At 68.6% G+C, this 57,671-nt stretch carries 50 protein-coding genes (2 of these 50 cut by a window edge); 23 read left to right on the forward strand and 27 right to left on the reverse strand.

The annotated features are described in order from the left end of the window. A protein-coding gene (locus A5773_RS23630) for a cytochrome P450 (RefSeq protein WP_197507906.1) crosses the window boundary here: on the forward strand, positions 1-725 show its 3' portion. Its footprint begins 517 nt before the window's first position; the window shows 725 of its 1,242 coding nt (coding positions 518-1,242); its start codon lies beyond the left edge, outside the window; it ends in the stop codon at positions 723-725. Further along, positions 725-1,303 (forward strand): TetR/AcrR family transcriptional regulator, encoded by a 579-nt coding sequence (locus tag A5773_RS23635; RefSeq protein ID WP_066952953.1) that lies wholly within the window; start codon positions 725-727, stop codon positions 1,301-1,303. Before A5773_RS23630 ends, A5773_RS23635 begins: the two co-directional genes overlap by 1 nt. Before the next feature lie 40 nt (positions 1,304-1,343). Here the strand turns inward: A5773_RS23635 and A5773_RS23640 are convergent, their stop codons facing one another. Further along, complete coding sequence (locus A5773_RS23640; RefSeq protein WP_067261977.1) at positions 1,344-2,483, reverse strand: acyltransferase; 1,140 nt, start codon at positions 2,481-2,483, stop codon at positions 1,344-1,346. Then, entirely contained in the window at positions 2,480-4,180 is a 1,701-nt protein-coding gene (locus tag A5773_RS23645) for a DEAD/DEAH box helicase (RefSeq protein ID WP_066952949.1), read from the reverse strand. The genes A5773_RS23640 and A5773_RS23645 overlap by 4 nt, the downstream gene beginning before the upstream one ends. A 211-nt stretch (positions 4,181-4,391) precedes the next feature. Between A5773_RS23645 and A5773_RS23650 the strand changes: the two genes are divergently transcribed. Both A5773_RS23650 and A5773_RS23655 read left to right on the forward strand, forming a co-directional pair. Beyond that, complete coding sequence (locus A5773_RS23650; protein ID WP_066952947.1) at positions 4,392-4,988, forward strand: LppP/LprE family lipoprotein; 597 nt, start codon at positions 4,392-4,394, stop codon at positions 4,986-4,988. Positions 4,989-5,028: 40 nt separating this feature from the next. Continuing rightward, positions 5,029-8,436 carry a TM0106 family RecB-like putative nuclease gene (locus A5773_RS23655; RefSeq protein ID WP_067792883.1) on the forward strand — a complete coding sequence of 1,136 codons (3,408 nt, stop codon included), beginning with the start codon at positions 5,029-5,031 and terminating at the stop codon, positions 8,434-8,436. A gap of 14 nt (positions 8,437-8,450) precedes the next feature. On the opposite strand, the gene A5773_RS23660 is transcribed toward A5773_RS23655, so the two are convergent. After that, positions 8,451-10,418 carry an MFS transporter gene (locus tag A5773_RS23660; protein ID WP_082948367.1) on the reverse strand — a complete coding sequence of 656 codons (1,968 nt, stop codon included), beginning with the start codon at positions 10,416-10,418 and terminating at the stop codon, positions 8,451-8,453. A gap of 212 nt (positions 10,419-10,630) precedes the next feature. Here A5773_RS23660 and A5773_RS23665 point away from each other — a divergent pair, with 212 nt between their 5' ends. The 4 genes from A5773_RS23665 (at position 10,631) to A5773_RS23680 (ending at position 17,146) form a co-directional block, all read left to right on the forward strand. Continuing rightward, complete coding sequence (locus A5773_RS23665) at positions 10,631-11,410, forward strand: hypothetical protein (protein ID WP_066952941.1); 780 nt, start codon at positions 10,631-10,633, stop codon at positions 11,408-11,410. 186 nt (positions 11,411-11,596) lie between these two features. Next, positions 11,597-15,325: a multifunctional oxoglutarate decarboxylase/oxoglutarate dehydrogenase thiamine pyrophosphate-binding subunit/dihydrolipoyllysine-residue succinyltransferase subunit gene (locus A5773_RS23670; RefSeq protein WP_067792889.1), complete on the forward strand. Its 3,729-nt coding sequence runs from the start codon at positions 11,597-11,599 to the stop codon at positions 15,323-15,325. Between the two features lie 88 nt (positions 15,326-15,413). Beyond that, positions 15,414-16,241, forward strand: coding sequence for an SDR family oxidoreductase (locus A5773_RS23675; protein ID WP_066952937.1), 828 nt, complete (start codon positions 15,414-15,416; stop codon positions 16,239-16,241). A gap of 53 nt (positions 16,242-16,294) precedes the next feature. Then, positions 16,295-17,146 carry an SDR family oxidoreductase gene (locus A5773_RS23680; protein ID WP_066952935.1) on the forward strand — a complete coding sequence of 284 codons (852 nt, stop codon included), beginning with the start codon at positions 16,295-16,297 and terminating at the stop codon, positions 17,144-17,146. A gap of 8 nt (positions 17,147-17,154) precedes the next feature. Here A5773_RS23680 and A5773_RS23685 read toward each other — a convergent pair whose 3' ends face one another. The 3 genes from A5773_RS23685 to A5773_RS23695 all read right to left on the reverse strand — a co-directional run bounded on the left by A5773_RS23685 (position 17,155) and on the right by A5773_RS23695 (position 20,284). Next, entirely contained in the window at positions 17,155-18,024 is an 870-nt protein-coding gene (locus tag A5773_RS23685) for a glycine betaine ABC transporter substrate-binding protein (RefSeq protein WP_067261983.1), read from the reverse strand. Continuing rightward, a complete protein-coding gene (locus tag A5773_RS23690; protein WP_066952931.1) occupies positions 18,021-19,220 on the reverse strand; it encodes an NADP-dependent malic enzyme in 1,200 nt (399 codons plus the stop codon). The genes A5773_RS23685 and A5773_RS23690 overlap by 4 nt, the downstream gene beginning before the upstream one ends. A 74-nt stretch (positions 19,221-19,294) precedes the next feature. Beyond that, positions 19,295-20,284, reverse strand: a complete 990-nt coding sequence (locus tag A5773_RS23695; RefSeq protein WP_067792892.1) for a malate dehydrogenase — start codon at positions 20,282-20,284, stop codon at positions 19,295-19,297. A 194-nt stretch (positions 20,285-20,478) separates the two neighbouring features. Here A5773_RS23695 and corA point away from each other — a divergent pair, with 194 nt between their 5' ends. Next, entirely contained in the window at positions 20,479-21,582 is a 1,104-nt protein-coding gene (gene corA / locus A5773_RS23700; RefSeq protein ID WP_066953044.1) for a magnesium/cobalt transporter CorA, read from the forward strand. Between the two features lie 8 nt (positions 21,583-21,590). Here corA and A5773_RS23705 read toward each other — a convergent pair whose 3' ends face one another. Genes A5773_RS23705 through A5773_RS23730 form a run of 6 tightly spaced genes read right to left on the reverse strand, consistent with a single transcriptional unit; the run spans position 21,591 to position 27,128 of the window. Further along, positions 21,591-22,184, reverse strand: a complete 594-nt coding sequence (locus tag A5773_RS23705) for a suppressor of fused domain protein (RefSeq protein WP_067792894.1) — start codon at positions 22,182-22,184, stop codon at positions 21,591-21,593. 2 nt (positions 22,185-22,186) lie between these two features. Continuing rightward, entirely contained in the window at positions 22,187-23,359 is a 1,173-nt protein-coding gene (locus tag A5773_RS23710) for an ABC transporter ATP-binding protein (RefSeq protein WP_067792897.1), read from the reverse strand. A gap of 4 nt (positions 23,360-23,363) precedes the next feature. After that, entirely contained in the window at positions 23,364-24,206 is an 843-nt protein-coding gene (locus A5773_RS23715; RefSeq protein WP_067793070.1) for a carbohydrate ABC transporter permease, read from the reverse strand. Beyond that, positions 24,196-25,104 (reverse strand): carbohydrate ABC transporter permease, encoded by a 909-nt coding sequence (locus A5773_RS23720; protein ID WP_066952921.1) that lies wholly within the window; start codon positions 25,102-25,104, stop codon positions 24,196-24,198. Before A5773_RS23720 ends, A5773_RS23715 begins: the two co-directional genes overlap by 11 nt. 58 nt (positions 25,105-25,162) lie before the next feature. Further along, entirely contained in the window at positions 25,163-26,545 is a 1,383-nt protein-coding gene (locus A5773_RS23725) for an extracellular solute-binding protein (RefSeq protein WP_369817402.1), read from the reverse strand. A gap of 55 nt (positions 26,546-26,600) precedes the next feature. After that, positions 26,601-27,128, reverse strand: coding sequence for a general stress protein (locus tag A5773_RS23730; protein WP_066952917.1), 528 nt, complete (start codon positions 27,126-27,128; stop codon positions 26,601-26,603). 160 nt (positions 27,129-27,288) lie between these two features. Here A5773_RS23730 and A5773_RS23735 point away from each other — a divergent pair, with 160 nt between their 5' ends. From A5773_RS23735 to A5773_RS23755, 5 genes are all read left to right on the forward strand, one after another. Further along, positions 27,289-27,909, forward strand: a complete 621-nt coding sequence (locus A5773_RS23735) for a DUF4190 domain-containing protein (RefSeq protein WP_066952915.1) — start codon at positions 27,289-27,291, stop codon at positions 27,907-27,909. A 69-nt stretch (positions 27,910-27,978) separates the two neighbouring features. Then, positions 27,979-29,286 carry a magnesium transporter MgtE N-terminal domain-containing protein gene (locus tag A5773_RS23740; RefSeq protein ID WP_066952913.1) on the forward strand — a complete coding sequence of 436 codons (1,308 nt, stop codon included), beginning with the start codon at positions 27,979-27,981 and terminating at the stop codon, positions 29,284-29,286. Then, the gene (locus A5773_RS23745) at positions 29,283-29,819 is read left to right on the forward strand and encodes a DUF1003 domain-containing protein (RefSeq protein ID WP_067792903.1); all 537 of its coding nucleotides are present in this window, start codon (positions 29,283-29,285) and stop codon (positions 29,817-29,819) included. The genes A5773_RS23740 and A5773_RS23745 overlap by 4 nt, the downstream gene beginning before the upstream one ends. 110 nt (positions 29,820-29,929) lie before the next feature. Then, positions 29,930-31,222, forward strand: a complete 1,293-nt coding sequence (locus tag A5773_RS23750) for a lytic transglycosylase domain-containing protein (RefSeq protein WP_067792906.1) — start codon at positions 29,930-29,932, stop codon at positions 31,220-31,222. A 36-nt stretch (positions 31,223-31,258) separates the two neighbouring features. Then, positions 31,259-32,404 (forward strand): Mrp/NBP35 family ATP-binding protein, encoded by a 1,146-nt coding sequence (locus tag A5773_RS23755; RefSeq protein ID WP_156664263.1) that lies wholly within the window; start codon positions 31,259-31,261, stop codon positions 32,402-32,404. 50 nt (positions 32,405-32,454) lie between these two features. On the opposite strand, the gene tatB is transcribed toward A5773_RS23755, so the two are convergent. The 4 genes from tatB to sigE form a co-directional block, all read right to left on the reverse strand. Next, entirely contained in the window at positions 32,455-32,856 is a 402-nt protein-coding gene (tatB, locus tag A5773_RS23760) for a Sec-independent protein translocase protein TatB (RefSeq protein ID WP_066952906.1), read from the reverse strand. Beyond that, positions 32,857-34,371 carry a S1C family serine protease gene (locus A5773_RS23765; RefSeq protein ID WP_066952905.1) on the reverse strand — a complete coding sequence of 505 codons (1,515 nt, stop codon included), beginning with the start codon at positions 34,369-34,371 and terminating at the stop codon, positions 32,857-32,859. Between the two features lie 187 nt (positions 34,372-34,558). Further along, on the reverse strand, positions 34,559-34,957 hold the full coding sequence (gene rseA / locus A5773_RS23770; protein ID WP_066952904.1) for an anti-sigma E factor RseA: 399 nt from the start codon (positions 34,955-34,957) through the stop codon (positions 34,559-34,561). A gap of 131 nt (positions 34,958-35,088) precedes the next feature. After that, positions 35,089-35,850: an RNA polymerase sigma factor SigE gene (sigE, locus tag A5773_RS23775; protein ID WP_066952902.1), complete on the reverse strand. Its 762-nt coding sequence runs from the start codon at positions 35,848-35,850 to the stop codon at positions 35,089-35,091. Positions 35,851-36,052: 202 nt separating this feature from the next. On the opposite strand from sigE, the gene A5773_RS23780 reads away from it, so the two are divergent. The 6 genes from A5773_RS23780 to A5773_RS23805 all read left to right on the forward strand — a co-directional run bounded on the left by A5773_RS23780 (position 36,053) and on the right by A5773_RS23805 (position 42,526). Beyond that, complete coding sequence (locus A5773_RS23780; protein ID WP_067793073.1) at positions 36,053-36,721, forward strand: O-methyltransferase; 669 nt, start codon at positions 36,053-36,055, stop codon at positions 36,719-36,721. 224 nt (positions 36,722-36,945) lie between these two features. Next, positions 36,946-37,584 carry a TetR/AcrR family transcriptional regulator gene (locus tag A5773_RS23785; RefSeq protein WP_066952900.1) on the forward strand — a complete coding sequence of 213 codons (639 nt, stop codon included), beginning with the start codon at positions 36,946-36,948 and terminating at the stop codon, positions 37,582-37,584. Next, entirely contained in the window at positions 37,574-38,488 is a 915-nt protein-coding gene (locus A5773_RS23790; protein WP_067793079.1) for an ABC transporter ATP-binding protein, read from the forward strand. The genes A5773_RS23785 and A5773_RS23790 overlap by 11 nt, the downstream gene beginning before the upstream one ends. Then, the gene (locus tag A5773_RS23795; protein ID WP_156744944.1) at positions 38,485-40,128 is read left to right on the forward strand and encodes an ABC transporter permease; all 1,644 of its coding nucleotides are present in this window, start codon (positions 38,485-38,487) and stop codon (positions 40,126-40,128) included. The genes A5773_RS23790 and A5773_RS23795 overlap by 4 nt, the downstream gene beginning before the upstream one ends. Positions 40,129-40,135: 7 nt before the next feature. Then, positions 40,136-40,810: an isoprenylcysteine carboxylmethyltransferase family protein gene (locus A5773_RS23800; RefSeq protein WP_066952898.1), complete on the forward strand. Its 675-nt coding sequence runs from the start codon at positions 40,136-40,138 to the stop codon at positions 40,808-40,810. Between the two features lie 30 nt (positions 40,811-40,840). Then, on the forward strand, positions 40,841-42,526 hold the full coding sequence (locus A5773_RS23805) for a CocE/NonD family hydrolase (RefSeq protein ID WP_067792909.1): 1,686 nt from the start codon (positions 40,841-40,843) through the stop codon (positions 42,524-42,526). A 9-nt stretch (positions 42,527-42,535) separates the two neighbouring features. Here the strand turns inward: A5773_RS23805 and glgC are convergent, their stop codons facing one another. After that, complete coding sequence (gene glgC, locus A5773_RS23810; RefSeq protein ID WP_066952894.1) at positions 42,536-43,750, reverse strand: glucose-1-phosphate adenylyltransferase; 1,215 nt, start codon at positions 43,748-43,750, stop codon at positions 42,536-42,538. A 158-nt stretch (positions 43,751-43,908) separates the two neighbouring features. Here glgC and glgA point away from each other — a divergent pair, with 158 nt between their 5' ends. Further along, positions 43,909-45,072, forward strand: coding sequence for a glycogen synthase (gene glgA, locus A5773_RS23815; RefSeq protein WP_066946049.1), 1,164 nt, complete (start codon positions 43,909-43,911; stop codon positions 45,070-45,072). Positions 45,073-45,094: 22 nt separating this feature from the next. On the opposite strand, the gene A5773_RS23820 is transcribed toward glgA, so the two are convergent. From A5773_RS23820 to A5773_RS23850, 7 genes are all read right to left on the reverse strand, one after another. After that, on the reverse strand, positions 45,095-45,268 hold the full coding sequence (locus tag A5773_RS23820; protein ID WP_003878471.1) for a DUF3117 domain-containing protein: 174 nt from the start codon (positions 45,266-45,268) through the stop codon (positions 45,095-45,097). Between the two features lie 202 nt (positions 45,269-45,470). Then, a complete protein-coding gene (locus tag A5773_RS23825; RefSeq protein ID WP_067792912.1) occupies positions 45,471-46,049 on the reverse strand; it encodes a DNA-3-methyladenine glycosylase I in 579 nt (192 codons plus the stop codon). 2 nt (positions 46,050-46,051) lie between these two features. Beyond that, a complete protein-coding gene (locus tag A5773_RS23830) occupies positions 46,052-46,399 on the reverse strand; it encodes a DivIVA domain-containing protein (protein WP_066946054.1) in 348 nt (115 codons plus the stop codon). Positions 46,400-46,449: 50 nt separating this feature from the next. Beyond that, entirely contained in the window at positions 46,450-47,454 is a 1,005-nt protein-coding gene (locus tag A5773_RS23835) for a glucosyl-3-phosphoglycerate synthase (RefSeq protein WP_067792915.1), read from the reverse strand. Next, positions 47,451-48,275 carry a dihydropteroate synthase gene (folP, locus tag A5773_RS23840; protein WP_232001987.1) on the reverse strand — a complete coding sequence of 275 codons (825 nt, stop codon included), beginning with the start codon at positions 48,273-48,275 and terminating at the stop codon, positions 47,451-47,453. Before folP ends, A5773_RS23835 begins: the two co-directional genes overlap by 4 nt. 141 nt (positions 48,276-48,416) lie before the next feature. Further along, positions 48,417-50,201, reverse strand: coding sequence for a long-chain-acyl-CoA synthetase FadD6 (gene fadD6, locus A5773_RS23845; protein ID WP_067261305.1), 1,785 nt, complete (start codon positions 50,199-50,201; stop codon positions 48,417-48,419). A gap of 68 nt (positions 50,202-50,269) precedes the next feature. Beyond that, positions 50,270-50,833, reverse strand: a complete 564-nt coding sequence (locus A5773_RS23850; RefSeq protein ID WP_066946066.1) for a TIGR00730 family Rossman fold protein — start codon at positions 50,831-50,833, stop codon at positions 50,270-50,272. Positions 50,834-50,893: 60 nt separating this feature from the next. Here A5773_RS23850 and A5773_RS23855 point away from each other — a divergent pair, with 60 nt between their 5' ends. After that, positions 50,894-53,011, forward strand: coding sequence for an AAA family ATPase (locus A5773_RS23855; RefSeq protein WP_066946069.1), 2,118 nt, complete (start codon positions 50,894-50,896; stop codon positions 53,009-53,011). Positions 53,012-53,079: 68 nt separating this feature from the next. On the opposite strand, the gene dapE is transcribed toward A5773_RS23855, so the two are convergent. Then, positions 53,080-54,141: a succinyl-diaminopimelate desuccinylase gene (dapE, locus tag A5773_RS23860; protein ID WP_067792921.1), complete on the reverse strand. Its 1,062-nt coding sequence runs from the start codon at positions 54,139-54,141 to the stop codon at positions 53,080-53,082. 36 nt (positions 54,142-54,177) lie between these two features. Here dapE and dapD point away from each other — a divergent pair, with 36 nt between their 5' ends. Further along, positions 54,178-55,131, forward strand: coding sequence for a 2,3,4,5-tetrahydropyridine-2,6-dicarboxylate N-succinyltransferase (gene dapD / locus A5773_RS23865; RefSeq protein WP_156622569.1), 954 nt, complete (start codon positions 54,178-54,180; stop codon positions 55,129-55,131). 6 nt (positions 55,132-55,137) lie between these two features. Here the strand turns inward: dapD and A5773_RS23870 are convergent, their stop codons facing one another. Beyond that, entirely contained in the window at positions 55,138-56,433 is a 1,296-nt protein-coding gene (locus tag A5773_RS23870) for an MFS transporter (RefSeq protein ID WP_067792924.1), read from the reverse strand. Positions 56,434-56,518: 85 nt separating this feature from the next. Next, positions 56,519-57,671: the 3' portion of an acyl-CoA synthetase gene (locus A5773_RS23875; protein ID WP_067792927.1), read on the reverse strand. The gene runs 257 nt beyond the window's last position; the window shows 1,153 of its 1,410 coding nt (coding positions 258-1,410); its start codon lies off the right edge, out of view — the gene reads right to left on this strand; it ends in the stop codon at positions 56,519-56,521.

A 57,671-nucleotide genomic window follows, 5' to 3' on the forward strand; every position in this document is an offset into this window, starting at 1 on the left:
GGACCGACGTGATCGTCGCGGCCAACACCGTTGAGGGCGGCGTCGCCGGTGCGCTGGAAACGGTCGGTGATGCCGTCGGGTCGATGATGGCCTACTTCACCGCCTTGATCGAGCGCCGTCGGACCGAGCCCGAAGACGACACCATCTCGCACCTGGTGGCCGCCGGCGTGGGCGCCGACGGTGATATCGCCGGCACGCTGTCGGTGCTGGCGTTCACGTTCACCATGGTCACCGGCGGCAACGACACCACCACTGGAATGCTCGGCGGCTCAATGCCTTTGCTGCATCAACGCCCCGACCAGCGCCGGCTGCTTGCCGACGATCTCGGGCTGATCCCCGACGCGGTCGAGGAGCTGCTCAGGCTGACCTCGCCGGTGCAGGGATTGGCCCGCACGACCACCCGCGACGCGACGATCGGCGACACCACCATCCCCGCCGGTCGCAAAGTTTTCCTGCTGTACGGGTCGGCCAACCGCGACGAGCGCCAATATGGTCCGGACGCCGGCGAACTCGACGTGACGCGACGCCCGCGCAACATCATGACCTTCAGCCACGGTGCGCACCACTGCCTTGGCGCGGCGGCGGCGCGCATGCAATCCCGGGTCGCCCTGACCGAACTGCTCACCCGCTGCCCGGATTTCGAGGTCGACGAGTCCGCGGTCGTCTGGTCGGGGGGAAGCTACGTGCGGCGCCCGCTGTCGGTACCGATGCGGGTGAAGCGCTGATGCCGAACGACTGGCTGGGCACGCACCGCACCGAAGCGGCCGCGGACCGGATCCTCGACGCGGCCGAGCAGCTCTATACCGAGCGCGACCAGGCGTCGATCGGCATGAACGACATCGCCAGGGCCGCCGGCTGTTCCCGCGCCACGCTGTACCGGTACTTCGAGAACCGCGAGGCGCTGCGAACCGCCTACGTACACCGCGAAACCCGTCGACTCAGCCGCGCGATCAAGGAGCGGATCGGCGGCATCGACGATCCCCGGGAACGGCTCGTCGCGAGCATCACCGCCACGCTGCGGATGGTTCGCGGCAGCCGCGCGTTGGCGTCGTGGTTCGCCATCACCCGGCCGCCGATCGGCGCCGAGGTGGCCGGGCAGTCCGAGGTGATCACCGCCCTGGCGGCCGCGTTCGTCGGCTCACTCGGGCCCGAAGATCCCGCCGTGGTGGAACGCCGGGCACGTTGGGTGGTGCGAGTGATCACTTCACTGCTGCAGTTCCCGGGCCGAGACGACGCCGACGAGCGGGCGATGATCGAAGAGTTCGTCGTGCCGATCGTGACACCGGTTCCCGCCCGGAGTTAGGCGCCCGTTTCACCAGACCGGGCCCCAACGACCCGGGCGCTCAGGTTCGCACGCGCGTGAAGCGGTGCAGCAGCCAGGCCAAGGGGATGGTCAGCGCCATCGTCGCGACGAACAGGCCCGGCATCGAACCGGTGTACACGTGGGCGCGGACGATGTACACCATGGCGAATTCCATGGTGATCAGGTGGATGAGGAAGATTTCGTAGGAGATCTCCCCCAGCCACACCATCGGCCGCGTCGCCAGCATCCGCCAGTACCAGCCCTGGTCCCCCAGGGCCAGCGGCGCCACCGCGAGCGCGGCGATCACGGCATAGAAACAAGTCTTGAACAGGGCCTCGCTCAGCGTCGCCGGCGACGTGGTGGGCGCGCCGGCGATGGGAGTCGAGACGATGAAGTAGCAGATCGTGGCGAGCGGTATGGCCACGAACGCGTACCCGCGCACGCCCATCGCCTGCAGCACGGCCAGCAGCATCCCGGCGAGGAACCAGGCCAGATAGGTGGGCAGCCAGAGCCGCGCGCCGTCGGGGAACCAGTGATCGGTGTGCACGAGGATCAGCCACGCCGGGCTGATCAGCGTCAGCGCGGCCAGCGCGCCCAGCAGCAGCCTCGGCTGCCACCGCCGCCGGCAGACGAGCACCAACAGCAGGTATGCCAGCAACGGAAGCAGCACGTAGAAGGAAGCCTCCACCGCGAGGCTCCACATCTGGGTCAGGCCCTGATGCAGGTACTTCCCCAGGTAGCCGTTGCAGTAGATCTGCGTCAGCGTCAGGTTGCGCGCCAGGCCGAGCCATGTGTGCCCGGGGTTGGGTCCCGCCTCGCGGAAGTGGTACAGCACGTAAGCGAACAGCACGGTGATGACGTAGGCCGGCATGATGCGCCGAACCCGATGCCACGCATAGCGACTCAGCGACGGTGGCGGCCCGCCGGTGGCCGCTGATTTCAACCACGGCCGGAACAGCAGGAAGCCGGAGAGCACGAAAAAGATCGGCACGCCGATCTCCATCCGGGAGCCGACCAGGCCCCAATAACCGTGGGTGTACTTGCCGGTGGTGTAGGCCGCGTGGGTGCCGACGACGAGAAGTGCGGCGACGGCACGGATTCCGGTCAGGGAGGCGACCCGGTCGACGTGGGCGGTCTGCTCGAGTCCGCCCTGGGCGTCTTGTTCTTCGGACAGGGTCATCCGGTGTGTTTCCTGCGCGGCTTTCCGCCATCCCGGCTGCGTGGCTTGGTCGCCGAACGGTCCGGCTGAAGGTTGATCAGCACTCCCGAAATGCGGGTGTGCTCGAGCTTTTTCAGGGTCGACGTCGGCAGCTTGGCCGGCAACTCCACCAGCGAGAAGTCCGGGCCGATCGCGATGTGGCCGAAATCGCTGCGATGCAGGCCGCCCTCGTTGGCGATGGCACCGACGATGGAGCCGGGGCCGATCTTGTGCCGCTTGCCCACCGCGATGCGGTAAGTGGTGAAGGGTCTGGTCTGTCTTGGCTTTTCGGGACGCTCCCGATGTTCGGTGTGCCGCTCGCGCCGCTCGCGCGGCGGCTCGGGCGACATGAGGAATTCTTCGCCATCGCGGGACTGCAGCGCCAGGGCCGCGGCTATGTCGGCCAGCGGGACATCATGCTCGCGTTCGTAGTCCTCGACCAGCTTGCGGAACAGCTCGATTCCCGGACGGCCCAGCGCGTTGGTGATGGAATCGGCGAACTTCGCCACCCGCTGGGCATTGACGTCCTCGACGGTGGGCAGCTCGGCCTCGGTGAGCGTTTGCCGAGTCGCCTTCTCGATCGCCTTGAGCAGGTGGCGCTCCCGCGGGGAGACGAACAGCAGCGCGGTCCCCGAGCGGCCGGCCCGGCCGGTGCGTCCGATGCGGTGCACGTAGGACTCGGTGTCGTGCGGGATGTCGTAGTTGAGGACGTGCGATATCCGCTCCACATCCAGCCCGCGTGCGGCCACGTCGGTGGCGACCAGGATGTCGATGCCACCGTCCTTCAGCGCGGCGACGGTCCGCTCCCGCTGGCCCTGAGGAATGTCCCCGTTGATGGCGGCCGCGGAAAAGCCTCGGGCCCTTAGTTTTTCCGCGACTTCTTCGGTAGCCTGCTTGGTGCGCACGAAGACGATCATCGCCTCGAACGGCTCGACTTCCAGCACCCGGGTCAGCGCGTCCATCTTTCGCGGACCGGCGACCTGGATGTAGCGCTGTGAAATGTTCTCCGCGGTAGCGGTTTTCGCCTTGGTGGAGACCTCGAGCGGATCGTGCAGGTACTTGGTGGTGAGCTTGCGGATCGCCGCCGGCATGGTCGCCGAGAAGAGGGCGACCTGTTTGTACTCGGGGGTGTCGGCCAAGATGCGTTCGACGTCCTCGGCGAAGCCCATGGTGAGCATCTCGTCGGCCTCGTCAAGCACCAGGTAGTCGACGTGCGACAGGTCCAGCGTCCCGCGTTCGAGATGGTCGATGACCCGGCCGGGGGTGCCGACCACCACCTGGGCGCCGCGCCGCAGCCCGGCCAGCTGAACCGTGTAGGAGGAACCGCCGTAGATCGGCAGCACGTTGATCTTCGGCAGGTGGGCCCCGTAACGGCTGAACGCCTCGGCCACCTGCAGCGCCAGCTCCCGGGTGGGGGCCAGCACCAGCGCCTGAGTCGCCCTGCTGGCGGCGTCGATCTTGGACAGGATCGGGATCGCGAACGCCGCGGTCTTGCCGGTGCCGGTCTGCGCGAGCCCGACGACGTCCGAGCCCTCCATCAGCGCCGGAATCGTCGCGGCTTGGATGCCCGTGGGTGACTCGTAGCCGACGTCGGCGATCGCCCGCAGGACCGAGGGATGGATCTGCAGGTCGGCAAACGTCGGAGAGGCAGCCTCAGGCGAGGTGTCCGGGAGGGTCATCGTCCAAGGAGTCTAGTGGTGATCGCGAGCTCAGCGGGAGCTGAGCGCTGCGGGTCACCACCATCGGGCCCCGTGGTGATCGCGAGCTCAGCGGGAGCTGAGCGCTGCGGGTCACCACCATCGGGCCCCGATCGCGAGGCCCCGTGATCATGAGCACAGCCGCGCCGGGCCCGGCCATGCCTGTCACACCTGCGCGCGCGATGACGGTACGGTGCGCGATGTGTGGTCGATACCCCGCCGTACCGAGCCACTGACCGGCTCGGCCGCTCTCGCGTTGATCGCCATGACGTTGACCGGCTGTGGTTCGGGAGACTCCACGGTCGCGAAGACGCCGCAGGCTACGACGACTACGGACACCCCGTCCATCACCGCCCCGGCTCAGCCCTCCGGCGCCGCCGCACCGCCCGGCAGCACCGCGCCGGCGGACCCATGCGCGATCAACCTCGCCTCCCCCACGATCGCGAAGGTGGTCTCTGAGCTCCCGCGCGACCCGCGCAGCCAGCAAGGCTGGAACCCCGAGCCACTGGCCGGCAACTACAACCAGTGCGCCCAGCTGTCGGCGGTGATCATCAAGGCCAATACCAACGCCGTCAATCCCACCACCCGGGCGGTGCTGTTCCATCTCGGGCAGTTCATCCCGCAGGGGGTCCCCGACACCTACGGGTTCAATGGCATCGACGCGTCGCAAACCACCGGCGACACGGTGGCGCTGACCTACCCCAGCGGCATCAACGGGTTGAACACCGATGTGCGATTCCACTGGAACGGCAACGGCGTGGAGCTGATCGGTAACGCACCGGGTCACTGAGCCTCCGTTTCCGTCAGTCCCCTCACCTACAGTTGCTGCTGTGTTCGTCACCGGCGACAGCATCGTGTACAGCGCGTCGGACCTCGCCGCCGCAGCCCGCTGCGAGTACGCCCTGTTGCGGGATTTCGACGCGAAGCTGGGCCGGGGACCCGCCGCCACGGTCGAGGATGATTTGCTCGCGCGGACCGCGGTCCTCGGGAACGAGCACGAGCGACGCGAATTGGACCGGCTACGCGAGAAGTTCGGTGATGGCGTTGCGGTCATCGGCCGCCCGGCCTACACGCTCGCCGGCCTCGCGGCGGCCGCCGAGGCAACCCGGCGCGCCATCGCCGGCGGCGCGCCCGCGGTGTATCAAGCCGCCATGTTCGACGGCCGCTTCCTCGGCTTCGCCGACTTTTTGGTGCGAGACGACGAGCACTACCGAGTGATCGACACCAAGCTGGCCCGTTCGGCCAACGTCACCGCGCTGCTCCAGCTGGCCGCCTACGCCGACGCGCTGGCCGCCTCCGGTGTGCCGGTGGCCCCCGAGGCCGAACTGCACCTGGGCGACGGGACGGCGGCGCGCTACCGCGTCCGCGACCTCGTTCCCGTCTACCGCTCCCAGCGCGCCCGATTGCAGCGGCTCCTGGACGAGCACCACGCCGGGGGCGCCGCGGTTCGCTGGGATGACGAGGGCGTGGGCGCCTGCTTGCGTTGCCCGTTGTGCACCGGGCAACTGCGGGCCACCGACGACCTGCTGCTGGTCGCCGGCATGCGAGTGGGCCAGCGGGACAAGTTGATCGACGCCGGAATCACCACGGTGTCCGAGCTCGCCCGGCACACCGGCCCGGTACCGGAGATCGCGTCCGGCACACTCGGCAAACTGACCGCCCAGGCGAGCCTTCAAGTTCGCCAACGCGAAACCGGCACACCGCTTTTCGAGATCGTCGACCCGCAGCCGCTGACGCTGCTACCCGAACCGGACCCGGGCGACCTGTTCTTCGACTTCGAGGGCGACCCGCTGTGGACCGTCGACGGACGGGAGTGGGGTTTGGAATACCTGTTCGGCGTCCTGGAAGCGGGGCCGGCCGGCGGCTTTCGCCCCTTATGGGCGCACAACCGGGTGGACGAACGCAAGGCCCTGACCGATTTCCTGGCGATGGTGGCCAAGCGCCGCAAGCGCCGTCCGAACATGCACATCTACCACTACGCGCCGTACGAGAAGACCGCGCTGCTGAAGCTCGCCGGCCGCTACGGGGCCGGCGAGGACCAGGTTGACGAATTGCTGCGCAGCGGAACGCTCGTAGACCTTTACCCGTTGGTACGCAAGAGTATTCGCGTGGGCGCGGAATCGTTCAGCCTGAAGGCGCTGGAACCGCTCTACATGGGAGCGCAGCTGCGGGCCGGCGACGTGACCACGGCCACCGGTTCGATCACCTCCTACGCGCGGTACTGCGAACTGCAGGCCGACGGCCGACGCGACGAGGCCGCCTCCGTGCTCAAGGAGATCGAGGACTACAACCACTACGACTGCCGCTCGACCCAGGAACTGCGTAACTGGTTGATGTTGCGCGCCTACGAATCCGGCGTCGTACCGGTCGGCGCCCAGCCCGTGCGGGGCGGCAACACCGTCGAGGACCACGACCAGTTGGCGGTGACCTTGTCGGGGTTCACCGGTGACCCCGCCATCGGTGAGCGCACTCCCGAGCAGACGGCGGTCGCAGTGCTGGCCGCGGCGCGCGGCTACCACCGGCGCGAGGACAAACCGTTCTGGTGGGCCCACTTTGACCGGCTGAACTTCCCCGTCGAGGAATGGGCGGACAACACCGACGTCTTCATCGCGGAGAACGCGTCGCTTGCCGTCGACTGGAACACGCCGCCCCGCGCGCGCAAGCGGCAGCGACGGGTCCGACTGCGCGGTGAGCTGGCACGCGGGGAGCTGGTGGCCGACGTCTTCGCGCTCTACGACCCGCCGGCCCCACCGGGGATGTCCGACGATCCCGACCGGCGGGCGGCCGGACGCGCCACTGTCGTCGAGGCCGACGACCCGGCGCTGCCCACCGAGGTGACCATCGTTGAGCGAGTGGGCAACGACGGCAAGCCATTCCACCAACTCCCGTTCGCGCTCACCCCGGGCCCGCCGATTCCGACGACCGCACTGCGCGAATCGATCGAAACGACGGCCACCGCCGTGGCGGCCGGCTTGCCGCAGCTACCCCGCAACGCCGTCGCCGACATCCTGCTGCGCCGCGCGCCCCGCACGCTCAGCGGGACCGCGCCGCCGCGTGGCACCGACACCGCAGCCGACATCGCCGCCGCGGTACTGGATTTGGATTCGTCGTACCTGGCAGTGCATGGACCGCCGGGCACCGGCAAAACACATACCGCCGCCCGCGTGATCCAGCGCCTGGTCACCGTCCACGGCTGGCGCGTCGGCGTGGTCGCGCAGTCGCATGCCGCGGTGGAGAACCTGTTGGACTGCGTCATCGACGCCGGGCTGGAGCCGGCGCGGGTGGCGAAGAAACGCAATGACCACAACGCCCCGCGCTGGCAGGAGATCGACGGCGGCGCTTACGCCAGTTTCATCGCTGACACCGCGGGCTGCGTGGTGGGCGGAACCGCATGGGATTTCGCCAACGCCAATCGGGTCCCGCGCGACAGCCTGGACCTGCTGGTGATCGACGAGGCGGGCCAATTCTGTCTGGCCAACACCATCGCCGTGGCGCCGGCCGCGGCGAACCTGTTGCTGCTCGGCGACCCCCAGCAGCTGCCGCAGGTCAGCCAGGGAACCCATCCCGACCCGGTTGACACGTCCGCCCTCGACTGGCTGGTGGACGGCCAGCGCACGCTGCCCGACGAACGGGGCTATTTCCTGGACCTGTCGTACCGGATGCACCCGGCGGTGTGCGCCGCGGTGTCCGCCCTGTCCTACGAGGGCAGGCTGCGTTCCCACGAGTGCACCGCCGCCCGACGCCTGGCCGGATACCGGCCCGGCGTCCGGACGCTCACCGTCGGGCACCACGGCAACTCGACGGAGAGCCCCGAGGAGGCGGAAGCGATCGCCGCCGAGATCGATCGACTGCTCGGAACACCGTGGACCGATGAGCACGGCACCCGGCCCCTGACCGCTTCCGACGTGTTGGTGCTGGCGCCCTACAACGCCCAGGTGGCGCTGCTGCGCCGCCGGTTGACCGCCGGCGGGCTCGGCGAGGCCCGGGTTGGCACGGTCGACAAGTTCCAGGGCGGGCAGGCGCCGGTGGTGTTCATCTCGATGACGGCCTCTTCCGCGGACGTGGTGCCGCGCGGAATGTCGTTCCTGCTCAACAGGAACCGGCTCAACGTCGCCATCAGCCGGGCTCAGTTTGCGGCGGTTATCGTGCGCTCGGGGTCGCTGACCGAGTACCTGCCCACCACGCCCGCGGGGTTGATCGACCTGGGCGCATTTCTGGCGCTGACGCAGCGGACGTGACAACCGGCCCGGGCCTAGTTGCCGGACGAGTGGCGACCGTAACCGGTCGGGTCTTCGTCGGCATCGCGGCGGTGCCGATGACCGCGCGCCGAGCCGTTCTGCGGCCGCGGGGGCGGCGGCGCGGGCCGATCGCGGGGGGCGGACCGGTAGGCGCGCGCAGACAGTTCGGTTACCGGACGGAACCGCTGACGGGCGTCGACATGGGAGCCGTTGTGCGCGAAACCGATTGGGCCACCGTTCGGAACGGGGTCGTCGCGCCGGCTGTGCCATGCCGACGGCGGGCGCGGGCGGGCGGGACGATCGGCCGGAGTCCCGGCACCGCTTGCGCGCCCGTACGCCGCGCGCGATGCGGGGGCGGCCTCCGGTTCACCAAGGATGAATTCGACGTAGTCGTCGTCGTCATAATCATCGCCAACCAAATCGCCCACCCCGGGCGGCCCGCCGGCCGCGGCCGACGGAACGTAACCGATCAAGAACAAGGCGGCCACGATCCCGAACAGCGCAATGAACGCGGGCAACAGCACCGATTGCGACATGGCGGCCGCGAACGGGTCGCGCAGGAACTCGGGCAGTTGCAGCGTGGCGGGCGCCTCCTCGCCGACACCGCCGGACGGCTGCGGCGGCATCTCGGCGCCGATCCGTGCGGTCATGAACGCGGCCATGCCGGCGCTTCCGAGCACCGCGCCGAGCTGGCGGACGGAGTTGTACACGGCGGAGCCCGCGCCGGCCAGGCGCGGCGGCAGGTTGCGCGTCGCGGTGGCGGTCAGCGGCGACCACACGAACGCCATCCCGACGCCCGACGCAAAGAACGGCAACACCAGCCGCCAGATCGGCGTCGCCGGTGACATCTCGAAGGTGAGCCAGGTCAGCGCTATCGCCAGCACCGAGAAGCCGAACCCGAGGACCGGCCGTGGATGGTATTTGTCGACCATCCTGCCGACGAACGGGGCGAACACACCGTTGGCGATCGCCATCGGCGCGATCAGCAGGGCCGAGCGCGTCGGCGACAGCCCGCACACGGCCTGCGCGTAGAACGTCAGCGGCAGCATCATCGCCGTCGCGGCGAACGAGACGATGGCCACCCCGACGTTGCACAGGCCGAAGTCGCGGTCGCGGAAGATCACCAGGGGAATCAGCGGCTCGTCGGTGTTCATCGACTGCCAGAACACGAACACCGTCATGAACCCGGCTCCGGCGACCAGCATCGCCCAGATCCACGGCTGCCAGTGCGCGGCCTGGCCCTGTTGCAGCCCGAACACGATCAGGAAGATCCCCACGCCGGACAGCGCGACGCCGACCACGTCGAACCGGTGCGACTGGGTGGGCAGCACCGGCACCAGCCAGTACGCCAGCGCGAGCCCGGCCACGCCGATGGGGACGTTGACGAAGAAGATCCACTGCCACCCCAGCCCGTCGACCAGCACGCCGCCGGCCAGCGGGCCCACCAGGCTGGCGACCCCGGCGGTGGCTCCCCAAAGGCTCACCGCGACGCCGCGCCGCTCCGCCGGGAAGATCCGGGTGATCGTCGACAAGGTCTGCGGGGTGAGCACCCCGGCGCCGACTCCCTGCACCACCCGGGCGGCGATCAGCATGGCGGCGCTGCCCGACAGCCCGCACCACACCGAGGCGACGGTGAACACCACCAGACCGATCAGGTACAGGTTCTTGGGGCCGAATCGGTCACCGAGCCGCCCGGCCACCAGCAACACGACCGCATAACCCAGCAGGTAGGCGCTGGTCACCCAGACCACGGTGTCGTAGCCGATGTGCAACTTGGTCATGATCGTCGGGTTCGCGATGGCGACGATGGTCGAGTCGACCATGATCATGAAAAAGCCGATCATCATCGCCCAGAGCGCGTTCCGGGGCTTCTGGGATTGCGGGGAATTCTGGGTGAGGAAGTTCCAGCGCTTGGTGAGGTGGGCTGGGTTCGGCGCAGCGCGCCGGGTCATCCCGGACGACGGAGGCGTCGCCGCGGTCATCTACCCACCTCGTTTCAGCTTCCGTGGATGGCCGGCTGCACGGGGCCGTCTCGTCGGCGGGCCCGGACCGTCACGGACATCCAGCCTGCATTATGGCCGCTGACGCAATTGAGGGCAGCGACTGACCCGATCCGGGTACATCACGCGAAGGTTTCGTGCGTTCTGCAGCGCGCAGGTTAGCCTGGTAGGACGCCATTTGCAGGAGAGGCAAGATGCGGGCCCGACGGAAGCGGTCTTCGAACCGGTTTTTTAGCATGTCGCACGCGGAGCAGGCGCCGACGCCCACCAACGGCCGGCCCAAGACGTCCGCGCGGGCTTTGGCCCAGGTCATCGAGCGGAGCTCGCGGATCCAAGGACCGGCGGCCGAGGCCTATGTGTCCCGGCTGCGCAACGCGCACCCGAGCAGCAGCCCGGCCGACATCCTCGCCAAGCTGCAGAAGCGCTACGTGGGCATGGTGACGGCCAGCGGCATGGCGGTGGGCGCGGCGGCGACGATCCCCGGCATCGGCACCTTGAGCGCGCTGTCTGCCGCCGCGGCGGAAACGGTGACGTTCCTGGAGGCCACCGCGTTCTTCGTGTTGGCCGTCGCGGTGGTCTACGACATCCCCGCCGATCACCGGGAACGCCGCCGCGCCCTGGTGCTGTCGGTGCTAGTCGGCGACAACAGTAAGGAAGCGGTCACCCAACTGTTCGGCCCGAGCCGCACCAACGGTGGCTGGATTTCCGAGAGCGTGGCCGCCGTGCCACTGTCGTCGATCTCAGGGCTGAACTCGCGATTATTCAAGTCGTGGGTCAAGCGGTACGCGCTGCGGCGCGGCGCCCTGGTGTTCGGCAAACTGCTCCCGGTGGGCATCGGGGTCGTCGTCGGGGCCGTGGGCAACTACTTCGCGGGCAAGAAGATCGTCCGCAATGCCGACCGGGCATTCGGCGCCGCGCCCGTGCGGTGGCCGCGCGCCCTGCACCTGGTGCCGCCGTTCCACGAAGCCGGCTAGCGCCCCCTCCGGACCCCGTCTCCCTGGCGAATTGCTGGCGAAAGGTTAGCCTTTATAGGGCGGGAAACGTGGAGCATCGCCACGACTGTGACATGCTGCACAATCCGGGGCCCGAGAAACGTACAGGCGCCGTGCAAGAGCTGTGTAAGCGCTTGCAGGACAGAGGAATTGAGGCGAACAGCGGTCGTGAGCAACATAAGTTCACCATTCGGGCAGAACGAATGGCTGGTCGAGGAGATGTACCGCAAGTTCCGCGATGACCCCTCGTCGGTGGATCCGAGCTGGCACGAGTTCCTAGTCGACTACAACCCCGAGCCGACCAACGACTCGGCTTCGAGCGCCCCGGCCGCCGGCGACGGCCGCGCCGCCGCGAGCGCCCCGCAAGCACAACCCGCGCCGGTCGCCCAGCCGTCCGCCCAGACCGCGGCGCCGGCCCAACCGGCCGCCGGCAACGGTGCCGCCAGCGTCCCCGCGGCAGCACCGGCCAAAGCCAAAGCCCCGACTCCCCCGCCCGCGGAAGGCGACGAGTTGCAGACGCTGCGCGGCGCCGCGGCCGCCGTCGTCAAGAACATGTCAGCCTCGCTGGACGTGCCGACCGCCACCAGCGTCCGGGCCGTCCCGGCCAAGCTGATGATCGACAACCGCATCGTCATCAACAACCAGCTCAAGCGCACCCGCGGCGGCAAGATCTCCTTCACCCACCTGCTGGGCTACGCGCTGGTGCAGGCGATCAAGCAGTTCCCGAACATGAATCGGCACTACGCCGAGGTCGACGGCAAACCCACCGCGGTCACCCCGGCTCACACCAACCTGGGCCTGGCCATCGACCTGCAGGGCAAGGACGGCAAGCGTTCGCTGGTGGTGGCGGGCATCAAGGGTTGCGAGACGATGCGCTTCGCGGAATTCGTCTCCGCGTACGAGGACATCGTGCGCCGGGCCCGCGACGGCAAGCTGACCGCCGAAGACTTTGCGGGCGTCACGATTTCGCTGACCAACCCGGGCACCATCGGCACGGTGCACTCGGTGCCGCGGCTGATGGCCGGCCAGGGCGCCATCATCGGCGTCGGCGCGATGGAATACCCCGCCGAGTTCCAGGGCGCCAGCGAGGAGCGCATCGCCGAGCTGGGAATCGGCAAGCTGATCACGCTGACCTCGACGTATGACCACCGGATCATTCAGGGCGCGGAATCCGGGGACTTCCTGCGCACCATCCACGAGATGCTGCTGTCGGACGCGTTCTGGGACGACATCTTCCGCGAACTGGGCAACCCGTACCTGCCGGTGCGGTGGAGCACCGACAACCCGGACTCGATCGTCGACAAGAACGCCCGGGTGATGGAGTTGATCGCGGCCTACCGCAACCGCGGCCACCTGATGGCCGACATCGACCCGCTGCGGCTGGACGGCAGCCGATTCCGCAGCCACCCCGACCTGGAGATCCTCAACCACGGGCTGACGCTGTGGGATCTGGACCGGGTGTTCAAGGTCAACGGCTTTGCCGGCTGCGAGTACAAGAAGCTGCGCGACGTGCTGGGCCTGCTGCGCGACGCCTACTGCCGCCACATCGGCGTGGAATACACCCACATCCTCGAGCCCTCGCAGCAAGAGTGGCTGCAGCAGCGCGTCGAGACCAAACATGTCAAACCGACGGTGGCCGAGCAGAAATTCATCTTGAGCAAGCTGAACGCCGCCGAGGCATTCGAGACGTTCTTGCAGACGAAATACGTTGGGCAGAAACGGTTCTCGCTGGAGGGCGCCGAGAGCGTGATCCCGATGATGGACGCGGCGATCGACCAGTGCGCCGAGCACGGCCTCGACGAAGTAGTCATCGGGATGCCGCACCGCGGGCGGCTCAATGTGCTGGCCAACATCGTCGGCAAGCCGTACTCGCAGATCTTCAGCGAGTTCGAGGGCAACCTCAACCCGTCGCAGGCGCACGGCTCCGGTGACGTCAAGTACCACCTCGGCGCCACCGGCGTCTACCTGCAGATGTTCGGCGACAACGACATTCAGGTCTCCTTGACCGCCAACCCGTCGCACCTCGAGGCCGTGGACCCGGTGCTCGAGGGCCTCGTCCGGGCCAAGCAGGACCTGCTGAACCGCGGCGCGCACGACGATGGGGACGAGAAGGCCTTCTCGGTGGTGCCGATGATGCTGCACGGTGACGCCGCCTTTGCCGGCCAGGGCATCGTCGCCGAGACGCTGAACATGGCGGACCTGCCCGGTTACCGGGTCGGCGGCACCATCCACATCATCGTCAACAACCAGATCGGCTTCACCACCGCGCCGGAGTATTCGCGGTCCAGCGAATACTGCACCGACGTCGCCAAGATGATCGGCGCGCCGATCTTCCACGTCAACGGCGACGACCCGGAAGCCTGCGTGTGGGTGGCACAGCTGGCCGTGGACTTCCGGCAGAAGTTCAAGAAGGACGTCATCATCGACATGCTGTGCTACCGCAAGCGCGGCCACAACGAAGGCGACGACCCGTCGATGACCAACCCCGCCATGTACGACGTCGTCGACACCAAGCGTGGGGTCCGCAAGAGCTACACCGAGGCCCTGATCGGCCGCGGCGACATCTCGCTGAAGGAGGCCGAGGACGCGCTGCGCGACTACCAGGGCCAGCTGGAACGGGTGTTCAACGAGGTCCGGGACCTGGAGAAACACGGCGTCCAGCCGAGCGCATCCGTCGAGGCCGACCAGATGCTTCCTGCGGGCCTGTCGACCGCGGTGGACAAGGCGTTGCTGTCCCGCATCGGTGACGCGTTCCTCGCCCTGCCGGAGGGCTTCAGCCCGCACCCGCGGGTGCAGCCGGTGCTGGAAAAGCGCCGGGAGATGGCCTACGAAGGCAAGATCGACTGGGCCTTCGGCGAGCTGCTGGCGCTGGGTTCGCTGGTGGCCGAGGGCAAGCTGGTACGGCTTTCCGGCCAGGACACCCGGCGCGGGACCTTCTCCCAGCGGCATTCCGTGATCATCGACCGCAACACCGGCGAAGAGTTCACCCCGCTGCAACTGCTGGCCACGAACACCGACGGGACGCCCACCGGCGGCAAGTTCCTGGTGTACGACTCACCGCTGTCGGAGTACGCCGCCGTCGGATTCGAATACGGCTACACCGTGGGCAACCCGGACGCCCTGGTGCTGTGGGAGGCGCAGTTCGGCGACTTCGTCAACGGCGCGCAGTCGATCATCGACGAGTTCATCAGCTCCGGCGAGGCCAAGTGGGGCCAGCTGTCCAACGTGGTGCTGCTGCTCCCGCACGGCCACGAAGGTCAGGGCCCCGACCACACCTCCGGCCGCATCGAACGCTTCCTGCAGCTGTGGGCGGAGGGTTCGATGACCATCGCGGTGCCGTCGACGCCGTCGAACTATTTCCATCTCCTGCGCCGCCACGCACTCGACGGGGTTCAGCGGCCGCTGATCGTCTTCACGCCGAAGTCGATGCTGCGCAATAAGGCCGCCGTCAGCGACGTCAGGGACTTCACCGAGATCAAGTTCCGCTCCGTGCTCGAAGAGCCGACCTACGAGGACGGCATCGGTGACCGCACCAAGGTCACCAGGATCCTGCTGACCAGCGGCAAGATCTACTACGAGCTGGTGGCGCGCAAGGCCAAGGACAACCGGGACGACGTCGCGATCGTGCGCATCGAGCAGCTCGCCCCGCTGCCCAAGCGCCGGCTCAACGAGACGCTCGACCGCTACCCCGGCGCCAACGAGTTCTTCTGGGTGCAAGAGGAGCCGGCCAACCAGGGTGCCTGGCCGCGGTTCGGCCTCGAGCTGCCCGAACTGCTGCCCGACAAACTGACCGGGCTCAAGCGGATCTCGCGCCGGGCCATGTCGGCCCCGTCGTCGGGCTCGTCGAAGGTGCACGCGGTCGAACAGCAGGAGATCCTCGACACCGCGTTCCGCTAGACGGGGCGGTCCCGCAATACCCGCCGGTACGAGTGACCGCTGGTACCGGCTAGCCTCGACGCAAACGAGCCGACAAGGAAGGGTGCTCATGCAGGGGTTCGCCGGCAAGGTGGCCGTGGTGACGGGCGCGGGTTCGGGCATCGGACGGGCGCTGGCCGTTGAGCTGGCCCGCTCGGGCGCCAAGGTCGCGATCAGCGACGTCGACGTCGAAGGCCTGGCCGAAACCGAGGCGCAGCTGAAGGCGATCGGTGCCGAGGTCAAGTCGGACCGGCTCGACGTGACCGAGCGCGAGGCTTTCCTGGCCTACGCCGACGCGGTCAAGGAGCACTTCGGCAAGGTCAACCAGATCTACAACAACGCCGGCATCGCCTTCACCGGTGACGTCGAAGTCAGCCAGTTCAAGGACATCGAACGGGTGATGGACGTCGACTTCTGGGGCGTGGTCAACGGCACCAAGGCATTCCTGCCGCACCTGATCGCCTCCGGCGACGGCCACGTCATCAACGTCTCCAGCGTGTTCGGGTTGTTCTCGGTGCCCGGGCAGGCGGCCTACAACTCGGCCAAGTTCGCGGTCAGGGGATTCACCGAGGCGCTGCGACAGGAAATGGTGGCGGCCGGACACCCGGTGGCGGTGACCACGGTCCACCCCGGCGGCATCAAGACCGCGATCGCCCGCAATGCCACCGCCGCCGAGGGGCTCGACCAGGCCCAGCTGGCCAGCCTGTTCGACAAACGGCTCGCCAAGACCAGCCCGCAACGAGCCGCCCAGATCATCCTGGAGGCCGTGCGCAAGAAGAAGGCCCGGGTCCTGGTCGGCACGGACGCCAAGGTGTTGGACGCCTTGGTGCGGCTGACCGGCCCCGGATATCAGCAGCTCTTCGGGCCCGTCATGGGCCGGCTGATGCCCAAGCAGTGATGGCCGCCGGTAACGGATAGCCTGACGCAGCACGCCATCACGAGGGAGTACGCATGCATGGGTTCGCCGGCAAGGTCGCTGTGGTGACCGGCGCGGGTTCGGGGATCGGCCAGGCATTGGCGCTCGAACTGGGGCGCGCGGGTGCCAGGCTCGCGATCAGCGACGTCGGCGTCGACGGTCTCGCCGAGACCGAGGCGCAGTTGAAGGCGATCGGAACGGAAGTCAAGGCGGATCGGCTCGACGTGACCGAGCGCGAGGCTTTTCTGGCCTACGCGGACGCGGTCGGCGAGCATTTCGGGCGGGTCAACCAGGTCTACAACAACGCCGGCATCACGTTCGTCGGATCCATCGAAGACAGCCGGTTCGAGGACATCGAACGGGTGATGGACGTCGACTATTGGGGCGTCGTGAACGGCACGAAGGCATTCCTCCCGCACCTGATCGCCTCCGGCGACGGCCACGTCATCAACGTCTCGAGCGCGCTCGGTCTGTTTTCGGCTCCCGGCCAGGCGGCGTACGTTTCCGCCAAGTTCGCGGTACGCGGATTCAGCGAGGCGCTGCGACAGGAGATGGTGCGGGCCGGCCATCCGGTGCGGGTCACGACGGTGCACCCGGGCGGGGTCAAGACGGGGTTCGCCCGCAACGCCATCTTCGCCGACGGGCTCGACCAGGACGGCCTGGCCGAGAAGTTCGAGGAACAGCAGGCCAAGACCACACCACAGCGGGCGGCCCAGATCATCCTGGGCGCCGTGCAGAAGAACAAGGCCAGGGTGCTGGTCGGACCGGACGTGAAGGCGATGGACCTGGTGGTTCGGCTGACCGGTTCGAGACCTGAGCGGCTGCTGGGCGGGCCGGTCATGGCACGCGTGCAGCAGGTGGTACACCAGCTCATGCCCAAGCGCTGACGCCCGCCTTACCGCCCCAGCGGATGCTCCGCCAACCACCCGCCGGCGACCGCCTGCGGGTCGGCTCCACCGGCCACCTGGCGGCGCATGTCGACCAGGGCCGCCGTGTCCAGCACGCCGGCGACCTCGTTGATCGCCAGCAGCTGCCGATCGCTCAGCGCGTTGCGGCGATACAGCGGCACCACGTTCTCGGCCCGGATCAGAGCGGGTTTGCCGTCGACGAGCGTGACGAGGTCGGCGGGGAGGCCGGGGTCGGCGGTCGTCGTCCACCCCGCGGTCAGCTGCCCGGCCCGAACCGCGGCGAACATCGTTGCCTCATCGGGCAATTCGCGCGGAGCGGGAAGCCGGCAGGTGCCCACGCTCGACGGGGCCCGACGGCCGGTGACGGTGCCCACGACCAGGCCGGCGCAGTGCTTCGGCAGCGTGCTCAAGTCGGCGCTGACATCGCTGCCGCCCCACGCCTTGGCGGTGGCTCCCGTCACCAGCAGCACGGGTTTGTCTTCCGCGGCGGTCGTATAGTCGCCCGCGGCGACTCCCTCGGGCAGCGCGGCCACCATCGCGCGGTAGACATCCGCGTCGGAGATCGCCACCGTGCCGGGCTGCAAACTCTCCAGCTTGCGGCCGGTCAGGGCCGGGACGACAGTGAACGCGCCCGAGTCCAGGCGCGCCATCGGATCGTCGGCGGTCTCGGCGCGCGCCGCGAAACCGTAGGACCGCAGCGCGGCCACGTAGACGCCGGCCAGCAGCGCCGACTCGGGATCCGTCCCGGAGCCGACCACCAGTTCCGGACGGGCGCGGTGGTCGCCGGTGTCGGTCCCGCAACCCGCCACAACGAGTAGGGCGGCGAGCAGCGGCACCGCCAGCCAGCCGGTCCTCACCCCGCGATGTCTGCGGGGTCCGCGGCCAGGGCCACCGCCGTGGCGACCGCATCCCCGACGCGCAGGTCCAGCGGGCTCGGGACGATCCGGTCGAACGCCAGGTCGTCGCTCACGACCGAGAAGATCGCCTCGGCCGCGGCGACCATCATCTTTTCCGTGATCCGGCGCGCCCCGACATCCAGCGCCCCCCGAAAAACGCCGGGGAAGGCCAGCACGTTGTTGATCTGGTTGGGGAAGTCGCTGCGGCCGGTGGCCACCACCGCGGCGTACTTGGCCGCCACCTGCGGATGGATCTCCGGATCGGGGTTGGACAGCGCGAAGACGATCGCGTCGGGCGCCATCGTGGCGATCATCTCCTCGGGCACCACACCACCCGAGACCCCGAGAAACAGATCGGCGCCGCGCAGCGCTTCCGCCATGCTTCCCGTGAGACCGTCAGGGTTCGTGCGCTGCGCCAGAACACTCTTCACGCTGTTCATGTCGCCGCGCCCGGTGTGCAGGATCCCCCGCGAATCCAGCACGGTGATGTCGGAAACACCCATCGCCAGAAGGAGATTCGTGCACGCGACACCCGCTGCCCCGGCGCCGGAAACCACTACCCGCAGCGACGTCATGTCGCGGCCGAGCAACTTGGTGGCGCCCATCAGTGCGGCCAACGCGACGATCGCCGTCCCGTGCTGGTCGTCGTGCATCACAGGGCAGTCCAGCGCTTCGATGACGCGCCGTTCGATCTCGAAACAGCGCGGAGCGGAGATGTCCTCGAGGTTGACCGCGCCGAACGTCGGGCGCAGGCGCACCAGGGTTTCGACGATCTCGTCGGGATCCTTGGTGTCCAGCACGATCGGGATCGCGTTCAGCCCGCCGTACGCCTGAAACAGGGCGCACTTGCCCTCCATCACCGGCAGCGACGCGGCGGGGCCGATGTCGCCGAGGCCCAGCACGGCGCTGCCGTCGCTGACGACGGCGACCAGCCGGTTCGCCCACGTGTACCGGGCGGCCTTGGCGCGATCGGCGGCTATCGCGCGACTGACCTGCGCCACACCCGGGGTGTAGGCGATCGACAATGCCCGCTGGGTGTCCAGGGGGGCCGTCAGGCCTACGGAAAGCTTGCCGCCTACGTGTGCCTCGAAGATCTCCGCGTCGGTGATCGCGCCCTGTTCGGCGCGTATCTGTATCGATTCAATCAACTCGGACACGCGCCCCAGGGTACTGACTACCGATTAGTAGGCCTAATCTGCGCGGGGTGACGTTTCGCGACGGCCGGGTGGCGTCAGATCAGTTTCAGCTCGGTCACCGCGTTGCGCTCGTCGACCAGCTCGGCGGTGGTCTTGTCGATGCGGCTGCGGGAGAAGTCGTCGATCTCCAGCCCCTGCACGATCGACCAGTTGCCGTCCTTGGTGGTCACCGGGAACGACGACATGATTCCCTCCGGCACGCCATAGGAGCCGTCGGAGTAGACCGCCATCGACACCCAGTCACCGTCCGGGCTGCCCAGCAGCCACGAGCGGGCGGCGTCGATGGTCGCCGACGCGGCCGAGGCGGCCGAGGAGGCACCGCGCGCGTCGATGATCGCCGCGCCGCGCTTGGCCACGGTCGGGATGAAGTCGTTCTCGATCCAGTTCTGGTCACCAACGACCTCCGCGGCGTTCTTGCCGCCCACCTCGGCGTGGAAGATGTCGGGGTACTGGGTGGCGGAGTGATTGCCCCAGATCGTCATCTTCTTGATGTCGGTGACCTTCGCGCCGGTCTTCTTGGCCAGCTGCGATATGGCCCGGTTGTGGTCCAAACGGGTCAGCGCCGAGAACCGTTCCTTCGGGATGTCGGGCGCGTTGCTCAGCGCGATCAGCGCGTTGGTGTTGGCCGGATTGCCGGTCACGCCGATGCGGATGTCGTCGGCGGCGACGGAGTTCAGCGCCTTGCCCTGCGCGGTGAAGATCGCGCCGTTGGCCTCCAGCAGGTCGCTGCGCTCCATGCCCGGGCCGCGCGGGCGGGCGCCGACCAGCAGGGCGAGGTTGGCGCCGTCGAAGATCTTGTTCGCGTCCGCACCGATCTCCACCCCGGACAGCAGCGGGAACGCGCAGTCGTCCAGCTCCATCACGAGGCCCTCGAGCGCCTTGAGCGCCGGCTCGATCTCGAGCAGCCGCAGCTCGATCGGGCGGTCGGGGCCCAGCAGTGCACCGCTCGCCAGGCGGAACAACAGGCTGTAGCCGATCTGGCCGGCGGCGCCGGTGACGGCGACCTTGAGAGGACTTGCGCTCACGTCGAAATGCTCCTTGTGGAGATAGTCATGCAGATTCGGGTCTCGGCACGAAACTAGCGCACCCCTCTCGGCTGCCAACCTCCGGTCCGACACCCGGCCCACTCCGCCGCGCTCCGATCGGCGCGCTTTGCGAAGCCAGGGCGCGTAGCATGAAGCACCGCCCGGTCAGACCTGCGCAGCGATCGGAGGTGGATGTGTTCCAGGGTTTTGACGCATTGCCCGAAGCGCTTCGGCCGCTCGCCCACGAGCCGCGTCCGCCGCATCCCGATCCCCCACCCCACTCCCCCAACGAGACGTTGGTCGACTGCGCCGTCTACGCCGACGGCCACCGGCTGCCCGGGAAATTCAGCTACGCCGCGGCCCGGGACAAGGTGCGCCAGATCGAAATGCTCGGACACGAAGCGTTCGTCTGGGTCGGCCTGCGCGAACCCGACCAAACCGAGATGCAGGACGTCGCGGACGTTTTCGGGCTGCACCCGTTGGCCGTCGAGGACGCGGTCTGCGCGCATCAGCGGCCCAAGCTTGAGCGGTACGACGACACGGTGTTCCTTGTCTTGAAGACCGTTACCTACGTCGCGCACGAATCGGTGACGAAGGCCCGCCAGATCGTCGAAACCGGCGAGATCATGGTCTTCGTTGGCAAGGACTTCGTGGTCACCGTCCGCCATGGTGAACACGGCGGGCTATCGGAGGTGCGCAAGCGCATGGAAGCCGACCCGGAGCAGATGCGCCTGGGACCGTACGCGGTGATGCACGCCATCGCCGACGACGTGGTCGACCATTACCTCGAGGTGAGCGGCCTGGTCGAGTCCGACATCGACAGCATCGAGGAGGTGGCGTTTGCGCCGGGCCGCAAGCTCGACGTCGAACCGATCTATCTCCTCAAACGCGAGGTCGTCGAACTGCGCCGGTGCGTCAACCCGCTGTCCGGCGCGTTCCACCGAATGCAGGTAGAAAACAAGGACCTGATCTCCAAAGAAGTGCGGCGCTACCTGCGCGACGTCGCCGACCACCAGTCCGAGGCCGCGGACCACATCAACAGCTACGACGACATGCTCAACTCGCTCATACAGGCGGCATTGGCCCGTGTGGGCATGCAGCAGAACTCCGATATGCGCAAGATATCGGCCTGGGCCGGCATCGTCGCGGTGCCGACCATGTTCGCGGGCATCTATGGCATGAATTTCGAGTTCATGCCTGAGCTGAAGTGGCACTGGGGCTATCCGGTGGTGGTCGGGATAATGGCCACCGCGTGCCTGACCCTGTACTTCAGCTTCCGCAGGCTCAACTGGCTCTAGCCGCTCGATCAATTAGGTTGCGCGGCAGAGCGATTCGGGTTCAGTACATCGACGCCGTCGTTCTGCCACGCCTGTCGCATGGCTTCGGCGCCCTTCAACCGCACCCACGCCGCTTCGGTCGCGGTGATGGGAGTCGCCGCGAGGAATCGCACCGGGTCGCGGGGCGGTTCCAGCGGTAGATCGTCGATGTCGCTGGGGCCCAACAACACCGCGGTGAACGGCACTCGCCCCGCGGGTCGCGTCCACAGCGGCGAGCCGAGATCGACCAACGCGTCGGCGGTCAGCACCAACCCCTCGACGGCCGGTGTCGCGGCCAATACCGCCAGGCTGCGGGCAATTCCGCTGACCGGCCCCGGATTCCGCAGGCTCAGCACGACTTCGGCGCGCGGGCCCCGCGTCCGGTCATCGACGATCTGTGTCGGGTCGGTCATCGGATAACGCGAACAGCCCAGCGACACGTAGTGCAGCAGCCCGTCGGTCCCGCGGAAGCGCAGTACCTCAATGGGTTCGGTGCCCAGGAATGTCACGCTCGCCGAATCGGGCTCGGCGCCGGCGAAATGGCGGCGCAGGTGGGCCCGCACCCGGTCCAGGATCCCACTCACCGCTACCCAGACGCCGCGTTGGTCAGGTTCGCCCCGGTGCCGGGGTCGAAAACGGCGAGCTTCGCGGTGTCGAACGCGAGCTCGAGAGACTGCCCCATTGCCGCTTTGGACTCCGTGGGAACCCTTGCCACGAACTGGTTTTCGTGTGCGTGGGCGGCGGCGGCCAGCTCGTCGAGCTGGGCTGAGTGCGCCGCCCACCCCGCGGTGGAAAAGTAGACGAACTTGTCGGCACCCAGCGACTCAACCAAGTCCACCTTCACCTCGAAGGTGAGCGCCCGGATGCGCTGGTATCCATCGATCAAAGCGGCGTCGTGCAGATGCTCGGGCCGTACCCCGACGATGACGTTCTCCGGCGCGGGGTGCCGGGCGATCGCCCGTTGCACTTCCGGTGTCACCACCACTTCCCCGAACGGCAGCGTCAGCCCGGTGGGCGTCAACGTGGCCGGGAAGAAGTTCATGGCCGGCGAGCCGATGAACCCCGCGACGAACAGGTTGGCGGGATGTTCGTAGAGCTCGTCGGGGGTGCCGATCTGCTGCGCGACGCCGCCGCGCATCACCACCACCCGGTCTCCCAGCGTCATGGCCTCGGTCTGGTCGTGGGTGACGTAGACGGTCGTGGTGCCCAGCCGCTTCTGCAGCCGTGCGATCTCGCCGCGCATCTGGACGCGCAGCTTGGCGTCCAGGTTGGACAGCGGCTCGTCCATCAAGAAGGCTTTGGGGTGGCGCACGATCGCCCGGCCCATCGCGACCCGCTGTCGCTGCCCGCCCGACAACTGGGAGGGCTTGCGGTCGAGCAGTTCAGTCAGGTCAAGGGTTTTGGCGGTCTCCTCGACCTTCTGGGCGATCTCGGCCTTCTTCATCTTGGCCAGCGTCAGCGGAAACGCGATGTTCTGCCGCACGGTCATGTGCGGATACAGCGCGTACGACTGGAACACCATCGCGATGTCCCGATCCTTGGGCGCCTTCTCGTTCATGCGCTCGCCACCGATGCGCAGCTCGCCCGACGAGATGTCCTCAAGGCCGGCAATCATGTTCAGCGTTGTCGTCTTACCGCACCCCGACGGGCCGACCAGAATCAGGAACTCGCCGTCGGCGATGGTGATGCTGAGGTCTTTTACCGGGGTGGCGCCGTCCGGGTAGCTCTTGGTGACATGGTCCAGCACAATCTCGGCCATCGCGCTATCCCTTCACAGCGCCGGAGGTCAACCCGGCGATGATTCTTCGTTGGAAGATTAGAACAAAGAGGACGATCGGGACCGTGATCACGACGGCACCGGCCGCGATCGACCCGGTGGGTTCCTCGAATTGCGAACTGCCACCGAAGTTCGCGATGGCCACCGGGGCGGTGATCGCCGCCTTGGTGGCGGTCAGCGACAGCGCAAGCAGCAGGTCGTTCCAGGCGAAGATGAACACCAGAATCGCCGCGGTGACCACCCCGGGCGCGGCCAGCGGGACGATCACCTTGCGGAACGCCTGGGCCGGTGTGGCACCGTCCATTTTCGCCGCCTTCTCCAGATCCCACGGAATCTCCCGGAAATACGCCGACAGCGTGTAGATGGCGAGCGGCAGAGCGAACGTGATGTAGGGCAGGATCAGCCCGGGCCAGGTATCGAACAGGCCGACGAAGCGTTCGATGTTGAACAGCGGGGTGACCAGCGAGATCGCCGGGAACATGGTGACCAGCAGGGTGGCACCGATCAGCATCCGCTTGCCCGGGAAGTTCAGCCTGGCGATCGCGTAGGCCGCCATCGCGCCGAGCCCCACCGCGATCGCGGTGGTGATCAACCCGATCCCGATCGAGTTGACCAGCGCCGAGCTGAACAAGTCACCGCGGAAGATGCCACGGTAGTTCTCGAGGGACACCGACGACGGAATCAGCTTGCCGTCCTTGACCGTTGACGTCGGCTTGAGCGAGAGGCTGAGGATCCACAACACCGGAACCAGTGCGTACACCACCACCACGGTGTCTAGCAGGACCCAGCCGGCCCAGGCCCGCCCGGGGCCCGCTTTGTTAGCGGCCATCGACGTCACCACCGGGCGCCGCGGCGCCGAACGCCTTGATGTAGACCAGCGCGATGATGCCCACACAGAGGAAGATGAGCACGCTGATCGCCGAGCCCAATCCGACGTTGAACCCCTTGAAAAGGTTGTCGTAACCCAGGATTGACACCGAGTCGGTGTTGTTGGCGCCGTCGGTCAGCACGTAGATGCTGTCGAAGATGCGAAAGGCGTCCAGCGTTCGGAAGAGTAACGCGACCACCACCGCTGGCTTGATGATGGGCAGGGTGATGCGCATCAGCCGCCGCCACGGCCCGGCGCCGTCGACCTGGGCGGCCTTCAGCAAGTCTTCGGGCACCAGCGCCAGCCCGGCCAGCAGGAGCAGCGACATGAAGGGGGTCGTCTTCCAAACCTCGGCCAGGACGACGATGCCGAGCGACGGGATCTGGGCGGTCAGGGGGGCGCTGCCCTGCGGCAGAAGGTTGGCCAGATAGCCGGTTCCCGGCGTCCAAGCGTAGTACCAGCTGTAGGACGCGACCACGGTGACGATGCCGTACGGAATGAGCACCGCGGTGCGCACCAGGCCCCTACCGACCAACGTGCGGTGCATCACCAGTGCCAGCGCCAGGCCCAACACGAACTCGAGCGACACCGAAACCGCTGCTATTCCCAGGGTTACGGCCAGAGCGGTCCACCAATAGCGGTCGGTCAAGATCGTTTGGTAGTTGCTCAACCCGACGAATGCGGTGTCGTTGGGGGTGGCGAGGTTGTTGCGCTGCAGGCTCAGCCACACCGCATAGCCGATCGGGTAGGCCGTCACCGCCAGCATCAGGATCGCCGCAGGCGCGACGAGCACAAAGGCAAGTCGCCGTTCCGGCAGCTGGTTTCGGGCCCGAGGGCGTGGCGCGGCGGCTACGGTCATCAGCGTCGCTCTCCCCCGCGAGCGGGCGGTACCCCCACTGCATCGTCGCCGGCGCGGGTCACGGCAACAGCCCCTTGCCGTCGATGGCCTTCTGCGCCTGCGCGGTGAGTTCGTCGGCCGTCCGCTCCGGGTCGATTTCGGCGATCGGGCTCAGCACCGCCGACAGCCGTAGCGACAGCGCCTGATACACCGGCGTGGCCGGCCGCACGGCGGCATCGGTGAGCTGTTGCCGAATGATCGTGTACATCGGATATTTGGTCTGGAATTGCGGGTCGGAGTACAACGACGTCCGGACCGCGGGCAGGCCACCCGCCATCGAAACGTATTTCTGGCTCTGCAGGCTGCGCAGGCAGCGCACGGCTTCGAAGGCCTCCGCACGGTGGCGGGTAGTGCTGGCCACGGCGAGGTTCAACCCGCCGAGCGTCACCTTGGCTGGCCGGCCCGGCGCCACACCGGGATACGGCGCGAATCCGAAGACCCGCCGGCTGGCGTCGTAGGCGATGCGGAACTGCTCGTCGCTGGGCACGAACGTCCCGACGTCGTTGATGCTGCCCGCCAGGGCCGGGTCGCGGTTCAGCGGCAGAAAGGGGACACCGCCCTTCACCGCGTTCTCCAGCATGGAGGCCAGCACATACGGCCAGTTGACTTCCAATGCGGCCTTGCCCTGTTCGACCGCCAGGCGCGCCGTGCCTTCATCGGTCCGGCTGATCGACGGGTCGGCCCCGGGGGCGGTACCGACGGACTTGAGGATGCGCAGCGCGTTGACGGTCGCGGCCCGGTGTGCGGGCGTGTCGGTCAGCGTGACCTGGCGGCCGTCCTCGGAGAGCACCTGACCTCCGCCGCTCACCAGCAGCGTGTTGAACCACACAACCAGGCCCTCACCCTCGTTCGCCTGCACGGCGATCCAGGCGGGCTGACCCGCGGCGTGCAACCGGGCGGCCTCGCCCACCATCGCATCCCAGTCCTGCGGCGGTTGGCTCACCAAATCGGGCCGGTACCAAAGCAATTGCGTGTTGGTTATGACGGGTTCGGCATACAGCCTGTGCTTCCAGCGGGCCGTCGCCAGCGGGCCGGGCAACGTGTCAACGGCGGCGTCCGCGTCGGCCCGCCCCTCGGGGTCGTCGGATAACGGCAGCGCCCAGCCCGCCTCGGCGAACTCCGCGGTCCACACCACGTCCAGCGCCATCACGTCCAGCCCGCGGTCATGGGCGCTCAGCCGCCGCGCCAGCTGCACTCGCTGCTCCCCGGGACCCCGCGGCAGGCTCACGTGCTGGACGGTGAACCGTCCCCGCGATTGCCTGGTGCACTCTTGTGACACCGCCGTGAACGTGGCCGAGTCGGTGGCCGGCGTGAAGAAAGTGATCACCAGCCCGTTTCCGGCGGACCCGCAGCTAGAGAGCGCCGCCGTGGTGGTCACCGTCGCCAGCGCGATGACGCCCATCCGGCGCAGGCGCCCGGGACGTTTCACCACCGATTCACACCTCTCGCGCGCGGCCTCAAATCGCTAAGCGCGCCAACAGATCCCGTGCCTTCTCCGCGTTCTGCGGATCGCAGAGCACGTCGTAGCGGCCGGCCACCAGCTGCATGGTCGAGCTGAAATCCCTTGTGCCACGGGCCATCGCGTACGGGACCGCGGAGGTGATCAAACCGAAGAAGACACCGGCGACCAGGCCGGTGGCCAGCGCAGCCCACGGATTCGGGCTGAAGAACCCGAGCACCAGCCCGATGAACAAGCCCAGCCAGGCCCCGCTGAGCACACCGCCGCCGAGAACCTTTGGCCACGTCAGCCGACCGGTCACTCGTTCGACCTGCATAAGGTCGACGCCGACGATGATCACTTGCTGCACCGGGAACTGTTGCTCGGAAAGGTAGTCGACGGCTCGCTGCGCCTCGGCGTAGGTCGGATAGGAGCCGACCGGCCAGCCCTTGGGCGGGGTCGGTAACGAGGGCACGCCGCGCCGGGCGGCCGCCGCACCGGCGGGCGTGGCGCCTGGAACTTGACCGGGCTGGAAAGGACTAGTCATTGGTGCTCATTCTGCTCCGCCCTGGCCGAGGTCACATCTCGGGCCCTCATAGCCTATCCAGCGACCGCACGCCAACCTGCGAAGACAAGACCCCGCGGTCCGCAGGTCCGCGGCGATTCGCCACCAATCCCGCACTTGAGCATCGGCTAGGTTGAACAGCATGACAGCGCCCGGCGATGACTTCGGCGAACGCGCCCACGATGACCAGGCCAAACCGACGCCCGCCGGCAGCGGGGCTCCGGAACAGCCCGAGGCGCCGTGGGAGCCGCCCGCATCGGCGCCGACGCCGGAATATCCGCCCCCGGCCTATCCGCCGCCGGCGTATCCCACCGAGCACCACCCGGGTTACGGGAGCCAATACCCGCCGCCGCCACCCGGATACGGGCAGCCGCCGGGCTACGAACAGCCGCCGGGCTACGGCCCGCCGCCGTACCAGCCGGTGCCTCCGCAATTCGGCGGGCCGCCCGCCGGCTACGGGCCACCGTCTTATCCGGGCGGCTACTACCCCGCGCCGGACTACCTGGGCGGCTACGGGTTGCCGAGCGGACTCAAGCCGGGCACGAACAAGCTCGCTATCGCGTCGCTCATCTCGTCGTTCACCGGTGTGTTCTGCTGCTGCCTCGGCTCGATCGCGGGCATCGTGATGGGAGTGGTCGCGCTCAATCAGATCAAGCGCACCCAGCAGGACGGCTACGGCCTCGCGGTCGCCGGCATCGTCATCGGCGTCGCAACCCTGGTGGTGGGCCTGATCTTCGCGATATTCGCGATGCACTCGCGTTAGCACCATCGCGTAAGCGAGCGAACACCGCCGCCATCTGCCCTGCCGCCCGGCGCTGCCTAGGCTTTCCCCATGGCATCGGTCAACAGGGTCTACATCGCCCGGCTCTCGCGGATGTTGGTGCTGGGTCCACTCGGCGAGTCCTTCGGCCGGATCCGCGATGTGGTGATCAGCATCAGCATCGTGCGTCAGCAGCCGCGCGTGCTGGGGTTGGTCGTCGATTTGGCGACGCGGCGCAGCATCTTCATCCCGATGCTCCGGGTTACCTCGATCGAACCTGAGGCGGTCACGCTCAACACCGGCAGCGTGTCCCTGCGCCATTTCGAACAGCGTCCGGGCGAGGTGCTGGCGATCGGCCAGGTGCTCGACACTCAGGTCAGGGTCAACGACCCCGCGCTGCCCGAGCTGGCCGGTCTCGATGTCGTCGTCACCGACCTGGGCATCGAACAAATGCGCACCCGCGACTGGATGGTGAGCCGGGTAGCGGTCCGCAGTCAGCGGCGGCTGGGCCGGCGCGGCCCCGTGCACGTCGTGGATTGGCAAAACGTGCAGGGCCTCACCCCGTCGGCGCTGGCGCTGCCGGGCCAGGGGGTGGCGCAGCTGCTGAACCAGTTCGAGGGCTGGAAGGCGGTCGATGTGGCCGACGCCATCCGCGGGCTGCCGCCCAAGCGGCGCTACGAGGTGCTCAAAGCGCTCGACGACGACCGGCTGGCGGATGTCCTGCAGGAACTGCCCGAGCTGGACCAGGCCGACGTGCTGTCCGAGCTGGGCACCGAACGCTCGGCCGACGTGCTCGAGGAGATGGATCCCGACGACGCCGCCGACCTGCTCGGCGTGCTGAATCCGACCGACGCCGAGATGCTCCTGACCCGGATGGACCCGGGCGAGTCGGCCCCGGTACGTCGGCTGCTGGCACATTCGCCCGACACCGCGGGCGGCCTGATGACGTCGGATCCGGTGGTGCTGACACCCGACACGTCGGTCGCCGAGGCGCTGGCCCGGGTCCGCGACCCCGACCTCACCCCCGCCCTGTCGTCCATGGTGTTCGTGGTGCGCCCGCCCACGTCCACACCCACGGGGCGGTACCTGGGCTGTGTGCAGCTGCAGCGGCTGCTGCGCGAACCACCGGCGGCGCTGGTCGGTGGGATAGTCGACAACGACCTGCTCACCCTGACGCCGGAAACGCCGCTGGGGGCGGTGACCCGCTACCTGGCCGCCTACAACCTGGTGTGCGGACCGGTCCTCGATGACCAGAACCACCTACTGGGCGCGGTGACGGTGGACGATCTTCTCGATCACCTGTTGCCGCACGACTGGCGGGTCGATGTGCAGGCGCTCGACGTCACCGGCCGGCTCGAAGAACTGGGAGGATCCGCGTGAGCACGTCCTCGACCCCGCGCCGGCTCTACACCCCGCGGACGTCGCGCAGGTACTCGCCTCGCCTCGACCCCGAGGCCGTCGGCCAGATCACCGAGTCGATCGCACGCTTCTTCGGCACCGGCCGCTACCTGCTGGTGCAGACCATCCTCGTGGTGGCCTGGATTGCGCTGAACCTGTCCGCGGTGAGTCTGCGGTGGGACCCGTACCCCTTCATCCTGCTCAACCTGGCCTTCTCCACGCAGGCCGCCTACGCGGCGCCGCTGATTCTGCTCGCCCAGAATCGTCAGGAAAATCGCGATCGGGTCGCGCTCGAACAGGATCGCCATCGCGCCGCGCAGACCAAGGCCGACACCGAGTTTCTGGCCCGCGAACTCGCAGCCGTGCGACTGGCGGTCGGTGAGGTCGTGACCCGCGAATATCTGCGTCACGAGCTCGAGGACCTACGCTCGCTGCTGGCGAATTTGGACATCGAATCCGAGGGCTTTGAGGCGGCGCAGGGCGGTGACAGCGTCGACCGAAACGCAAGGAAATAGGGGCGTAATCAGTTCCGACCATTGCGCCACTCTGGTCACAAGAGTTATGTATGGTGATCTAGTTCACGGCTGAGAAGCAGTTGACCAGCTCACATACCTAGGACGGTCGAGTGCGCATAGGGGGACGCCGGGGTGCACACCCGGCCGCCGCGGCGGAGCGGCAACGAGCACTTCAGGTAACACGCACGCGTGCGTTCGGGGTCGCGACCATCACCCCGTTGATTTTCGCCGGAGCAGTGAGCGGAGCGGCGCCTTCGCTTCCCGAAAAACTCCCTCCGGTGCACGCGAACATCACCCCGGTGGCCGCGGTGTCCCCTAGCATCCCCGACCTCTCCGGGCCCGCCGTCGTCCCCATCGACCGTTCCCCGGCCGCTTTCCACGTAGCCGAACCCGCCTTGTCGGCACCACCGCCAGCGATGATCGTGAATGCGCCTGGGGCGCTTGGCATCCCGAGCATCGCGCTGGCGGCCTATCGCAGTGCCGAGCAAAAGATGGCCGTGGCCGCCCCGAACTGCGGCGTCAGCTGGAACTTGCTGGCGGGGATCGGACGCATCGAGTCGGGGCATGCGGGCGGCGGCGCCGTTGACGCGCGCGGCACCGCCGTCGTCCCGATCTACGGCCCCTCGTTGGACGGCACGCTGCCGGGCAACGAGGTCATCCTGCAGAGCAGCACCGGCAACCGCCCCACCTATGCCCGCGCGATGGGACCGATGCAATTCTTGCCGGGCACCTGGGCGCGATACGCGTCCGACGGCAAAGGCGACGGCGTGGCCGATCCGCAGAACCTGTTCGACTCCACCCTGGCGGCGGCCCGCTACCTGTGCAGCGGCGGCCTCAATCTCCGCGACCCGTCGCAAGTGATGGCCGCGATCCTTCGCTACAACAACTCGATGGCCTACGCGCAGAACGTGCTGGGCTGGGCCTCGGCGTACGCCACCGGGGTGGTTCCGGTCGACCTGCCTCCGATGACGGGTCCGCCGCCTCCGCTCGGCGACGGCTTCCTCGAGCACCCCGAGGGACTCGGCCCCAACCTGCCGATGAACGTCAACGGGCTGCCGGTGGACGATCCCCTGGCGCGCGTGCCGCTGATCGACCTCGGCCAACCGCAGAGCGCCGGTCCACCGCCGATGTTCCCGTGGATGACCCCCACCCAACAGCAGGCCCCGACGCGGCAGCCCGGCTGCACGGTGATCTGCGTCGGCTCCCAGAACCCGCCGCCCGCCGCCCCACCGTGGGCGCCGCCGCAGGCCCCACCCCCCCCCCCGCCGCAGGGCCCACCGCCTGCCCCGGACCCGCAGGCGGCCCCGCCCGCCGTTGCACCCCCGGCCGCACCGGCGCCCAAGCCGGCCGGCCCGCCAAACGCGGCGGCGCCGAAGCAGCCGGGTCCCGCTACGGGCGGCTGACCAGCCGACAACGTCACGCGCCTACACTCGGCGGTGATGTCCCCTCATGACACTGCCGACCTGAGCGCAGCAATCCGCACCGCACTGGGGAAGGTGATCGACCCCGAGTTACGGCGCCCGATCACCGAACTCGGAATGGTCAAGAGCATTGACACCGAGCCCGACGGCGGCGTGCACGTGGCGATCTACCTGACCACCGCCGCCTGTCCGAAGAAGACCGAAATCAGCGAGCGGGTCACCCAGGCCGTCTCCGACGTTCCAGGCACCGGGGCCGTGAAAGTCACCCTCGACGTGATGAACGACGAGCAGCGCACCGAACTGCGCAAGCAGTTGCGCGGCGACGCCCGCGAGCCCGTCATCCCCTTCGCCCAGCCGAACTCGCTGACGCGGGTCTATGCGGTCGCGTCCGGGAAGGGCGGGGTGGGCAAGTCCACCGTCACGGTCAACCTCGCCGCCGCGATGGCGGCCCGTGGACTGTCCGTCGGCGTACTCGACGCCGACATCCACGGCCATTCCATCCCCCGCATGATGGGCACCACCGACCGCCCGACCCAGGTCGAGTCGATGATCCTGCCGCCGATCGCCCACGAGGTGAAGGTCATCTCGATCGCCCAGTTCACCGAGGGCAACACACCCGTGGTGTGGCGCGGGCCCATGCTGCACCGGGCGTTGCAACAGTTCCTGGCCGACGTCTACTGGGGCGACCTGGATGTCCTGTTGCTGGATCTGCCGCCGGGCACCGGCGACATCGCCATCTCGGTGGCTCAGCTGATCCCGAGCGCCGAGCTCATGGTCGTGACGACGCCGCAGCTGGCCGCCGCCGAGGTCGCCGAGCGGGCGGGCAGCATCGCGATGCAAACCCGGCAGCGCATCGCCGGCGTGGTGGAGAACATGTCGGGCCTCACGCTGCCGGATGGCTCGACGATGCAGGTGTTCGGCGAGGGCGGCGGCCGTCAGGTGGCCGAACGGTTGTCCCGCGCGGTCGGTGCCGACGTGCCGCTGCTGGGTCAGATCCCGCTGGACCCCGCGTTGGTGGCCGCGGGCGATTCGGGGACCCCGATCGTTTTGAGCGCGCCGGACTCCCCGGCGGGCAAGGAACTGCGCAGCGTGGCCGACAACCTGTCGTCGCGACGGCGCGGATTGGCAGGCGTGTCGCTCGGGCTCGATCCGACGCGGCGCTAGGCCACGGGGCGACCCATCGCCCGGCTTCGCTGCGCGCTGCGATCGCCGCGCTAGGTCGCGTCGGCGTCGAAGGGTGCCGGTCCCGGGGCGTGCGTCTGGGGCGCTGTCGACGGCTCCGACGGAGCGGCGGGCACCCCATTGACCGCCGGGCCCGGCCTGTCAAAGTTCCCGGTGAGGAAGGAATCGTCGCCGTCCAGCAGGTGCTTGGTCAGCGCGGCGCGCGGCGTCATCCCCCGCAGCCTCTGCAATTCGCTCAGCGGAACGCGCAGATCGTCGAACTCGGGCCCGAGGTCTTCGCGCAGCTGGGTGGTCACCCCGCTGAGGTAGTCCCGGGCCTGCCGCAGCGCGGTCGACGTCCAGCGGATGGCCCCGGGAAGTCGCTCCGGCCCGAGGACCACCAGCCCGACCACGACGAGGACCAGGATGTGCTCCCAGCTCAGGCTGCCGAACATTTAGCTGCCGTCGGGGTCGGGCTTGACGGTCAGGGTGACATGCCGGCCGTCGCGGACTACCTCGATCGGTGAGTCCTGGCCGATGGTCAGCTGGCGCACGGCGACGACGAACTCGTCGGAGTCGGCGACCCCGCGGTTACCGACCTTGACGATGACGTCGTTCTCCAGGATGCCGCCCTTCTGCGCGGGGCTTCCCGCCTTCACGTTGGCAACCTGGGCGCCGGAGGCGATGGCGTTGCTCACCGACCGGGTGCTGATGCCGAGCGTCGGGTGCACGATCTTGCCGTCTTTGATAAGCGTGTCGGCCACCGTCTTCGCCTCGTCGATCGGAATCGCGAAACCCAGCCCACTTGCGCTGTCGGACAAGGACTTACCCGCGGTGTTGATGCCGATCACCTGCGAATCCATGTCGATCAGCGGGCCTCCGGAGTTGCCGTGATTGATCGACGCGTCGGTCTGCAGAGCGTCGATGACGGTGTCGGTGTCGGAGCCCTCGCCCGATAGCGGGACGGGACGGTGCAGCGCACTGATGATGCCGTGGGTCACGGTGCTGCGCAGACCGAGCGGCGCACCCGCCGCAAGGACCTCGTCGCCGACGCGCACCTTGTCCGAGTCACCGAACCGGGCCACGCTCAGATTGTCGACGTTGTCGACCTTGAGCACGGCAAGGTCGGTCTTGGGGTCGCGCCCCACCAGATTGGCGGGCACTTCCTTGCCGTCGTTGAACACGACGGTCGTCTTGAACTGGCTGGGGTTGTTGGCCGCCTCGGAGATCACGTGGTTATTGGTGATGATGTAGCCGCGACCGTCGACCACCACGCCGGAGCCCTGCAAGCCCTCCTGGTCGCTCTTGGACTCGATGGTCACCACCGCGTTGGCGGTCGCCGCGGCCACCTTGGCGAAGCGACCCGCCGGCCCTTCACCGTTGCCGTTGGTCGACAGCGTCACCTTCGAGGTGGTGAACGCCTCGGCGACCTCGGCCGTCTTGCGGCCGACCACCCCGCCGATCACCCCGATGAGCAGCGCGATCAGCAGCAAGACCAGCAGCGCCAGGTAGGACACCTTGCCGCCGAAGAGCACGTCGCGCACGCCGAGCTTGCCGCCGTAGCCCCGCGGCCCTCGCGGCCCCGATGGGGCGACGGCCGGAGTGCCCAGCGCCGCGGCCGCCGACGGGTCTCGCCAGGGATCGTCGAGCTCGTCCGTCTCGGCACCGTTTTTCTCCGCCGCCAGCGCACCGGCGTCGACCGGGTGGCGCTGCAGCGAGTCGGGACTGCCGACCGGGCGACTGAACGCCTCCTGCAGGACCGGATCAGCCGGTTCTTCGTGCGGCCGGAAGTCGGTCTGTTCGCGATACTTCTGCGGGCGGACGCGGTCGGCCACGAAGGATCCGCGCAGCCCGTCGGGACGGCTGAACAGTTGACGCGATGCGGGGTCGACCGGCGGACGGGAGATGGGGCGCGGCGCTAAGCGGTTGCCGCTGTTCTTGCCGCTGTCGTTGCCTTGATCGGAGGTCACGTTACCCCTTTGGATCCTCTTCTTGAGCGCTCGAGACAGGCCCTTCACCGGGCGATATACCCGACACCGGCGTGGCCGTGTCCACCCTAGTATCCACGGTTCGGCGCCGGCCGCCCATGAGCGCGCGGGCGGGGTGCGCAAAAGTCGGCGGGATCAACCATGGGGAGTTCGGCCAGAGGGTGTCGAGCTACGGACGCTTGCGCTGCTCACGGGCGTCGCGCTCAGCAAAACGGTCGGACGACCTGGTGGTCATGTCATCGGGCGAATCATAGGGAATCTCAGCGAGCATTCCGAGCAGCGTGCTGGGTATACGGATCGGATGCGAGTCGCGCAGCGCCGCACGGGCCCGGCTCTGATCGTCGACCTCGGCCGCGCACTCGGGGCACAGCGACAGGTGGTGCGCCGCCCGAAGGTGCGCGTTCATCCGCAGCTCACCGTCGACGAACGCCGCGATGGCTTCGACGGAAAGGTGCTCGGTCGAACCGAACTGGCGCGGCGCGCCGACGGGCGCATCGCTCTGGGAGGCGAACTGTGCGGGAAGCCAGGAGAACGCGCGGCGGAAGAGATGTCCTCCTCGATCGGGCATCACCGGGTCCTTTCGTAGCGCCTACCCCTCGAATGTAGCGCGAGGGGTGCGCAATAGCGCATCTCAAGACCACAAAACCGCTGGCTCACATCCGGGCGGCGACCCGCTGTGTCGATTCGGGAGTTCGCCGGCTACGCCGGCTCCGCGTGCAGTGCACCCCGGCCGGCGCCTGGATGGGCGGCCAGGTAGTCGCGAAGCGCCTGACGTCCGCGGTGGATGCGGCTGCGTACGGTCCCGAGCTTCACGCCCAGCGTCGCGCCGATCTCCTCATAGGACAGGCCTTCGATGTCGCACAGCACGACGGCGGCGCGGAACTCCGGCGGCAGCGAATCCAAAGCCGCCTGCAGGTCCGGCCCGAGCCGTGAATCGTGGTAGATCTGCTCGGGGTTGGGCTCGTCCGCGGGCACCCGCTCGTAATCCTCGGGCAGCGCCTCCATCCGGATCCGGGCGCGCCGGCGGACCATGTCGAGGAACAGGTTGGTGGTGATGCGGTGCAACCAGCCTTCGAACGTTCCGGGCTGATAGTTCTGCACGGACCGGAACACCCGGATGAAGGTCTCCTGGGTGAGGTCCTCGGCGTCGTGCTGATTGCCGGAGAGGCGGTAGGCCAGCCGGTATACCCGGTCGGCATGCTGACGCACCAACTCGTCCCACGAGGGCATCGTGGACTTGTCCCCGGTCGCGTCGAATACCGCGGTGCCCTGCAAGCCGTCGGACGCCTCCACCCACTCGTCCGTGGGGCAGTCCTGCGCGTGCGGCATGCTGGTCGGGCCCAAAAGCGTGGTGATGATCGAATCCTCCGAATCCGTCCTGCCGAAGAGCGACAAATCGTCACCGGCGGCAACACGTAGCCGCCAGTCCGTATTCCCGTGCGCACGCGCTCCGCGATCCATAGGGACACCGTCGCGTATCGGCGTATGTGCGGTATATGAACAGTCTGAGCTGAGGCTGAGAAACCGTATCGTTACCAGCGCTGTCCAGGAGATATCCGCCGCGGCGTGAGCTTAAACGCAGCGACCTCGCCGGGCGTGTCGTAACGGTGCAGCTTAGGCGCGCCATGCCGGGGTGCGCACCGAAGTGGAATACGCTGCGGGCATGGACGGCACCGACGCAGAAACCCCCGGCCAGCCGGCGCCCAGTCGAGCCGAATCCCTGTTCGCGCACGCCGAGGGGTCGATCTCCGAAGACTCGTTGCTGGCGGCCGCTCGCGAGCGTGCCGTGGACATCGGCGCGGGCGCGGTGACGCCCGCGGTGGGTGCGCTGCTGAGCCTGCTGACCAAGCTCAGCGGCGGGAAGGCCGTCGCGGAGGTGGGCACCGGCGCCGGGGTCAGTGGGTTGTGGTTGCTCTCCGGCATGAGCGACGACGGCGTCTTGACGACGATCGACATCGAGCCCGAGTATCTGCGGCTCGCCAAGCAAGCCTTCTCCGAAGCCGGCATCGGGCCGTCGCGCACCCGGCTGATCAGCGGCCGGGCCCAAGATGTCCTCACCCGCCTCGCCGACGAGTCCTACGACCTGGTGTTCGTGGACGCGGACCCGGTTGACCAGCCGGACTACGTCGTCGAGGGCGTGCGGCTGCTGCGACCCGGCGGCGTCATCGTGGTACACCGCGCGGCCCTCGGCGGGCGAGCCGGCGATCCCGCCGCCCGCGACGCCGAGGTGGTCGCGGTGCGGGAAGCTGCGCGACTCATCGCCGAGGACGAGCGGCTCACCCCGGCCCTGGTTCCGCTCGGCGACGGCATTTTGGCCGCCGTGCGCGACTGATCTGGCGGTGGCGACCCGCCGCGCCCGGCGACGCCGCGCTCGCGATCGCCACTGACCCGATGGTGGCGACCCGCCGCGCCCGGCGACGCCGCGCTTGCGATCGCCACTGACCCGATGGTGGCGACCCGCCGCGCCCGGCGACGCCGCGCTTGCGATCGCCTTTATGAATTCTTGACTCGCTACCTCCTTGACTTGAGACTGAACGTGCGTTTAATGTCCTGAACATGCGTTCAGCCGACCTGACCGCCGCCGCCCGGATCCGGGACGCGGCCATCGAGCAGTTCGGCGAGTCCGGGTTCGGCGTGGGGCTGCGCGCGATCGCCGAGGCGGCGGGGGTGAGCGCCGCGCTGGTCATTCACCACTTCGGCTCCAAGGAGGGACTGCGCAAGGCGTGTGACGATTACATCGCCGACGAGATCCGCAACAGCAAGTCCGAGACGATCAGGTCGAACGACCCGGCAACCTGGTTCGCGCAAATGGCCGAGATCGAGAGTTACGCCCCGATGATGGCGTACCTGGTACGCAGCATGCAGACCGGTGGCGACCTCGCGAAGATGTTGTGGCGCAGGATGATCGACAACGCCGAGGAGTACATGGAGGAAGGCGTGCGGGCCGGGACGATCAAGCCCAGCCGCGATCCGAAAGCCAGGGCCAAGTATCTCGGCATCACCGGAGGCGGGGGCTTCCTGCTCTATCTGCAGATGCACGACACACCAACCGATTTGCGCGCGGTCCTGCGTGACTACTCCAGAGACATGATCCTGCCCGCGCTCGAGATCTACACCGAAGGACTGATGGTCGACCGCACCATGTATGACGCATTCCTGGCCGCAGATGATCAAGGAGAAAACCATGCCAGTTGACAAGATCGCGCCCATCGAAATTCACCATCTGACAAAGAACTTCGGAGCGGTGCGGGCGCTGGACGGCCTGGACCTCACCGTGGGCGAAGGCGAAGTGCACGGCTTCCTCGGCCCCAACGGCGCCGGGAAGTCGACGACCATCCGCATCCTGCTGGGTCTGGTCAAGGCGGACGGCGGCAGCGTGCGGCTGCTGGGCGGCGACCCGTGGACCGACGCGGTCGCCCTGCACCGCCAGATCGCCTATGTGCCCGGCGATGTCACGCTGTGGCCGACGCTGACCGGTGGTGAGACCATCGACCTGCTGGCCCGGATGCGCGGCGGCATCGACCGCAAGCGTCGCGACGAGCTGATCGAGCGCTTCGCCCTCGATCCACACAAGAAGGCGCGGACCTATTCGAAGGGCAACCGGCAAAAGGTCTCGCTGATCTCCGCCTTCTCGTCGCGGGCCCGCCTTTTGCTGTTGGACGAGCCCAGCAGCGGCCTGGACCCCTTGATGGAGAACGTCTTTCAGCAGTGCGTTGCCGAGGCGCGCGACCGCGGCGCGACGGTGTTGTTGTCCAGTCACATCCTCGCCGAGACCGAAGCGCTGTGCGAAAGGGTGACCATCATCCGGGCCGGCAAAGCCGTCGAGAGCGGGACCCTGGACTCGATGCGGCATCTCAGCCGCACCTCGATCAAGGCCGAAATGACCGGCGATCCCGGGGACCTCACTCGCATCAAGGGGGTCGAGGACGTCACCGTCGAGGGCACCATCCTGCGCGCTCAGGTCGACGGCGAAAGCCTCGGGGAACTCATCCGGGCACTCGGCGACGCCGGCGTGCGCAGCCTCGTCAGCCAGCCGCCGACGCTCGAGGAACTCTTCCTGCGCCACTACGACACGGCGGACCAGGTTTCCGCATCATGAGCACCGCAACCTTGGATCGCTCAAACCGCCCGGCGTACCCCGCGCCGCAACGCGGTTCGAACTTCGCCGGAACGCTGGGGATGCTGCGGCTCTACTTGCGCCGCGACCGAATCTCGCTGCCGCTGTGGGTGTTCCTGCTGTCGGTGCCGCTGGCAACGGTGTACGTCGGCAGCATCGAAAAGGTCTACCCCACCCAGGCCGCCCGGGCCGGCTTCGCCGCTTCCATCATGGCCAGCCCGGCGCAGCGCGCGCTCTACGGACAGGTCTACAACGACAGCCTTGGCGCCGTTGGCATTTGGAAGGCAGGGATGTTCCACCTGCTGATCGCGGTGGCCGTCATCCTGACCGTCATCCGGCACACCCGGGCCGACGAGGAGGCGGGCCGAACCGAACTCGTGGACTCGACCGCCGTCGGCCGCTATGCCAGCCTCACCGCCGCGCTGCTGTTGTCGTTCGGGGCCTCCATCGCCACCGGCGTGATCGGTGCGGCGGGACTGCTCACCACCGACGTCCCCGCCGGTGGGTCGCTCGCGTTCGGTGCGGCGCTGGCCTGCTCCGGCCTGGTGTTCGCCGCCGTCGCCGCGGTGACCGCGCAACTGTCCCCGAGCGCGCGGTTCGCGCGCGGCGCCGCGTTCGCGGTTCTGGCGGCCGCCTTCACGCTGCGCGCCGTCGGTGACGCCGGTTCCGGTGCGCTGTCGTGGCTTTCGCCACTGGGGTGGTCCTTGCAGGTCCGGCCGTACGCCGGCGATCACTGGTCCGTATTGACGCTGCATCTGACGACAGCCGTGGCGCTCACCGCGGTGGCATACCGGCTGCTCGCCGGCCGTGACGTCGGTGCCGGGCTCTTTGCCGAACGCCCCGGCCCCGGCTCGGCCGCGCCCGCGCTGGGCAATGTGTTCGGGCTGGCCTGGCGATTGGACCGTGGTGCGCTCCTGCTCTGGACCGTGGGGCTGTGTCTGTATGGCGTCTTGATGGGCAGTGTGGTGCACGGCATCGGCGACGAGCTCGGAGGCAGCGACGCCGCCCGCGACATCGTCGTCCGGATGGGCGGTACCAGCGCCTTGGAGGAGGCCTTCATCGCCGTCGCGTTCACGATGATGGGGATGGCGGCCGCCGCATTCGCCGTCTCGCTGACGCTGCGATTGCACCAGGAGGAAGCGGGCCAACGCGCCGAAGCGACGCTGGCCGGTGCGGTGTCGAGAGCCCGCTGGCTGGCGAGCCACCTGCTGGCGGCATTGGTCGGATCCTCGGTGGCGATGCTGGTCAGCGGTTTGGCCGGCGGCCTGGTCTACGGCGCCGCCGCCGGCGACGTCGGCGGCAAGGTGGCTGTCGTGGTGGCAAGCGCGGCCGTGCAACTGCCCGCAGTCTGGTTGTTGTCCGCGGTGACGGTCGGCTTATTCGGCCTGGCACCACGATTCACGCCCGTGGCTTGGGGTGTTCTGGTGGGATTCATCGCCCTATACCTGATCGGTTCGTTGGCCGGGTTCTCGCAATGGTTGCTCGACCTGGAACCGTTCGCCCACATTCCCCGGGTCGGCGCGGGTTTCACCGCCACGTCACTGCTGTGGCTATTGGCCATTGACGCCGCACTCGTTACCCTCGGTGTCATGGGCTTCCGACGCCGCGATCTGCGTGGTTAGGAGCGCTGTGAAAACCGGTCTTCGCGTGACGGTGCAATCGATCTGGGGAATCCTCTCTTTCGGCTTGATCCTCTTCCTGCCCGCCGGCACGTTGCGTTATTGGCAGGCATGGGTTTTCATCGCCGTGTTCATGGCGGCAACGATCGTCCCCGTCGTCTACCTGGCGCGCAACAATCCCGCGGCCCTGCAGCGCCGCATGAAGGCGGGCCCGCGGGCCGAACCCCGGGCGGCCCAGAAATTCATCATCACCGGCTCGTTCCTGGTCCTATTCGCGGCGATGGTGCTCAGCGCGGTCGATCACCGGTTCGGCTGGTCGTCCGTGCCGGCGTGGCTGTCCGTGCTCGGCGATGTCCTGGTGGCGGCGGGGCTCGGGATCGCCATGCTGGTGATCGTCCAAAACGGTTACGCCGCGGCCACTATCACAGTGGAGTCAGGCCAGACACTGGTGTCCGATGGCTTCTATCGATTCGTGCGCCACCCCATGTATGTCGGGAACGTGGTCATGATGATCGGCATGCCGTTGGGGCTCGGCTCCTACTGGGCGTTGCTCTTGGTCATCCCGGGCTGCATCCTGCTCGCCCTCCGCATCCTCGACGAGGAAACGCTCCTCACCCAGGAGTTGACCGGGTATCGCGAATACCGGCAACGGGTGCGCTATCGGTTGGTTCCCTACATCTGGTAACGGCCGGGCCGACGCGCCTAGGGTATTCGCGTGGCCCGAAATCCCGCGCCCGCGCGAGATCGGCCGTGGCGACGCCCCGGCGCGCTCCGGTACGCGATGAGCCGGATACGCGGCGTCGCCAAGCCACCCGTCACGGTGACCGATCCACCGGCCGACCTTGACGTCGAACGCGATGTAGGCGTGCCGACGCGCGACGGAACGGTATTGCGGGTCAACGTTTTCCGGCAGTGCGATACCGGTGCTCGACCGGTGATTCTGAGCATCCACCCCTACGGCAAGGACAATCTGCCGAGGCGGCGCGGCAACAGGTGGACGTTCTCCATGCAGTACCGGATCCTGCGCCAGCCGCGACCGGTGCGCTTCTCGGCGCTGACCGGCTGGGAGGCGCCCGATCCCGCGTGGTGGACAGCGCAGGGCTTCGTCATGGTGAATGCCGATTCGCGCGGCTGTGGTCGCTCCGACGGAAACGGGCGCCTGTTGTCGCGCCAGGAGGCCGAGGACACCTACGACCTGGTGCAGTGGATCGCCGGACAGCCATGGAGCGATGGACGCGTCGTCATGCTCGGGGTGTCGTACCTGGCCATCAGCCAGTACGCGGTCGCCGCGCTGCAGCCGCCGGCACTACGGGCGATCTGCCCGTGGGAAGGCTTCACCGACGCCTACCGTGACCTGACCTTCCCGGGCGGCGTTCGCGAGACCGGGTTCACCAGGGTGTGGTCGCGAAACGTGCGACGCGACACCCGGCAGGCCTACGACCTGGAACGGATGCAGGACGCCCACCTCTTGCGCGATGAGTTCTGGCGTTCGCTGGTCCCGGACCTCTCCGCGATCAAGGTGCCCATGCTGGTGTGCGGCAGCTTCTCCGACAACAACCTGCACAGCCGCGGCTCCATCCGCGCGTTCACGCACGCCGGCTCCAGCCACGCCCGCCTCTACACCCACCGCGCCGGCAAGTGGGCGACCTTTTACTCCAAGCCCGCGCTGACCGAGCAATTGCGGTTCTTCCGCGGAGTGCTGGACGGGGTGCCCGCTTCCCGCAGCGTCCGCCTCGAGGTCCGCGAAGACCGCGACACCGTCGCAGCAGTGCGCGAAGAGGCCGAATGGCCGCTGGCGCGCACCCATTGGCGCCCAATGTATTTGGCCGAGGGTGGACTGCTGACCGCCCAGCGGTCATCGGAGGAAAGTGGCATCACGTTCGGAACCCGCTCCGGCGCAGCAGCTTTCAGCTGGACCGTCCCGGCGGATATCGAGCTGACCGGCCCGATGGCGGCGCGGCTGTGGATCGAGCTGGACGGCTGCGACGACGCCAACCTGTTCGTCGGCGTGGAGAAGTGGCGTGACGGACGGTTTGTCGCATTCGAAGGCTCCTATGGCTACGGCCGCGATCGGGTGAGCACCGGTTGGCAGCGAGTCTCGCTGCGTGCGCTGGACGCCGATCTTTCGCGGCCGTGGGAACCCGTCGCGGCGTGCACAAACCCGCGACCCGTCGCCGCGCACGAGGTCGTCGAGGTCAACGTGGCGCTGGGCCCGTCCGCGACACTGTTCCGCGCCGGTGAGCAGCTGCGCTTGGTGGTCGCAGGGCGCTGGTTGTCCCCGAGGAACCCGCTCACCGGCCAGCTCCCCGCGGCCTATGCCGGCTCGCCGCGCGGCCGCGTCAAGCTGCACTGGGGCCCGCGCTACGACGCGCATCTGCTGATCCCGGAGATCCCCGGGTAGCACGGGGCACTAAATCCAGACGCCCTTGCCCACCGCGACCACACCGCCCGCGCTTATCGCGAAGCGCTCCCGGTCCTTCTCGAGGTCCACGCCGACCATCTCGCCGGGCCCGACGACGACGTTCTTGTCCAGGATGGCGTGGCGTACCACCGCGCCCCGGCCGACCCGGGCGCCGGGCATGATCACGCTGCCCTCCACGATCGCGCCGTCATCGACCACGACGTTGGACGACAGCACCGAGTTGCGCACCGAAGCCGCCGAAATAATGCTGCCGGCGCCGACGACCGACTCCTGGGCCGAGCCGCCGTTGACGAACTTGGCCGGTGCCAGGTTCTCCGACTCACCGCGGATCGGCCAGCGCTTGTTGTAGAGGTTGAACACTGGATGCACCGAGACCAGGTCCATGTGCGCGTCGTAGAACGCGTCCAGCGTCCCCACGTCACGCCAGTAACCCCGGTCGCGATCGGTCGCGCCCGGCACCTCGTTGTCCTTGAAGTCGTAAACCGCGGCCATCCCGTCGCCCACCAAGCGCGGAATGATGTCACCGCCCATGTCGTGATCCGAATGGTCGTCGTCGGCGTCGGCGCGAATCGCGTCGATGAGCACCTTGGTGGTGAAGATGTAGTTGCCCATCGACACGAACGTCGCCTCGGGGTCATCCGGTGTGCCGGGCGGGTCCAACGGCTTCTCCACGAATTCGCGGATGCGGCCGGAATCGTCGGCGTCGATACACCCGAATGCGGTGGCCTCTCCGCGCGGCACGCGGATGCCGGCCACCGTCGCGCCGGCCCCGCTTTCGATGTGGAAGTGGACCATCTGCTCGGGGTCCATCCGATAAACGTGGTCGGCGCCGAAAACGACTATGTAGTCGGGGTCTTCGTCGTAGATCAGATTGAGCGATTGGTAGATCGCGTCGGCGGAGCCGGTGTACCAGCGGGGGCCCAGGCGCTGCTGCGCGGGCACGGGGGTGATGTACTCACCGGCCAGACCGGAAAGCCGCCAGTTCTGCGAAATGTGACGGTCCAGTGAATGCGACTTGTACTGGGTGAGAACGCAGATCCTCAAGTAGCGCGCGTTGACGAGGTTGGAGAGCACGAAGTCGATCAGCCGATAGGCGCCGCCGAAGGGAACCGCGGGCTTGGCCCGATCCGCGGTCAGCGGATACAGCCGCTTGCCCTCACCGCCGGCCAGGACAATGCCCAGCACGTGTGGCGCTTCCCTCATGGTTCAAACCTATCGGCCGTCGCGAGGCGCTGCCAGAGGGACGGCGCTATTGGCGGTGTTCTGCGGCTGTCCGTCAAGGTATTTGGTCCGCCGGGCCGCTCACCGATTGCCCGGCCCCCGACTCGCGCTCCTCGTTGCGACCGAACTACCGTGCGGGTATGCGGGTGGCGATGATGACTCGGGAATACCCACCAGAGGTCTACGGGGGAGCCGGTGTACATGTCACGGAACTGGTCGCCCAGCTGCGCCGATTGTGCGCGGTCGACGTGCATTGCATGGGTGCGCCGCGGCCGAACGCCATCGTGCACCAGTCCGATCCGCGCTTGCACAGCGCCAACCCGGCGCTGTCGACATTGTCCGCGGACCTGATGATGGCCAACGCCGCGTCGGCGGCCACCGTCGTGCATTCGCACACTTGGTACACCGGCATGGCCGGTCACCTGGCGGCGCTGCTCTACGACATCCCCCATGTTCTGACGGCGCATTCGCTCGAGCCGCTGCGGCCGTGGAAGGCCGAACAGCTCGGCGGCGGCTACCAGGTGTCGACGTGGGCGGAGCGCACCGCGGTGCAGGCGGCGGACGCCGTCATCGCGGTCAGCTCCGCGATGCGCGAAGACATCCTGCGCGTCTACCCCGCCCTGGATCCCAGCGTCGTGCACGTCATCCGCAATGGGGTGGACACCGACGTCTGGCATCCCGCCGGGCCGACGCATACCGGGTCTGTGCTGGCCGAACTCGGCGTCGACCCCGACCGGCCCACGGTGGCATTCGTCGGCCGGATCACCCGCCAGAAGGGCGTCGCCCACTTGGTGGCGGCGGCGCACCAGTTCGACCCCGAGGTCCAGGTGGTGTTGTGCGCGGGCGCCCCCGACACCCCCGAGATTGCCGAGGAAATTCGGTCCGCGGTGGCGCGGCTGGCCCACGATCGGCAGGGCGTGTTCTGGATCAGAGAGATGCTACCGATCGGCGAGATACGTGAAATATTGTCGGCGGCAACGGTTTTCGTCTGCCCCTCGGTGTACGAGCCGCTGGGCATCGTGAACCTGGAGGCGATGGCATGCGCGACGGCCGTGGTGGCATCCGATGTCGGCGGGATACCCGAGGTGGTCCTCAACGGGGTGACCGGTTCGCTGGCGCATTACGACGCCGGTGACCCGGCGGGTTACCAGACCAGACTGGCCGAAGCGGTTAACGCGCTCGTCGCCGACCCGGAAAAGGCGAGGCGTTACGGCGAGGCGGGACGCCAACGCTGCATAGAGGAATTCTCCTGGGCCCGCGTCGCCGAGCAAACCCTGGATATCTACCGAAAGGTGTGTGCGTAGCCCCGCGGTCCGCTGGCAGGCCTTAGCTGGAGCTCGTGACACCCTTGAGTTCGTCACCGAGGGCGGCGGCTTCGTCGGGCGTCAGCTCGACGACTAGTCGACCACCTCCCTCAAGTGGTACCCGCATCACGATGCCGCGCCCCTCCTTGGTTGCTTCCAGAGGACCGTCGCCGGTCCGGGGCTTCATCGCCGCCATCGAGTGCTCCCTCCAAATTCGAGCTGGTCCGCCGTTGCGGACCTGGTCGGCGCCGAGCATGCCCCGCCAGCGATTTTCCAGCCATACCCGACATCGAACTGCCAAATCACCCCTCTATTGTTCCCTATCCAGGTCACGAGTTGAACAAAGACCCGGTTCTGCGGGCCTGGGGGCCGCTGAACGCCGATTGCCCGGCCGCGTGTCACCGGGGGGAAGGCACCCAACAACCCCGGATATGGTCGTCGACCATGCCGGTCGCCTGCATCAGCGCATAAGCGGTGGTGGGCCCGACGAAGCGGAACCCGCGCCGCTTGAGCTCGCGCGCCATGGCCTTCGATTCCGGTGTCGCCGAGGGAACTTCGGAGCCATCCGCCGGCCTGGGGCGCGGTGCGGGCGCAAAAGACCACAGCAGGTCCGCGAGCTGCGCCGAGGTTCCCAGCTCGGCGGCGGCACGCGCGTTGGCGATGGTCGCGTCGATCTTGGCCCGGTTGCGCACGATTCCGGTGTCCGCCATCAACCGCTGCACGTCCGCATCGGTGAAGCCGGCGACCTGCTCGAAATCGAACCCCGCGAATGCGCGCCGGAAATTCTCCCGTTTGCGCAAGATGATCAGCCACGACAGCCCGCTCTGGAACGCCTCCAGGCTCATCCGCTCGAACAGCGCCACCCCGTCGTGCACCGGGCGGCCCCACTCCTGGTCGTGGTAGTCGCGGTACAACTCGAAATCAGGTCCGGGCCGAATGGCCGCCCAGCTGCACCGAACCAGCCCGTCATCGCTCACATCTAGTCCTGACGATCCTCGCCGTCCTCGGGTTCCACGGGTTGGGAATCGTCCTCGGCGGCCGCGGGGGCGGGCACGGCGGCGAGCTGGCCGCGTAGCGCCTCGAGCTCTCGGGCGAGCCGGTCCAGCACCCAGTCCACCTCGCTGGTCTTGTATCCGCGCAACGCCTGGGTGAACTTGACTGCGTCGACGTCCGCGCCGGTCACCCCGTAGGCGGGCAAGACGGTCGCGGTCGTCCCGCGGGGCAGGGGCGGCAGCTGCTCACCGCGACCGAACAGCAGACTCGCCGCGCCGAACAGCACGATCGCAACCAGCACCAGCACCACCAGGTAAAGCAACACCAACGCCACGTCGTCGATCCTGCCCTATGCCACCGACAGCGCGACCATGCAGCGCGGCTTTAGCGCGGCCTCAGGACCTTCATCGGCGGACGGTCCGCCAGCGACACCGGCGATGTGTGCTGGGCGTAGCTCTGACCATCGGGCCCCTCGGGGCCAACGGCGAAGAACTGCGTCAATCCGACCCCGGAATCGGGAATCCCGCAGCGCGAGAGCAGGGTCGCGATGACCTGGCGGCTCATCGCACCCAACTCGGCCAGCGGCCGGTTGCGGTGCGCGCGCACTCCCAAGTTGACCTGGGCGATGGCGCCCAGGCCCAACCGGTCGAAAGTGTCCAGCAGCAGGCCGATCTCGACGCCGTAGCCCGGAGCGAACGGCACCGACGTCAGTAATTCGCGGGTCGCCGCGTACTCCCCGCCGAGCGGCTGCAGGATGCAACCCAGCTCCGGCCGCAGCGCCGCGAGCAGCGGCCGGGCCACCAGCTCGGTGACCCGCCCGCCGCCGGTGGCGCCCGCGGCGCCCCCGACGTCGCCGACCTGTAGCGGCCGCCGGTAGAAGCTCTTGACCAGGTGGACGCCGTCGCCCATGAGCAGCGGCCCGACCAGCCAGGGCACGAACATCGGGTTCGGGTTGATCAGGTCGGAGTCGACGAACACGACGATGTCACCGCTGGTGGCCGCCAGCGAGCGCCACAGCGCCTCGCCTTTTCCGGGCCGGATCGGCACCTCGGGCAACGCCTGCTCGCGGCTGACGACCCGGGCGCCGGCGGCGACGGCGCGGATCTCGGTGTCGTCCGTCGAGCCGGAATCCAGCACGATCAGCTCGTCCACCAGCCCCCCAGAGCCTTTGACCAGGGGCGAGATGCTTTCGACCACGGATTGGATGGTTTGTTCTTCGTTGAGGGCCGGCAGCACCACCGAGATGGTTCGCCCCGCCTTCGCGGCCTCGAGCTCGGCGACCGTCCAGCTCGGACGGTTCCAGCTGCGATCGGACAGCCAGGTATCACCGGGCCGGGCGGCCAGCACCGCGTCGTCGGTGAGGTCGCCGACCAGGTCGGATGCCGTCATGCCAGCCCCCTCACCGTGCGGGCCGGCGGGCGGGATCCCTGGATGGAGGCCACCATCTCCAGCACCCGTCGGGTAGCGGCGACCTCGTGCACGCGAAACATGCGGGCACCGGTGGCGGCCGCCAGCGCGGTGGCCGCCAACGTTCCCTCGAGCCGCTCGGTCAATTCCACCCCCAAAGTCTCCCCGACGAAGTCCTTGTTACTCAAAGCCATGAGAACGGGCCATCCGGTGTTAACAAGATCGCCCAGGCGGCGCAACAGCAGCAGCCCGTGGAAGGTGTTCTTGCCGAAGTCGTGGGCCGGGTCGATCAGCACCCGGTCGCGGGCCACCCCGCAGGCGACCGCGCGCTCCGCGGCGCCGGTGACCTGGCGAATAACGTCGTCGACCACGCCGCGGGTGGTGGTTCCGTAGCTCACCCGGAACGGTCGCGTGCGGGGCAGCGCCCCGCCGGTGTGCGAGCACACCAGGCCCGCACCGAACTCCGCGGCGACCTCGGCCAGGCCCGGGTCGATGCCGCCCCAGGTGTCGTTGATCAGGTCCGCCCCGGCCGCGCAGGCCACCCTGGCCACCTCGGAGCGCCAGGTGTCGACGCTGATCAGCTGGTCCGGATAGGCGCCGCGCAACCATTCGATGAACGGGACCAGACGGGTCAGCTCGGTTTCGGCATCGACCTCCTGGCCCGGGCCCGCCTTGACCCCGCCGACGTCGATGACGTCGGCGCCCTCGGCGATGGCGCGGTGCGCTGCGGCCCGGGCGGCCTCGTCGCCGAAGGTCGCACCCTTGTCGTAGAACGAGTCGGGGGTGCGGTTGACGATCGCCATGATCAGCGGGCGATCACCGGCGACCGGACGGCCACACAAGGTCGATTGCACTTGTCTATGGTGCCTGGTCTGGTCCGCGAGCGTGCGGCCAGCCGCACACTGGACGCCGAACGTGCGGCAGGCCGCACACTCGACGCGGGCTCAGCCCTGCGGGCGCTTCCCGTCGGCCACTTCGTCGGGGTATTCGTCGTAGTACGGCACGTAACCCTCGTCGCGGCCGGCCAGCACGTACAGCGGGTCCTTGATGTCGGGCCCGTAGGCCTGCTCGCGCAGCTCCACCTTGCGGCTCTTGAACGTCGTGGTGTGCTCCAGCGACTTGACCACCCGCACGAACAGCGGCAGTGCGTAGGCGGGCAGCTGGCCGTACACGGCGCGGGCCAGCGACTTGCCGTCGAACTCCGCGCCGTCGCGCAGCTTGACCGCGGCCATGCCGGCGCGGCCGCCGGTGCGGGGGATTTCGACCCCGAACACCGTGCATTCCTCCACGGATTCGTCGGACGCCAGCGCCGCCTCCACCTGCGTGGTGGCGACGTTCTCGCCTTTCCATCGGAACGTGTCGCCGAGGCGGTCGACGAACGCGGCGTGCCCCATGCCCTGCGGGCTCATCACGTCACCGGAGTTGAACCACACGTCGCCCTCACGGAACGCGTTGCGCACCAGCTTCTTTTCGCTCGACTCCTTGTCGGTGTAGCCGTCGAACGGCTGCAGCCGATTGACGCGGCTGAGCAGCAGGCCGGGCTCCCCGGGGGGCACCCGGCGTACCCGCCCGTCGTCGTCGCGCAACGGGGCGCCGGTGTCGGGGTCGTACTCCACGTAGGCCAACGGCATCGGGAAGACGCCGGTCGTCCGGGGCACGTTGAAGACGTTGATGAACGCGGTGTTGCCCTCGCTGGAGGCGTAGAACTCGCAGACGCGCGGGATGTCGAACCGATTCGTGAACTCGTCCCAGATCTCGGGTCGCAGCCCGTTGCCGGCGATCACCCGCACCTGGTGCGCTCGGTCGGTGGCCTTGCGCGGCTGGTTGAGCAGGTACCGGCAGATCTCGCCGATGTAAATGAACGCCGTGGCTTCGGCGGCGATGACCTCGTCCCAAAACTTCGACGCCGAGAACGACTTGCCCAGCGCCAGCGTCGCCCCGGAGTTGATCACCGACGACAGCGCGACCGTCAGCGCGTTGTTGTGGTACAGCGGCAGGCAGCTGTAGAGCGTGTCGGAGCTCTTCAATCGCAGCCCGATGCCCCCGAACGCCGCGAGCGCCTTCAGCCACCGCAAGTGGGTCATCACGCTGGCCTTGGGGAATCCCGTTGTGCCCGAGGTGAAGATGTAGAAGGCGGTGTCCCTGGCCTGCACGGCCGATACCGACGCGGGGTTGGTGGCCGGTGCGCTGGCGGCGAAGCGCTCCAGGTCCTCCACGGTCATGGTCTCGGTGTCGCCCGACCCGCCGCACTCGGCCACCGCGCTGACCAGGTCCGTCTCCGCGACCAACACCTTGGCCTTGAGCAGGCCCAGGCTGTGCGCCAGCACCTCACCGCGCTGGTGGTAGTTCAGCATCCCGGCGACCGCGCCGCACTTGACCGCGGCCAGCATGGTCAGCACCGCGTTGGGCGAGTTGCGCAGCATGATCGCGACGACGTCGCCGTGGCCGACGCCGTGCGCCGCCAGCACCGCGGCGTACCGGTTTGCGGCGGCGTTGGCGTCGCGGTAGGTCAGCTGCTGGTCGCCGAACCGCAAGAAGATCCGATCGCCGTAGCGGGCCGCGCGTTCCTGAAACACCGTTCCGATGGATTTCTTCGAACCCGGCTGGGCCAGGAGGCCGGTCATCGCCCCGCGCATGATCACCGGCATGTCGGCCAGCAGGCCCGGCGCCCGAGATGCGATATCGGTCAGTTTGACCGCCGTGCGCGCTCCGCCGTCGTGATCGGACAAGTCATCCCTCGTTTCCTGTAAGCAACTCGGCGGACAGCCTAGTAGGGATCACCAGATTGCCGGCGGGCTCAATCGGGCGCACACGCCTCCACGGCGGCGCTCACCTTGTCGACCAGCATCAACCGGTCCATCGCCTGCTGCGAGATGTACCCGCTGTCGAGCAGTCCGCACAGCCAGAGCCACAGGCCTTCGTAATGCCCCAGGGGATCGAGCATGACGACGGGTTTGCGGTGCAGGCCGAGGTAGCCCGTGGTCCACGAGTCCAGCAACTCGTCGAGGGTGCCGACGCCCCCGGGCAGCACGATGAACGCGTCGGCGCGCTCTTCCATCACGTGTTTGCGCTCATGCATCGTCTCGGTGACGATCAGCTCGTCCGCTTCGGGGTCGGCGATCTCGACGCGCATCAGAACCTGCGGGATGACGCCGACGGTCCGGCCGCCGCGGGCGCGCGCCGCGGTTGCCACCGCGCCCATCGCCGACACCCGGCCGCCGCCCCACACCAGCGTCCAGCCGCGCTCGGCGATCGCCTCGCCGAGTTCGGCAGCGACCGCGAGCAATTCGGGATGCTCCGGGCCGGACGCGCAGTACACACACACCGCCCAGTCGCCTGACGACTCGCGTTCCGAGCGCATACAACGAAACGTAGACCAAGCTTGCTGCGGGCCGCACACCGCGCGCAATAAAATCCGGCGATGCCGATTCGATGGAACGTTCCCCAGCACGCGTCGGCCCTCGAGCGGCTCAACGCCGCGCTGACGGACGGGCGGGGCGCCGCCGTGCTGGGGCCGGACGGCTGCGGCAAATCCACGTTGGCCCGAACGGCCGCCGAAGGCTTCGGCCACCGGCACCCCGGCACGCGCATCCGCTGGGTCACCGGCACCCCGACCGAACGGGCGGTGCCGTTCGGCGCGTTCAGCCACCTGGTACGGATCGCCGACCTCGGCAAACCGGCCGCGCTGTTGCGCGCGGCCCGGGCGTCGCTGGACGGTGACGACCTGCTGCTGGTCGTCGACGACGCCCACGACCTGGACATCCTGTCGGCCACGCTGGTGTACCAGCTCGCGCTGGCGGGCTCGGCCAGGATGATCGTCACCGGCCGCGCCGACTCGGCTCCCGAAGCCATCGCGGCGCTGTGGGCAGACGGGCTGCTCCCCCGGATCGACATCGAACCGCCGGGCGGGATGACCACACCGGCCGAGGTCGACGCTTTCCTCGCCGAAATGCCACCGGGGGCCCGGTCGGTGCTGGACTATCTCGCCGTCGCGGAGCCGCTGTCGCTCGCCGATCTGAGCGTCCTCACCGGCGCGGACGCGATCGGCGAGGCGACGGATTGCGGGGCGGCGGAAACGCGGGCGCGCGGCGGAGCGTCGGACGACCCGGTGGTGTACACGGCCCACCCGCTGTTCGCCGAGCGAGCGCGGGCCGCGCTCGGCGGCGACGGCGCCCGGCAACGACGCACCGAGTTGGTGCGGCTGCTGTCGCAGCATCCGTCGGACCACCTCAGCGACCGGCTCCGGTTGGCGGCCCTCGCCCTGGACAGCGACGCACGCCAGCCGACGGCCGAGGTGGTCGGCGCCGCGCAGGAGGCGCTGCGGCTGGGCGACCTGGCCCTCGGCGAACGGTTGGCCTCCTCCGCGCTGGAGCGCTCGGGCGGGTTGGCGGCGCGGCTGGCGCTGGCACACGCGCTGGCGTGGCAGGGTCGCGGCCGCGAGGCGGACGCGGTGCTGGCCGGCGTGGACCCCGCCGCGTTGACCGAAGCCGCCCTGATGGACTGGACGCTGTTGCGCGCGGCCAACCAGTTCTGGATGCTCAGCGAGCCCGAGCGGGCCACCGCGTTCTTGCGGACGATCCGCAATCGCGTCTCGGATCCGGGCGCGCGCACCACGCTGGACGCGTTGAGCGCCACGTTCGCGATGAACGCCGGCAACGTCGGGCACGCCGTGAAAGTCGCGGACGAGGTGCTCGCCGCCCCAGAAGCCGACGACCAGGCGGTGGCGTGGGCGGCCAGCGCGGCGGCGTTGTGCGCGGCGCGCCAGGGCCGCTTCGGCGACGTCGAGCCGCTGGCCCAGCGCGCCCTGGCCGCCGAACATCCCGGGTTGCTGCGCTTCACGATCGGGCTGGGGCAGACCACCGCGTTGTTGATGGCGGGCCGGCTCGACGCCGCCCGCGAACTCGCCCAGCAATTCACCGATTTCGCCGAGTTGCAGCAGCCGGGCCGCGCGATCGGTGACGTGCTGCTGGCCCACGTGCTGCTCGCCGACGGCGAATTCGCCCAAGCTGCAGCGCTCCTGGGCCCGGCGGCCGCAACGTTGCAACGCACCGGCTATTCGTGGGGTCCGCTGTCGTTGACGCTGCTGGCCACCGCGCTGGCCCAGCAGGGCGATATCGCCGCCGCGGGAAAGGCGTTGGGCCGGGCCGAATCCCGGCACGGAACCAAGTCGGCGCTGTTCGCACCGGAACTCGGTGTCGCGCGGGCATGGCGGCTGGCGTCGATGCGCGACGGCCACGGCGCGGTGGCGGCCGCCCGTGACGCCGCCCGGATGGCCGAGCGCGGGGGGCAGCGGGCGGTGGCGGTGCGCGCCTGGCACGAGGCCGTGCGGCTCGGTGACATCCGAGCGGCGGATCCGCTGGCCCGGCTCTGTGACGAGATCGACTGCGCCGCAGGGAAACTCGCACTCTCCCACGCCCAGGCGCTGGCGGCCGGCGACGGCGCGGCGCTGCTGACGGTGTCGGGCGACCTGGCGGAGGTCGGCATGCGCGCGGCATCCGCCGACGCCGCCGCGCAGGCGCAGCGGTGCGGGGCCGCCTAGCCGCCCAGCGTCACGCCAGCGTGACCGGCGGCGCCGAGCGTCACGCCAGTGTGACCGGCCGGCGAAGACTAGCCCAGGTAGCCGCGCAGCATGGCCACCGCGGCGGTGATGTTGCCGACGGCGACGCGCTCGTCGCGCGTATGCGCGAGGTTGGGATCGCCCGGCCCGAAGTTCACCGCTGGTATGCCCAACGCGGCGAAACGTGCGACATCGGTCCACCCGTACTTGGCCCGGACCTGCCCCCCGGCCGCCTCGACCAGCGCCTTGGCCGCCGGCTGAGACAGCCCGGGCAGCGCGCCCGCGGCCGCATCGGTCTGCTCGATCCGCACGTCGAGCCCGTCGAACACCTCGTGCACGTGCTCGAGCGCCGCGGCCACCGACCGGTCGGGAGCAAAGCGGAAGTTCACCGTGACCGCGGCGGCGTCGGGAATCACGTTGCCCGCCACGCCGCCCTCGATGCGCACCGCCGACAACCCCTCGCGATATTCGCAACCGTCGATATCCACGGTGCGGGCGGAGTATGCGGCCAGCCGATCCAGGACGGCCCCTAGCTTGTGAATAGCGTTGTCGCCCAACCATGGTCGCGCCGAGTGGGCGCGGGTGCCGGTTGCCGAGATCACGACGCGCAGCGTCCCCTGGCAACCGGCTTCGATGTAGCCGCCGGTGGGTTCGCCCAGGATGGCCACGTCGGCGGACAGCCAGTCCGGCAGCTCACGCTCGATGCGGCCCAAACCGTTTGCCGCCGCCTCGATTTCCTCGCAGTCGTAGAACACCAGCGTCAGGTCGTGAACCGGCTCGGCGACGGTCGCGGCCAGATGAAGGAAGACGGCGTCACCCGATTTCATGTCCGTGGTGCCGCAGCCGTACAGGTCGCCGTTCGCGCGGCGGCTGGGCAAATTGCCGGCCACCGGGACGGTGTCGAGGTGCCCCGCCAGCAGGACCCGCGACGGGCGCTGGTGCCGGGTGCGGGCGAGCACGGCGTTGCCGTTGCGAACGATCTCGAAGCCGGACGTCTGGGCGCGCAGCGCGGCCTCCACTTCGTCGGCCAGGCGCGCCTCGTCTCGCGATTCGCTGGGGATGTCGACCAACGCAGCGGTCAGCTCGATCGGATCCCCGCGCAAGTCCAGCACGGGTCCCAGGTTATCCGCTGCCGAGCGGCAAGTAACCTGACCGCCGTGACTGGAGCTGTAGGCATCGGGCTGGCGACGCTGGCCGCCGACGGATCGATCCTCGACACGTGGTTTCCCGCACCGGAACTGACCGAATCGGGCACCGGGGGCACGTCGCGGCTCGCCCTGTCGGACATCCCCCCGGAGCTGGTCGCACTGGTCGGCCGGGACGACGACCGCGGCACCGAGAGCATCGCCGTGCGCACGGTGATCGGCTCGCTCGACGACGTGGCCGCCGACGCCTACGACGCCTACCTTCGGCTGCATCTGCTGTCGCATCGGTTGGTGGCGCCGCACGGGCTGAACGCCGGCGGCCTGTTCGGGGTATTGACCAATGTCGTGTGGACTAACCGCGGCCCGTGCGCGATCGAAGGGTTTGAGGCGGTCCGGGCGCGGCTGCGCCGGCACGGACCCGTGACCGTCTACGGCATCGACAAGTTCCCGCGGATGGCCGACTACGTGGTGCCGACCGGGGTCCGCATCGCCGACGCCGACCGGGTGCGGCTGGGCGCCCACCTGGCGCCGGGTACCACGGTCATGCACGAGGGCTTCGTCAACTACAACGCCGGCACGCTGGGCGCGTCGATGGTCGAGGGCCGCATCTCGGCCGGCGTGGTGGTGGGTGACGGGTCGGATGTCGGCGGCGGCGCCTCCATCATGGGCACCCTGTCCGGGGGCGGCACGGAAGTCATCTCGATCGGCAAGCGGTGCCTGCTCGGCGCCAACGCGGGGCTGGGCATCTCGCTGGGCGACGACTGCGTCGTCGAAGCGGGCCTGTACGTGACCGCAGGCACCAAGGTCGCCACTCCCGACGGCCAGGTGCTCAAAGCCCTGGAGCTGTCCGGCGGCAACAACCTGCTGTTCCGCCGCAACTCGGTCAGCGGCGCCGTCGAAGTGGTGCCCCGCGGCGGTCAGGGCATCGCCCTCAACGAGGACCTGCACGCCAACTGAGCGCAGCTATACGTCGGCGGCGACCTTCACGGCGGCCGGGGCGGCGCGCAGCGCCTTGCCCATGGTTTCTGGCAGCAGATACACGGAGACGAAACTGGCCACGACCAGGGTGGCCATCATGAGCCCGATCGCCCAGCTGCCGTAGGTGGCCAGCAGCGTGCCGGCGACTAGCGGCGGCACGGCGGCACCGAGAATGCCGGCCAGGTTCATCGCCACCGCCGCTCCGCTGTAGCGGTAGCGGGTGGCGAACAGTTCGGGAACGAACGCCGCCGTCGGCCCGTTGGCCACCGCCGCGGCCCCGAACATGCCCAGGACGGCGACCGCGTACAACACCGGCTTGCGGGTGTCCAGCAGCGGGATGACCGCGAACGCCCACGGCAGGCATGCCGCGAGCCCGCACAGCATCACCCGGCGGCGGCCGACCCGATCGGAGATCCACGCCGAGAACGACACGCACGCCATGCTGGTCAGGCCGCCCAGCGCGCCGACGCCCCAGATGAAGCTCCGCGAATAGCCGAGATGGTTGTGGGCGTACATGACCAGGAAGGTGTTGCCCAGGTACACGAAGCCCATGCCGCCCAGGAAGGCGCCCGCGACGAGCACGATCTCGCGCCGCTGGAACCGCAAAAGCTCCGCCAGCGGCGCCTTGGGCAGCTCGTCGCGGGCCTTCTCCTCCACGAACAGCGGGGTCTCGTCGATGTTGAGTCGGACGTAGAGAGCGATACCGATGAGCGCGCTGCTGATCAGGAAGGGCACCCGCCATCCCCATTCCATGAACGCGGTGCTCTTCTCACCCATGGTGAGGTCGACGGCGAGAAAGGTCAGGCTGGCCAGGATCCCGGCGGTGCCACCGCCCAACAGGGTGAACATGCCGTACCAGCCGCGTTTGCCGGACGGCGCGTACTCGGCGCTGAGCAAGACCGACCCCGCCCACTCGCCGCCGACCGCGAATCCCTGTAGCAACCGCAGAACGATGAGAATCAACGGCGCCGCGATGCCGATCGACGCTGTGCTGGGGACCATGCCCACGCTCACGGTCGACGCGCCCATGATCAGCAGGGTGGCGACCAGCGTCTTCTTGCGGCCCAGCCGGTCCCCGAAGTATCCGAAGACGGCCGCGCCCAACGGACGGGACAGGAACGCCGTCGCGAACGTCGCCATGGAGGCGACGGTGGCCAGCGTCGGGCCGAGGCGCGGGAAGAACACGGTGGGAAACACCAAGGCGGCCGCGGTCCCGTAGATCAGGAAGTCGTAGAACTCGATGGCCGAGCCCACGAGACAGGCCGCCGCTATCCGCCGCATGGGCGTGGCAGGCCGATTCACGGTTACGACGGTAGGTGAAGCTCCGCGGTCACGCTCTTCGCTGAAGCTGGCAACTTCCTGCGTGTCAGCCGTCGGACAGCAGCTGCTTCTTGAGCACCTTGCCCATCGCGTTGCGGGGCAGCGCGTCGACCAGGCGCACCTCGCGTGGCCGTTTGTGCACCGAGAGTTCTTGGGCGACGTGGTTGATCAGGTCGTCGGCGTTCAGGTCGGCCGCGCCGACGATGAACGCGACGATGCGCTGGCCCAGGTCCGGGTCCGGCATCCCGACGACCGCGGCCTCCCGCACCCCGGGATGCCCGAGCAGCGCCGTTTCGATTTCGCCGGCGCCGATCCGGTAGCCGCCGGACTTGATCAGGTCGACCGACTCGCGGCCCACGATGCGATGCATGCCCCCGCCGTCGATGACGGCGACATCGCCGGTGCGATACCAGCCGTCGGCGTCGAAGGCTTCGGCGGTGGCCTCGGGGCGGTTCAGGTAACCGTCGAACATCATCGGGCCCCGAACCTCAAGCTTGCCAACGGTTTCCCCGTCGTGCGCCACCTCGCCGCCGGTGTCGTCGAGCAGTCGGGTTTGCACGCCGGTGAGCGGTAGGCCCACCCATCCGGCGCGTCGCTCGCCGTCCGCGCGGGTCGACAGCGTGATCAACGATTCGGAGGCGCCGTACCGTTCGATGGGCCGGTGCCCGGTGAGCCGGGCCAGCCCCTCGAACACCGGCACCGGCAGCGGCGCGCTCCCGGAGACCAGCAGCCGCGCCGGGCGCAGCGCCCGGGCGGCGGCCTCGTCGGCCACCACCCGCGACCACACGGTCGGCACCCCGAAGTACAGGGTGCCCCCTGCGTGGGCGTAGCCCGCCGGCGTCGGTTTTCCGGTGTGCACGAAGCGATTTCCCACCCGCAGCGACCCGAGCAGTCCCAGCACCAACCCGTGGACGTGAAACAGCGGCAGCCCGTGCACCAACACGTCGTCGGCAGTCCACTGCCAGGCCTGCGCCAGGGCGTCGAGGTCGGCCGCGATCGCGCGGCGGCTCAGCACCACGCCCTTGGGTAGGCCGGTGGTGCCGGAGGTGTAGATGATCATCGCGGTGGCATCGGGCGACGGCTCGGCGTAGCGGTGCCAGGACCGGGCGTGTAATCGCACCGGGATGTGCGGCAGTCCCTCCGGCTCGTCCGGGACGGGGCCCAGCCAGGCCTGCACTCCCGAATCGGTGAGCATGTGC

This window comes from Mycobacterium sp. 852014-52450_SCH5900713, assembly GCF_001667075.1.
Lineage (GTDB): Bacteria > Actinomycetota > Actinomycetes > Mycobacteriales > Mycobacteriaceae > Mycobacterium.

What these genes read in the sequence shown, in the direction of transcription:
- A5773_RS23635 (WP_066952953.1), top strand. Translation starts at nt 725, where the DNA reads ATGCCGAACGACTGGCTGGGCACGCACCGCACCGAAGCGGCCGCGGAC.
- A5773_RS23640 (WP_067261977.1), bottom strand. Translation starts at nt 2,483, where the DNA reads ATGACCCTGTCCGAAGAACAAGACGCCCAGGGCGGACTCGAGCAGACC.
- A5773_RS23645 (WP_066952949.1), bottom strand. Translation starts at nt 4,180, where the DNA reads ATGACCCTCCCGGACACCTCGCCTGAGGCTGCCTCTCCGACGTTTGCC.
- A5773_RS23660 (WP_082948367.1), bottom strand. Translation starts at nt 10,418, where the DNA reads ATGACCGCGGCGACGCCTCCGTCGTCCGGGATGACCCGGCGCGCTGCG.
- A5773_RS23665 (WP_066952941.1), top strand. Translation starts at nt 10,631, where the DNA reads ATGCGGGCCCGACGGAAGCGGTCTTCGAACCGGTTTTTTAGCATGTCG.
- A5773_RS23675 (WP_066952937.1), top strand. Translation starts at nt 15,414, where the DNA reads ATGCAGGGGTTCGCCGGCAAGGTGGCCGTGGTGACGGGCGCGGGTTCG.
- A5773_RS23680 (WP_066952935.1), top strand. Translation starts at nt 16,295, where the DNA reads ATGCATGGGTTCGCCGGCAAGGTCGCTGTGGTGACCGGCGCGGGTTCG.
- A5773_RS23710 (WP_067792897.1), bottom strand. Translation starts at nt 23,359, where the DNA reads ATGGCCGAGATTGTGCTGGACCATGTCACCAAGAGCTACCCGGACGGC.
- A5773_RS23715 (WP_067793070.1), bottom strand. Translation starts at nt 24,206, where the DNA reads ATGGCCGCTAACAAAGCGGGCCCCGGGCGGGCCTGGGCCGGCTGGGTC.
- A5773_RS23720 (WP_066952921.1), bottom strand. Translation starts at nt 25,104, where the DNA reads ATGACCGTAGCCGCCGCGCCACGCCCTCGGGCCCGAAACCAGCTGCCG.
- A5773_RS23725 (WP_369817402.1), bottom strand. Translation starts at nt 26,545, where the DNA reads ATGGGCGTCATCGCGCTGGCGACGGTGACCACCACGGCGGCGCTCTCT.
- A5773_RS23730 (WP_066952917.1), bottom strand. Translation starts at nt 27,128, where the DNA reads ATGACTAGTCCTTTCCAGCCCGGTCAAGTTCCAGGCGCCACGCCCGCC.
- A5773_RS23735 (WP_066952915.1), top strand. Translation starts at nt 27,289, where the DNA reads ATGACAGCGCCCGGCGATGACTTCGGCGAACGCGCCCACGATGACCAG.
- A5773_RS23740 (WP_066952913.1), top strand. Translation starts at nt 27,979, where the DNA reads ATGGCATCGGTCAACAGGGTCTACATCGCCCGGCTCTCGCGGATGTTG.
- A5773_RS23755 (WP_156664263.1), top strand. Translation starts at nt 31,259, where the DNA reads ATGTCCCCTCATGACACTGCCGACCTGAGCGCAGCAATCCGCACCGCA.
- tatB (WP_066952906.1), bottom strand. Translation starts at nt 32,856, where the DNA reads ATGTTCGGCAGCCTGAGCTGGGAGCACATCCTGGTCCTCGTCGTGGTC.
- rseA (WP_066952904.1), bottom strand. Translation starts at nt 34,957, where the DNA reads ATGCCCGATCGAGGAGGACATCTCTTCCGCCGCGCGTTCTCCTGGCTT.
- sigE (WP_066952902.1), bottom strand. Translation starts at nt 35,850, where the DNA reads ATGGATCGCGGAGCGCGTGCGCACGGGAATACGGACTGGCGGCTACGT.
- A5773_RS23780 (WP_067793073.1), top strand. Translation starts at nt 36,053, where the DNA reads ATGGACGGCACCGACGCAGAAACCCCCGGCCAGCCGGCGCCCAGTCGA.
- A5773_RS23785 (WP_066952900.1), top strand. Translation starts at nt 36,946, where the DNA reads ATGCGTTCAGCCGACCTGACCGCCGCCGCCCGGATCCGGGACGCGGCC.
- A5773_RS23790 (WP_067793079.1), top strand. Translation starts at nt 37,574, where the DNA reads ATGCCAGTTGACAAGATCGCGCCCATCGAAATTCACCATCTGACAAAG.
- A5773_RS23795 (WP_156744944.1), top strand. Translation starts at nt 38,485, where the DNA reads ATGAGCACCGCAACCTTGGATCGCTCAAACCGCCCGGCGTACCCCGCG.
- glgC (WP_066952894.1), bottom strand. Translation starts at nt 43,750, where the DNA reads ATGAGGGAAGCGCCACACGTGCTGGGCATTGTCCTGGCCGGCGGTGAG.
- glgA (WP_066946049.1), top strand. Translation starts at nt 43,909, where the DNA reads ATGCGGGTGGCGATGATGACTCGGGAATACCCACCAGAGGTCTACGGG.
- A5773_RS23820 (WP_003878471.1), bottom strand. Translation starts at nt 45,268, where the DNA reads ATGGCGGCGATGAAGCCCCGGACCGGCGACGGTCCTCTGGAAGCAACC.
- A5773_RS23835 (WP_067792915.1), bottom strand. Translation starts at nt 47,454, where the DNA reads ATGACGGCATCCGACCTGGTCGGCGACCTCACCGACGACGCGGTGCTG.
- folP (WP_232001987.1), bottom strand. Translation starts at nt 48,275, where the DNA reads ATGGCGATCGTCAACCGCACCCCCGACTCGTTCTACGACAAGGGTGCG.
- A5773_RS23850 (WP_066946066.1), bottom strand. Translation starts at nt 50,833, where the DNA reads ATGCGCTCGGAACGCGAGTCGTCAGGCGACTGGGCGGTGTGTGTGTAC.
- A5773_RS23855 (WP_066946069.1), top strand. Translation starts at nt 50,894, where the DNA reads ATGCCGATTCGATGGAACGTTCCCCAGCACGCGTCGGCCCTCGAGCGG.
- A5773_RS23870 (WP_067792924.1), bottom strand. Translation starts at nt 56,433, where the DNA reads ATGCGGCGGATAGCGGCGGCCTGTCTCGTGGGCTCGGCCATCGAGTTC.